The sequence below is a fragment of the Phyllobacterium myrsinacearum genome, from assembly GCF_014138285.1.
In the GTDB taxonomy this organism is placed as follows: domain Bacteria; phylum Pseudomonadota; class Alphaproteobacteria; order Rhizobiales; family Rhizobiaceae; genus Phyllobacterium; species Phyllobacterium myrsinacearum_A.
Genome location: NZ_JACGXN010000006.1, coordinates 115,344 through 173,014, shown reverse-complemented (window position 1 = coordinate 173,014; position 57,671 = coordinate 115,344). Strand labels below are relative to the sequence as shown.

The 57,671-nt window shown below is 55.6% G+C and carries 49 protein-coding genes (2 of these 49 cut by a window edge); 30 read left to right on the top strand and 19 right to left on the bottom strand.

The window, feature by feature from the left end:
• From FHW16_RS18380 to FHW16_RS18365, 4 genes are all read left to right on the top strand, one after another.
• Positions 1 to 697: the 3' portion of a glycine betaine ABC transporter substrate-binding protein gene (locus FHW16_RS18380; protein WP_182550724.1), read on the top strand. The gene continues 176 nt to the left of window position 1, outside the view; 697 of the gene's 873 nt are visible here — the last part of the coding sequence; its start codon lies beyond the left edge, outside the window; it ends in the stop codon at positions 695 to 697.
• Between the two features lie 128 nt (positions 698 to 825).
• On the top strand, positions 826 to 1,194 hold the full coding sequence (locus FHW16_RS18375) for a transcriptional regulator (protein ID WP_182550723.1): 369 nt from the start codon (positions 826 to 828) through the stop codon (positions 1,192 to 1,194).
• A 190-nt stretch (positions 1,195 to 1,384) separates the two neighbouring features.
• Positions 1,385 to 1,633 carry a type II toxin-antitoxin system Phd/YefM family antitoxin gene (locus FHW16_RS18370; protein WP_246711837.1) on the top strand — a complete coding sequence of 83 codons (249 nt, stop codon included), beginning with the start codon at positions 1,385 to 1,387 and terminating at the stop codon, positions 1,631 to 1,633.
• Positions 1,633 to 2,067, top strand: coding sequence for a type II toxin-antitoxin system VapC family toxin (locus FHW16_RS18365; RefSeq protein WP_182550721.1), 435 nt, complete (start codon positions 1,633 to 1,635; stop codon positions 2,065 to 2,067). Before FHW16_RS18370 ends, FHW16_RS18365 begins: the two co-directional genes overlap by 1 nt.
• A gap of 82 nt (positions 2,068 to 2,149) precedes the next feature.
• On the opposite strand, the gene rsgA is transcribed toward FHW16_RS18365, so the two are convergent.
• Positions 2,150 to 3,175: a ribosome small subunit-dependent GTPase A gene (gene rsgA, locus FHW16_RS18360; RefSeq protein ID WP_348643904.1), complete on the bottom strand. Its 1,026-nt coding sequence runs from the start codon at positions 3,173 to 3,175 to the stop codon at positions 2,150 to 2,152.
• A 366-nt stretch (positions 3,176 to 3,541) separates the two neighbouring features.
• Positions 3,542 to 5,518, bottom strand: a complete 1,977-nt coding sequence (locus tag FHW16_RS18355) for an oleate hydratase (RefSeq protein ID WP_182550720.1) — start codon at positions 5,516 to 5,518, stop codon at positions 3,542 to 3,544.
• A 328-nt stretch (positions 5,519 to 5,846) separates the two neighbouring features.
• On the opposite strand from FHW16_RS18355, the gene FHW16_RS18350 reads away from it, so the two are divergent.
• From FHW16_RS18350 to FHW16_RS18325, 6 genes are all read left to right on the top strand, one after another.
• Positions 5,847 to 6,515: a GntR family transcriptional regulator gene (locus FHW16_RS18350; RefSeq protein ID WP_182550719.1), complete on the top strand. Its 669-nt coding sequence runs from the start codon at positions 5,847 to 5,849 to the stop codon at positions 6,513 to 6,515.
• A 196-nt stretch (positions 6,516 to 6,711) separates the two neighbouring features.
• A complete protein-coding gene (gene bioB, locus FHW16_RS18345; protein WP_182550718.1) occupies positions 6,712 to 7,716 on the top strand; it encodes a biotin synthase BioB in 1,005 nt (334 codons plus the stop codon).
• Positions 7,713 to 8,858 carry an 8-amino-7-oxononanoate synthase gene (locus FHW16_RS18340; protein ID WP_182550717.1) on the top strand — a complete coding sequence of 382 codons (1,146 nt, stop codon included), beginning with the start codon at positions 7,713 to 7,715 and terminating at the stop codon, positions 8,856 to 8,858. The genes bioB and FHW16_RS18340 overlap by 4 nt, the downstream gene beginning before the upstream one ends.
• Positions 8,855 to 9,493: a dethiobiotin synthase gene (bioD, locus tag FHW16_RS18335; RefSeq protein WP_182550716.1), complete on the top strand. Its 639-nt coding sequence runs from the start codon at positions 8,855 to 8,857 to the stop codon at positions 9,491 to 9,493. The genes FHW16_RS18340 and bioD overlap by 4 nt, the downstream gene beginning before the upstream one ends.
• The gene (locus FHW16_RS18330; RefSeq protein ID WP_182550715.1) at positions 9,490 to 10,767 is read left to right on the top strand and encodes an adenosylmethionine--8-amino-7-oxononanoate transaminase; all 1,278 of its coding nucleotides are present in this window, start codon (positions 9,490 to 9,492) and stop codon (positions 10,765 to 10,767) included. Before bioD ends, FHW16_RS18330 begins: the two co-directional genes overlap by 4 nt.
• Complete coding sequence (locus FHW16_RS18325; protein ID WP_182550714.1) at positions 10,764 to 11,753, top strand: beta-ketoacyl-ACP synthase III; 990 nt, start codon at positions 10,764 to 10,766, stop codon at positions 11,751 to 11,753. Before FHW16_RS18330 ends, FHW16_RS18325 begins: the two co-directional genes overlap by 4 nt.
• 438 nt (positions 11,754 to 12,191) lie before the next feature.
• On the opposite strand, the gene FHW16_RS18320 is transcribed toward FHW16_RS18325, so the two are convergent.
• Both FHW16_RS18320 and FHW16_RS18315 read right to left on the bottom strand, forming a co-directional pair.
• Positions 12,192 to 13,811: a dihydroxyacetone kinase subunit DhaK gene (locus FHW16_RS18320; protein ID WP_182550713.1), complete on the bottom strand. Its 1,620-nt coding sequence runs from the start codon at positions 13,809 to 13,811 to the stop codon at positions 12,192 to 12,194.
• 816 nt (positions 13,812 to 14,627) lie between these two features.
• Complete coding sequence (locus FHW16_RS18315; RefSeq protein ID WP_182550712.1) at positions 14,628 to 15,209, bottom strand: TetR/AcrR family transcriptional regulator; 582 nt, start codon at positions 15,207 to 15,209, stop codon at positions 14,628 to 14,630.
• A 377-nt stretch (positions 15,210 to 15,586) separates the two neighbouring features.
• On the opposite strand from FHW16_RS18315, the gene FHW16_RS18310 reads away from it, so the two are divergent.
• From FHW16_RS18310 to FHW16_RS18280, 7 genes are all read left to right on the top strand, one after another.
• Positions 15,587 to 15,817, top strand: a complete 231-nt coding sequence (locus FHW16_RS18310; RefSeq protein WP_182550711.1) for a hypothetical protein — start codon at positions 15,587 to 15,589, stop codon at positions 15,815 to 15,817.
• Between the two features lie 333 nt (positions 15,818 to 16,150).
• A complete protein-coding gene (locus FHW16_RS18305) occupies positions 16,151 to 17,587 on the top strand; it encodes an NAD(P)-binding domain-containing protein (RefSeq protein WP_182550710.1) in 1,437 nt (478 codons plus the stop codon).
• 27 nt (positions 17,588 to 17,614) lie between these two features.
• Positions 17,615 to 18,793: an acyl-CoA dehydrogenase family protein gene (locus FHW16_RS18300; RefSeq protein WP_182550709.1), complete on the top strand. Its 1,179-nt coding sequence runs from the start codon at positions 17,615 to 17,617 to the stop codon at positions 18,791 to 18,793.
• 14 nt (positions 18,794 to 18,807) lie between these two features.
• Positions 18,808 to 20,166 carry an LLM class flavin-dependent oxidoreductase gene (locus FHW16_RS18295; protein ID WP_182550708.1) on the top strand — a complete coding sequence of 453 codons (1,359 nt, stop codon included), beginning with the start codon at positions 18,808 to 18,810 and terminating at the stop codon, positions 20,164 to 20,166.
• 22 nt (positions 20,167 to 20,188) lie between these two features.
• On the top strand, positions 20,189 to 20,530 hold the full coding sequence (locus tag FHW16_RS18290) for a DUF3088 domain-containing protein (RefSeq protein WP_182550707.1): 342 nt from the start codon (positions 20,189 to 20,191) through the stop codon (positions 20,528 to 20,530).
• 12 nt (positions 20,531 to 20,542) lie between these two features.
• Positions 20,543 to 21,724, top strand: coding sequence for an acyl-CoA dehydrogenase family protein (locus FHW16_RS18285; protein ID WP_182550706.1), 1,182 nt, complete (start codon positions 20,543 to 20,545; stop codon positions 21,722 to 21,724).
• Positions 21,721 to 23,049 carry an LLM class flavin-dependent oxidoreductase gene (locus FHW16_RS18280; RefSeq protein WP_182550705.1) on the top strand — a complete coding sequence of 443 codons (1,329 nt, stop codon included), beginning with the start codon at positions 21,721 to 21,723 and terminating at the stop codon, positions 23,047 to 23,049. The genes FHW16_RS18285 and FHW16_RS18280 overlap by 4 nt, the downstream gene beginning before the upstream one ends.
• A gap of 44 nt (positions 23,050 to 23,093) precedes the next feature.
• Here the strand turns inward: FHW16_RS18280 and gcvA are convergent, their stop codons facing one another.
• Positions 23,094 to 24,104, bottom strand: a complete 1,011-nt coding sequence (gene gcvA, locus FHW16_RS18275) for a transcriptional regulator GcvA (protein WP_182550704.1) — start codon at positions 24,102 to 24,104, stop codon at positions 23,094 to 23,096.
• Between the two features lie 374 nt (positions 24,105 to 24,478).
• On the opposite strand from gcvA, the gene FHW16_RS18270 reads away from it, so the two are divergent.
• The 3 genes from FHW16_RS18270 to FHW16_RS18260 are packed head-to-tail and all read left to right on the top strand — an operon-like array spanning position 24,479 to position 29,315.
• Positions 24,479 to 26,077, top strand: coding sequence for an ABC transporter substrate-binding protein (locus tag FHW16_RS18270; RefSeq protein ID WP_182550703.1), 1,599 nt, complete (start codon positions 24,479 to 24,481; stop codon positions 26,075 to 26,077).
• 12 nt (positions 26,078 to 26,089) lie between these two features.
• The gene (locus FHW16_RS18265; protein ID WP_182550702.1) at positions 26,090 to 27,688 is read left to right on the top strand and encodes an ABC transporter substrate-binding protein; all 1,599 of its coding nucleotides are present in this window, start codon (positions 26,090 to 26,092) and stop codon (positions 27,686 to 27,688) included.
• Positions 27,689 to 27,713: 25 nt separating this feature from the next.
• A complete protein-coding gene (locus tag FHW16_RS18260; protein ID WP_182550701.1) occupies positions 27,714 to 29,315 on the top strand; it encodes an ABC transporter substrate-binding protein in 1,602 nt (533 codons plus the stop codon).
• Between the two features lie 23 nt (positions 29,316 to 29,338).
• Here the strand turns inward: FHW16_RS18260 and FHW16_RS18255 are convergent, their stop codons facing one another.
• The 6 genes from FHW16_RS18255 to FHW16_RS18230 all read right to left on the bottom strand — a co-directional run bounded on the left by FHW16_RS18255 (position 29,339) and on the right by FHW16_RS18230 (position 35,844).
• Entirely contained in the window at positions 29,339 to 30,766 is a 1,428-nt protein-coding gene (locus FHW16_RS18255; protein WP_182550700.1) for an FAD/NAD(P)-binding protein, read from the bottom strand.
• Positions 30,767 to 30,847: 81 nt separating this feature from the next.
• Positions 30,848 to 31,912 carry an aldo/keto reductase gene (locus FHW16_RS18250; protein ID WP_182550699.1) on the bottom strand — a complete coding sequence of 355 codons (1,065 nt, stop codon included), beginning with the start codon at positions 31,910 to 31,912 and terminating at the stop codon, positions 30,848 to 30,850.
• Between the two features lie 35 nt (positions 31,913 to 31,947).
• On the bottom strand, positions 31,948 to 32,880 hold the full coding sequence (locus tag FHW16_RS18245; RefSeq protein ID WP_182550698.1) for an ABC transporter ATP-binding protein: 933 nt from the start codon (positions 32,878 to 32,880) through the stop codon (positions 31,948 to 31,950).
• Complete coding sequence (locus FHW16_RS18240; protein WP_182550697.1) at positions 32,861 to 33,856, bottom strand: ABC transporter ATP-binding protein; 996 nt, start codon at positions 33,854 to 33,856, stop codon at positions 32,861 to 32,863. Before FHW16_RS18240 ends, FHW16_RS18245 begins: the two co-directional genes overlap by 20 nt.
• A complete protein-coding gene (locus FHW16_RS18235; RefSeq protein WP_182550696.1) occupies positions 33,857 to 34,858 on the bottom strand; it encodes an ABC transporter permease in 1,002 nt (333 codons plus the stop codon).
• The gene (locus FHW16_RS18230; protein ID WP_182550695.1) at positions 34,855 to 35,844 is read right to left on the bottom strand and encodes an ABC transporter permease; all 990 of its coding nucleotides are present in this window, start codon (positions 35,842 to 35,844) and stop codon (positions 34,855 to 34,857) included. The genes FHW16_RS18235 and FHW16_RS18230 overlap by 4 nt, the downstream gene beginning before the upstream one ends.
• A 284-nt stretch (positions 35,845 to 36,128) precedes the next feature.
• On the opposite strand from FHW16_RS18230, the gene FHW16_RS18225 reads away from it, so the two are divergent.
• From FHW16_RS18225 to FHW16_RS18200, 6 genes are all read left to right on the top strand, one after another.
• Positions 36,129 to 37,742, top strand: a complete 1,614-nt coding sequence (locus tag FHW16_RS18225; protein WP_182550694.1) for an ABC transporter substrate-binding protein — start codon at positions 36,129 to 36,131, stop codon at positions 37,740 to 37,742.
• A gap of 30 nt (positions 37,743 to 37,772) precedes the next feature.
• On the top strand, positions 37,773 to 38,957 hold the full coding sequence (locus FHW16_RS18220) for an LLM class flavin-dependent oxidoreductase (protein ID WP_182550693.1): 1,185 nt from the start codon (positions 37,773 to 37,775) through the stop codon (positions 38,955 to 38,957).
• Between the two features lie 10 nt (positions 38,958 to 38,967).
• Positions 38,968 to 40,002, top strand: a complete 1,035-nt coding sequence (locus FHW16_RS18215) for an ABC transporter substrate-binding protein (protein WP_182550692.1) — start codon at positions 38,968 to 38,970, stop codon at positions 40,000 to 40,002.
• 57 nt (positions 40,003 to 40,059) lie between these two features.
• Positions 40,060 to 41,301 (top strand): FAD-dependent oxidoreductase, encoded by a 1,242-nt coding sequence (locus FHW16_RS18210; RefSeq protein WP_182550691.1) that lies wholly within the window; start codon positions 40,060 to 40,062, stop codon positions 41,299 to 41,301.
• Between the two features lie 107 nt (positions 41,302 to 41,408).
• Entirely contained in the window at positions 41,409 to 42,476 is a 1,068-nt protein-coding gene (locus FHW16_RS18205) for an LLM class flavin-dependent oxidoreductase (protein WP_182550690.1), read from the top strand.
• Positions 42,477 to 42,885: 409 nt separating this feature from the next.
• Positions 42,886 to 43,785, top strand: a complete 900-nt coding sequence (locus FHW16_RS18200) for a recombinase family protein (protein WP_182550689.1) — start codon at positions 42,886 to 42,888, stop codon at positions 43,783 to 43,785.
• 135 nt (positions 43,786 to 43,920) lie between these two features.
• Here FHW16_RS18200 and FHW16_RS18195 read toward each other — a convergent pair whose 3' ends face one another.
• Positions 43,921 to 44,625, bottom strand: coding sequence for a L,D-transpeptidase (locus tag FHW16_RS18195; RefSeq protein WP_182550854.1), 705 nt, complete (start codon positions 44,623 to 44,625; stop codon positions 43,921 to 43,923).
• Positions 44,626 to 45,018: 393 nt separating this feature from the next.
• Positions 45,019 to 46,386 (bottom strand): dicarboxylate/amino acid:cation symporter, encoded by a 1,368-nt coding sequence (locus FHW16_RS18190; RefSeq protein ID WP_182550688.1) that lies wholly within the window; start codon positions 46,384 to 46,386, stop codon positions 45,019 to 45,021.
• Positions 46,387 to 46,487: 101 nt separating this feature from the next.
• On the opposite strand from FHW16_RS18190, the gene FHW16_RS18185 reads away from it, so the two are divergent.
• Together FHW16_RS18185 and FHW16_RS18180 are read left to right on the top strand one after the other, a co-directional pair.
• Entirely contained in the window at positions 46,488 to 47,714 is a 1,227-nt protein-coding gene (locus FHW16_RS18185; RefSeq protein WP_182550687.1) for a helix-turn-helix transcriptional regulator, read from the top strand.
• A 44-nt stretch (positions 47,715 to 47,758) separates the two neighbouring features.
• Positions 47,759 to 49,090, top strand: coding sequence for a Hint domain-containing protein (locus tag FHW16_RS18180; protein WP_182550686.1), 1,332 nt, complete (start codon positions 47,759 to 47,761; stop codon positions 49,088 to 49,090).
• 45 nt (positions 49,091 to 49,135) lie between these two features.
• Here the strand turns inward: FHW16_RS18180 and FHW16_RS18175 are convergent, their stop codons facing one another.
• The 6 genes from FHW16_RS18175 to FHW16_RS18150 all read right to left on the bottom strand — a co-directional run bounded on the left by FHW16_RS18175 (position 49,136) and on the right by FHW16_RS18150 (position 55,006).
• Positions 49,136 to 49,909, bottom strand: a complete 774-nt coding sequence (locus tag FHW16_RS18175; protein WP_182550685.1) for a phosphodiesterase — start codon at positions 49,907 to 49,909, stop codon at positions 49,136 to 49,138.
• Positions 49,910 to 49,928: 19 nt separating this feature from the next.
• A complete protein-coding gene (locus tag FHW16_RS18170; RefSeq protein WP_182550684.1) occupies positions 49,929 to 50,975 on the bottom strand; it encodes a LacI family DNA-binding transcriptional regulator in 1,047 nt (348 codons plus the stop codon).
• Between the two features lie 10 nt (positions 50,976 to 50,985).
• Positions 50,986 to 51,798: an ABC transporter permease gene (locus FHW16_RS18165; RefSeq protein WP_182550683.1), complete on the bottom strand. Its 813-nt coding sequence runs from the start codon at positions 51,796 to 51,798 to the stop codon at positions 50,986 to 50,988.
• The gene (locus tag FHW16_RS18160) at positions 51,795 to 52,616 is read right to left on the bottom strand and encodes an ABC transporter permease (protein WP_182550682.1); all 822 of its coding nucleotides are present in this window, start codon (positions 52,614 to 52,616) and stop codon (positions 51,795 to 51,797) included. Before FHW16_RS18160 ends, FHW16_RS18165 begins: the two co-directional genes overlap by 4 nt.
• Positions 52,617 to 52,682: 66 nt before the next feature.
• The gene (locus FHW16_RS18155; RefSeq protein ID WP_182550681.1) at positions 52,683 to 53,819 is read right to left on the bottom strand and encodes an extracellular solute-binding protein; all 1,137 of its coding nucleotides are present in this window, start codon (positions 53,817 to 53,819) and stop codon (positions 52,683 to 52,685) included.
• A gap of 77 nt (positions 53,820 to 53,896) precedes the next feature.
• Positions 53,897 to 55,006 carry an ABC transporter ATP-binding protein gene (locus FHW16_RS18150; RefSeq protein WP_182550680.1) on the bottom strand — a complete coding sequence of 370 codons (1,110 nt, stop codon included), beginning with the start codon at positions 55,004 to 55,006 and terminating at the stop codon, positions 53,897 to 53,899.
• Between the two features lie 327 nt (positions 55,007 to 55,333).
• On the opposite strand from FHW16_RS18150, the gene FHW16_RS18145 reads away from it, so the two are divergent.
• Complete coding sequence (locus FHW16_RS18145) at positions 55,334 to 56,308, top strand: ABC transporter substrate-binding protein (protein WP_182550679.1); 975 nt, start codon at positions 55,334 to 55,336, stop codon at positions 56,306 to 56,308.
• A gap of 6 nt (positions 56,309 to 56,314) precedes the next feature.
• Positions 56,315 to 57,671 carry the 5' portion of an ABC transporter permease gene (locus FHW16_RS18140; RefSeq protein WP_348643903.1) on the top strand. 395 nt of this gene lie beyond the right edge of the window, so only the first 1,357 of its 1,752 coding nucleotides appear in the window; the start codon lies at positions 56,315 to 56,317; its stop codon lies beyond the right edge, outside the window.

The window sequence follows — 57,671 nt, the reverse complement described above, 5'->3', positions numbered from 1 at the left end:
GGTCGATCTGGTACAGACTGACGTCGCCCCACTTTATCAGGGTGTTGCTCGCGGTGATCTGGACGCGATGATGATGGCCTGGCTGCCTGAAACCCATGCGGATTATTATGCGCGGGTGAAAGATAAGGTCGAGACTCTGGGAACAGTATATACGGGTGCCAAGCTCGGATGGGTCGTGCCAACCTATATTCCCGCAGATGCAATAAGCACCATCGAAGATCTCAAGAAACCCGATGTAATGAAAAAGCTTGGTGGCACCATTCAAGGAATCGATCCTGGCGCGGGTCTTACCCGATTGTCCGAAAAAGCCGTTAAAGACTATGGCTTGGACTACAAGCTGCAGATCTCCAGTGAAGCAGGAATGCTGACATCGGTTGAAAGAGCAACGCGATCACAAAAGTGGTTTGTTGCTACGTCGTGGAGTCCTCATTGGATGTTCGGCAAGTATAACCTGCGTTATCTTGAAGACACCAAGGGATCACTGGGCGAGGCGGAGCATGTCGATGTCATCGGCCGCAAGGGGCTGAAGGAAGACGATCCGAAAGTGGCCAAGTTCCTGTCGCGCATAAACCTGCCTATCAACGACCTGGAAGCTGCAATGTTTGAAGCCCAGGAAACATCCTATGACGCAGCTGTCGACAAATACATCACTGATCATCCAGAGCAGGTGAAAGCCTGGCTCGACGGATCGAATTAATATCTTACACAGACCGAGCCAACGGCGTGGCAATCCCCAACGATCTGTTTCGTGCTGAGTGCTGCTTACGTGCACTCGCACGAACACGTGAAGGAAAAGGGTATTCCTCACGAAACCAGGAGGCATCAATGTTTCACCAAACTTCGGGCAACGACTTTACTCAAGATGACACATTGGGCGGGCGTATCTCGCTCGCTCGTGAATATATGCAAATATCATCCGCACAAGCGGCCAGCCAGTTGGGCGTTGCAACGTCAACTTGGAAATCCTGGGAACGCGATCGAGCTGCTCCGCGTTCGAACCGCCTTGCAATGATGGCAGGAATTCTGGCGGTTACTCCGGTCTGGCTTTTGACCGGTATGGGCTCGGGACCGAATGAAAGTGTTGGGGAAGACCGCGCCGTCATATTGCAAAGATTGCAGTCCGCGACGGCCACGGCATCCACAGCACAGCAGCGTGTGCAGCAGCTCGCACGCCAACTCGAGATGCTGGGATGAGTGCGCACCAACACTGAACTTGGATGCCCTTTAAAACAACCCAGTCAACCAACCGGTGGAATCCGGTTCAAACTTGATTTCCCGGCAGCAAATGGCTTCGCAAGACGCCGATATGCCGATTTCCATCTTGAAATCGCGCAGAATGTAGTATATTTATCTAGAAATATACTACACGGAGTCACTCATGCGAATGTCCTACATGTCCAGTGCATCCTTCAATCAGAATCCGAGTCGAGCAAAGAAGGAAGCCAACGAGGGGCCCGTGGTAATAACCGACCATGGGCAGGAAAGTTACGTGCTCGTGCGTTACGCTGAATTTGAAGCGCACTGGAAGAAACCGAAGAGTCTTTTCGAGGCTCTGCGAGATCCAAGCCCAATCAGCGATAAAGAATTTGATCCCGCCCGTGTGGACCTCGATGGCCGGGATGTTGAATTCTAATGCCCTTTTTACTGGATACAAACGTCATATCTGCCGCGAGAAGACCAGAAAAACAGAGTGAGGCGTTTCAGCATTTTATGCGGGAATTCGACGTAGAAGATGCGGCCCTTTCGTCGGTTACAATCATGGAAATCAAATTCGGCATCCAGCGTGAGCAAAAAAAGGACCCAATTTTTGCATCCGATCTGGAAAAATGGCTGAGCGAAATCGTTCTAACCAGCTTCACAGGCCGTATTATTCCGTTCGATCTTGATATTGCAATTCGCGCAGGCATGCTCCCCACTTCGGACAGGCGCCCATCCGCAGATGCAATGATTGCTGCGACTGCATTGGAACATGGCCTGCAGGTCGTCACACGCAATGTCGCTCATTTCGAACCGCTTGGTGTCGCGTGCGTTGATCCTTGGCAATATTCGCCAAGTGCATCTCGCTGATGCGATCTTTCTCCCGGTGCCCAACCGGTGATACTGCCGCCCGCTCGCAATATGCGGGTAGCAAAGGGTATCGTTGAATCGTTCAATGTCTGCCTCTACGATTGGGCATGGAATTTCCGCCTCGCGGCGATCGGCCTTGCTCAGGCGTATTCTCACGGTTTTCCTCCCGCAATTTCTGCCAGCGAGCCAGTCGTTCAGGATCCAGCGAACCTGCAGCCACTGCGGCTTGTACTGCGCAGCCCGGTTCATGGGCATGGGTGCAATCGCGAAACCTGCAAAGAGGCGCAAGTTCCGTAATTTCCGCGAACAGCATATCGATACCATACCCCGCATCACTGACCTGCATCGTGCGGATTCCTGGCGTATCAATTACCCAGCCACCGCCTGAAACAGCATGCAGAGACCGTGAGGTGGTGGTGTGACGACCCTTGGCATCGTGTTCGCGGATGGCACCTGTCAGCTGGGGCAATACCTGATCGGGACCAGCCAGCGTGTTCACCAGCGTCGATTTTCCCACACCCGATGAACCGACCAGCGCCACAGTTTGCCCCGCTGCACACCAGGGAGCCAATGCGATTGCAGCATCAGCAGAACGGGCGTTAAGGGCAACGACGTCCAACCCGCGTTGTAACGCTGCGGCTTGACGTTCGTATTCCCCGGCATCTGACGTGGTGTCAGCCTTGGTCAGGACGATGACCGGATTGGTTCCGGCTTCATTTGCCAAGGCGAGATATCGTTCCAGCCGGGCAGAGTTAAAATCGGCGTTGCAAGACGCGACGATAAACAGAGTATCGACATTGGCAGCCGCAAGTTGATTGACACCATTCCCCGCCCTGCGGCGCGACAGCAATGTTTTACGGTTCAGACGGCGTTGCAACAAATGAGTGTCAGCATGGGCCAGCACCCAATCCCCCACAGCAAAATCGGCAGTATTGGTCTCAGTCGAAAGAGTCAATCTGACCTCGCCTGCTTGAGAGATCGCAGCCAGGCGCGCGCGATGAACCATGGAAATGCGCATTGGGACGAGATCGAAATCCTCAGATTCAAGCTGATCGCCAAAAAACTCGGACCATCCCAGACTTTCAAGAGTGGCAGCGTGATCTGTCACGGTTCTGCCCGATGATACGGCGTCGCATACATAGACACTATCCTTCAAATGAGGTGACTTTGACGACAATCAACCCAAGCACACGCCCTGATCGAAGTTAGCTTGCCTGCTCTGCCGCGTTGCACCTCCCAGGCAGCTATAAAGCGGCGCGGTGGGATTTAGCAAGATCGGCAAGTTTCTCGAACAGAACGACAAGATCCAGGACGTATAAACCAGATGGATTTTTGTTAATGAATATCGCACCTGCACTGCCGTTACCATATTATTCGACAGCGCAAGCCCCGCCACGCCATTAATGTTCGAAGGCCATTTGACAACTGCCGCATCGCCGCTGTCAAAGGTAATGGTTACCCAAGCCGACAAAGCCTAATTCTTGCGGGTAGTGAAGCTTTCCCGAACCTTTTCCAGCCAGCCCAAGACAGTGCCGAGCGCCTGGTTGCCCTTGCCGAGAAGACCCGTTAACTCGCCTTCGGCAGCGTCACGCTTGGCGGAATCGGGTTCAGGCAGCGGCGGCAGGATGTGAGCATAATAGGTCTTGTCCAACAGCCGATGCAGCAGGCGTTCACCGGGAAAAGGCTCCCCATTGTTCAACGCGCGGGCAGCCTTTAAAAGTGAGCGGATATCATACTGCGTCGGGCTGATGTCCGGTACCTGCTTGGGTAGATTCAGAAGCGTATATACGGCGATCCGTGCGGTACGGATCGAACTGTCCATCGTGAAGATGATATCATTCGACGTCTCGACGAACTGGCCCATCAGGCCAAGGTTGGTACAGCCCGCAGGCACAACATGCGGCCGATCTCCCGCCGCACGCGGCATGAACTGCGCAGTGATATAGGGCATCAGCGCTAGGCGCACCTTCGTGTTTGCCGCCACGGCATCCAGTTGATCCTCGATGCCGAGATGATAGCAAAGCTCAGCCAGAATCTCACGCCCGGTACAGGCCGGCATCGGCTTTTTGACGAAGTTGCCGTCCTTGTCCATCAGCAGGGCATAGACCCAGATCACTAAAACATCCTTGGGTTGGGTCGGGAAGTGTGGCTGACGGTTGCAGGTAAAGCTAAGCACCCAATTCGAGTCGGTAAAGGTAATGATCCCGCCCGTCACCGTTTTGCCCGAATAGGGATCGTTCACTGAAAGCTCTTTCAGCTTCTCGACAAAGGGGGATGGTTTGCAGGTGAGTGTCACCGATTCCCACATCGAGCCATCGACATTGCCATAGAATTTCTCGGGCTGACCGAAGATGGGTGATTTCTTCGCCAGGTTCTTCCACAGCGCCCAGTCACTGGCTTGGCCCGGGTCATGTTTACCACGGTCGAGTACCGGGGCATTGTCCATGTCGCCATAGGCGGTGCCCTCGGTCATCGACCCCGTCAATGCAAAGACCAGATCCTTCGGACCAACGGCAATGGTCGTATCGGCGCCACCCACGTTTGCCCGGATAGCCGCAACCGTGCGGGCTTCACCCTCGATGGTCATTTCAAGATCATAGGCACGCGTATCGAACTGCACTTTCACACCGCGTTCCCGCAGATGCGTCACCAGAGGACGAACAAAGCTGTCGAACTGATTGTACTTCGGGAAGATCAGCGCCGACATGTCAGTCAGCCCGTCGATAGCATCGAGGAACCGGTGCATGTAAAGCTTCATTTCAAGAAGGCTCTGCCAATTTTCGAACGCGAACATGGAGCGCCAGAGATACCAGAAATTGGTTTCAAGGAAGTCCGCGCTGAAATATTGTTCGATGGTGACATCGTCGAGATCTTCCTTACGCTTCAGCAGCAGGCGGATCAGTTCCCACTGTTGCGACTTGGAAAGACCCAATGTTGAAAAATCACGAATCTGACCCCGCTTGTGCATGAGCCGCGCTTTTGAGAAGTTGGGGTCATTGTCGTTGACCAGCCGGTATTCGTCGAGGACACTATAGCCCTCTGGCAATTCGAGCGCCTGCACGTCCCGGAACAGGTCCCACAGATTGTCATAGTTCCAGTTCATCTCGCGACCGCCACGGACAATATAGCCGTCCTCGGGATTGCCCGCACCGTCGAGCGAGCCCCCTTCGATCCGCATCGTATCCAAGATGGTGATGTCCTCGCCCGCCATACCGCCATCGCGGATCATGTAAAAGGCCGCGGCAAGACCCGCGATACCGCTGCCGATGATCCACGCCTTGCGGCGCTCAACCGGCCCGGTCAGAACCGGACGGTTGCGCATATAAGCGCCCATCATATCGGGAGGCGGCAGGCTATTGCCGGCACTGTTGTGCCAATAGGCGGCAGTGGTGTCGTTCTCGACCTTGAATGGCTTGCTGGATTTTCTGGCGGTAGGGTTTGAGTTGGTCATGGTACCTCTCTCCGGACCGAGTTGAATCTTAGCCTGATCGCTTTGCAGCCTGTCCCAAATCATACGTCATGACAAGTCGGCTGGTCAGAGTTGAAAGGCGGTCATTCTCATCCTTATGAAGTCAGCCAATCTGCGAAAAAGACGCCCAACAGACTTTATGGAATTCGGGCGGAAGTGCATTTCCAGCTCGGATGACAGAGATACGGATTCATTTAGCGTTGCAATCATTTTGGCATTTTGATCTTTTGTTCGGATAATGCCGGTCATTCTGGCGGAAGAAGCACGTGCCGGGCTCGACAGGTGGTGTGAAGCAAAATATCTATAAATCATGACCGCAGCCAATGAAGACACGATCGCCACCCGTATTAGCCGTATCCTTGCGGACAGAATTGTAACGGGTCAGCTGGAACCGGGTGTCAAGCTGCGGCAAGATCACGTTGCAGAGGAGTTCGGGACCAGTCACGTTCCGGTCAGGGAGGCGTTCCGCAAGCTGGAGGCGCAGGGTCTGGCCGTCAGCGAGCCGCGCCGGGGCGTGCGCGTGGCTTCGTTTGACCTGAAGGAAGTTCGCGAAGTCGCACTGATGCGTGCAGAGCTGGAAGGGCTCGCACTTCGTCAAGCCGCCCAGCATCTGACATCCTCGATTCTCGAAGAAGCGGAGGAAGCTACGGTTGCCGGCGACAATTCCCGCGATGTGCGCTCCTGGGAAGAGGCAAACCGGCGGTTCCACCGACTGATCCTGACGCCGTGTGCAATGCCACGCCTTTTGGCCGCAATAGATGATCTGCATGCGGTGAGCGCGCGCTTCCTGTTTTCAGCATGGCGCTCGGAATGGGAAGTTCGGACCGATCACGATCATCGCGCCATTCTCGGATTCCTGCGGCAGGGGAATATTGATAACGCTGTCGCAGTGCTGGAACGGCACGTTCAGTGGATCGGCCAGAAACCGGTCAAGAGCCCCACAGGCTCGACACGGGATGTATTCGCCATTGTTGGCTGAATCAGATTCCATTTAAATCGAACCGCTCTGTCGGCGCAGCATAAGCCTGCAACTTATTTCTCCTCGAACAGATCCCGTTGCTTGTCCAAGTTGCACTGCAGCGCCCGCTTGCTTTTTTGTGCAAGGTAAATAGAATTATAGATAATTTACGATTCTATCTATAATAAACGCAACGTGAAGCACGGGGAAGCGCGTTATGTCAGCATCTGTAATCCAGGAATCACAAGATTTATCCCTTGTCGACGCCTCGGCGGATCGGTGGAGTTTTGATGAGGCAAAAAAAATCTATAATTTGCCGTTCAATGATCTACTGTTTGAGGCGCAGACCGTGCACAGGGAAAGATTTAATCCCAACGCTGTTCAACTGAGCAAATTGCTCTCGATCAAAACCGGTGGATGCCCTGAAGATTGCGGCTATTGCAGTCAGTCGGCGCGTTCTCCGACCGGCCTCAAGGCCTCAAAGCTTCTTGAGGTTGAAAAGGTTGTCGCGGAAGCGCGCAAGGCGCGGGATGGCGGTGCAACACGTTACTGTATGGGTGCCGCATGGCGCAGCCCCAAAGATCGCGACATGGATATGGTTGTGGCCATGGTTGAAGGTGTCCGGAAATTGGGAATGGAAACTTGCATGACATTGGGCATGCTTTCCCCGGACCAGGCGATCAGACTCGCGGATGCAGGCCTCGACTACTACAATCACAACATCGATACATCGGAGCGATTCTATCGCGAGATCATCAGTACCCGCAGTTTTTCAGACCGTCTGGAAACGCTCGGCAATGTAAGGGATGCAGGGATAAAGGTCTGTGCCGGCGGTATCCTCGGCATGGGCGAGACTGTGGATGATCACATCTCGATGCTGGTCACTCTCGCCAACCTCCCGGTACAGCCGGAGAGTGTTCCGATCAATATGCTGATCCCGATCCCCGGTACAAGGCTGGCCAATGCTGCTCCAGTTGATCCCATCGCATTTGTGCGGGCTATCGCGCTCGCCCGCATTCTCATGCCCGGTACGTATGTTCGCCTTTCCGCCGGACGGACGGAAATGAGCGATGAGATGCAAGCCATGTGCTTCTTTGCCGGAGCAAACTCGATCTTTATTGGTGACACGCTTCTCACCGCAGAGAACCCCGGTGAAGACCATGATACGGGACTCTTCCGCCGATTGGGATTGAAAGCACTGCCACTCGGCGCTGTAGAATGACGCCGCATTGTCTTGCCCGCTATGACAGGCTGTTGACCGGTCTGGAGCGCAAGGGCCGATTGCGTGTTCTGGCGCAGCGCAAAGGCATTGATTTCACTTCGAATGACTATCTCGCATTTGCCGGCTCGCCGCGCATCGCGGCGGCTGTGGCTGCCGCAGCCGAGCGGGGTATACCTGTCGGCTCGGGCGGATCCCGGCTGCTTCGCGGCAATCACCCGGAGCATCAGGCGCTTGAAGACGAGGCGGCCACTTTCTTCGGCGTGGAGAGGATGCTCTATTTCGCAAGCGGCTATGCCGCCAACGCGGCGCTGTTTTCGACACTGCCTCAACGCGATGATCTCATCATTTACGATGCACTCATCCATGCCAGTGCCCGCGAAGGCATTACCGCCAGCCGTGCCAATGCGGTCGCGGCCATGCACAATGACACGGGGAGTGTCGAGGCAGCACTACGGATATGGCGGAAGGCAGGCGGCAAAGGGCACGGCTGGATAGCTGTCGAGAGCCTCTACTCCATGGATGGCGACCGGGCGCCACTGGCCGAACTGATCGCCCTTGCAGACAGATATGACAGTTTTCTGGTGATTGACGAGGCACATGCAACCGGTGTGTTCGGCAAAAGAGGACGTGGCCTTGCTGCCGGGTTGGAAGGGCGGGACAATGTCATTGTCCTGCATACCTGTGGCAAGGCACTTGGCGTTTCCGGCGCATTGGTAGGTGCTCGTGCCGCCATCTGCGATTATCTCGTCAATCGCGCCCGTGCCTTTATCTACTCGACTGCCCCGTCGCCGCTCATCGCGGCTGGCGTGCGCGAGGCGCTCAAAATGCTGGCCACCGAACCGCAGCGCCGGACGGATCTAAAAAAACGCCTGACGTTTGCCAATGCGCAGCTCGCTGCCACGCTCGGTACCCCGAGCAGCGGATCACAAATATTGCCCGTGATTATCGGCAGCAACATCAGCGCCACGCGTGTCGCGACCCGGATGCAGATATGTGGTTTCGACGTGCGCGCCATTCGCCCGCCAACGGTTCCCGAGGGGACTGCTCGTCTCCGCATCGCCATCACCCTGAATGTCAACGAAAGTGAGATCATGCGAATGCTGGATCATCTCAAAACCGTGCTGAGCGAGGAAACACTATGAGCGTGCGCTTCGTCGTGGCCGGCACGGATACGAATATCGGCAAGACGGTCTTTTCGGCGGCACTGACGGACGCGCTGGGTGCGTCCTACTGGAAGCCGGTGCAGGCGGGGCTGCAGGAGGAGACCGATAGCGAGGTTGTGGCGCGGCTTGGCGAACTACCCTCCAACAGGATTATTTCCGAAGCGTGGCGGCTGCAGACACCGGCATCGCCGCATCTTGCCGCCAGAATAGATAATGTCCGGATTTATCCGGAATTGCTGACCCCACCGTCAACCCGGTCCGCGCTTGTCATCGAGGGGGCCGGTGGCGTCATGGTTCCCTTGACGGAAACCGAAGTGTTTGCCGATGTTTTTTTCCGTTGGCAGATTCCTGTCATTCTGTGTGCCCGCACGGGATTGGGAACCATCAATCATACATTGCTGTCGCTGGAGGCCCTGCGCCAACGTGCGGTGCCGGTTTTCGGTGTTGTCTTCATCGGGGACGAAACGGAAGACACACAGAATATCATCGGATCGCTGGGAAAAGTCCGCTGCCTCGGCCGGTTGCCGATTCTCAATCCCTTGACGCCTGACGCGTTACGCGTGGCTTTCCGCGCTCATTTCAATATCGCGGATTTTCAGATGGTGATCCCATGACCGGTTCTTCAGTACAATCGCCAGTCTGGCATCCGTTTACCCAGCACGCACTCGAACCCGCAATGAAGCGGATCATCAGAACCGATGGGGCATGGCTTTTTGACGAGGCCGGTTCAGCCATTCTGGATGCGATTTCTTCCTGGTGGGTGATCACACACGGCCATCGGCACCCGCGCATAATGGAAGCGATCCGCAACGCGTGTGACGCCTATGATCAGATCATTTTCGCGGAGTTTACCCATGAGCCAGCAGAAGAGCTTGCAAGGGGCTTGCTTGCGATTGCCCCTGCCGGGCTTGCCCATGTGTTTTATTCAGACAGCGGTTCGACCTGTGTGGAAGTAGCACTCAAGATGGCCCTCGGCTTCTTTCACAATTCGGGTGCACCGCGCTCGCGTATTGTCGTTATGGAGCACAGCTATCACGGCGACACGGTCGGTACCATGTCGGCCGGAGCGCGCGGTGTGTTCAATGCCGCCTATGAGTCGTTGCTTTTCAGTGTGGACCGGTTGCCATTTCCCGAGCCCGGACAGGAGCAGAATACACTCGATGCCTTTGAAGCATTGTGCCGCAGCGGCCAAGTTGCTGCATTGCTGATTGAACCGCTGGTATTGGGGGCCGGAGGCATGCGGATGTATCCGGCATCCGTGCTGGCTGAATTGAAACGGATTGCCGGGCAGCATCACACCCTGCTGATTGCCGACGAGGTGATGACCGGCTGGGGGCGAACGGGGACACTTTTTGCATGTAACCAGGGTGATGTGATGCCGGATATTTTGTGCACTTCAAAAGGCTTGACCGGCGGAGCTTTGCCGCTGGCAGCAACCCTGTGTTCCCCGGAAATCTTTGATGCGCATCTGTCCACAGATCGAAGCAGAACGTTTTTTCATTCGAGCTCCTATACCGCCAATCCGATTGCGTGTGCGGCGGGTCTGGCCAATCTTGCCGTGTGGAAAGACGAACCGGTTCTGGACCGAATTCAGTCCCTGCAAACCCTGCACCAGCAAAGACTGAAGCGTTTCGCGGAAGATCCGCGATTCAGCAATGTACGTCAGGCCGGAACGATCGCAGCATTGGACCTTAATGTTCCAGCGTCCGGTTATCTCTCAAATGTCGGGCCGAAACTGCGTGCGTTCTTCCGTTCGCGGAATCTGCTGATCCGCCCGTTGGGCAACGTCATTTATCTCATGACGCCTTACTGCATCGACGAGGCGGGTCTCGATTGTGCCTATAACGGCATCGATGAGGCAGCGGATATATTCGCTGGCACCCGATGAGCCAGGCAGTCTCAAGCCGTATTGCCGGATTTGGTCACTACGTGCCTTTCCGGCGCGTGGAGAACGCGGTGATAGAAGACAGACTTGGTCTGGAGGCCGGTTGGATCGAGCGAAGAACCGGTATCCGTGCGAGGCACTGGGCAGAGGATGGTGAACTGCTAACGGACATCGCGGCAAAGGCAGGGCAGTCAGCGATTGATCGCGCCAGTTTGCAACCGGCTGACATCGCGTTGACTCTCCTTGCCACATCGACGCCGGACCATCTGTTGCCACCGTCAGCTCCGTTACTCGCCCATCGCCTCAATCTTATCAATTCAGGTGCCGTTGATCTTGCAGGTGCATGCTCGGGCTTTCTCTATGCACTGACGCTCGCAGATGGTTTCGTGCGCACGCACAAGCGGCCCGTTCTTGTCATTGCCGCCAACATTCTGAGCCGACGTATCAACCCGGCCGAACGTGCAAGTGCGGTGCTTTTTGCGGATGCTGCCGGTGCTGTCGTTCTGGTTCCATCCAATGACATAGGCAAGGGTCTGCTTGGTATGGATTTGGCTTCGGATGGTAGTCACTACGATTTGATTTCCATCCCCGCCGGCGGTTCGAAGAGGCCGTTTTCGCCGCATATGGCGCACGACGAAAGCCTGATGACCATGCATAACGGCAAGGAAATGTTCGCGCAGGCGGTACAGATGATGACCGGTTGTGCTGAACGGGCGATGGCGAATGCCGAACTCTATCCGGCTGATATAGACAGGTTCGTGCCGCATCAGGCCAATACGCGTATTTTTGATGTCGTCAGTGAAAAGCTTGGCATCGAATCTTGCCGAACAGTGCGCACCATCACCGAGTACGGAAATTCATCAGCAGCGACAATTCCACTTTCTCTGTCGATTGCAAATGGGGATCGCCCCTTCATATCCGGGGAAAAACTACTCCTGACCGCAGCTGGCGCTGGATTAACGGGCGGTGCCGTTGTTTGGGGTGTTTAGAGGGTGATGAAAACATAACTACAGATCAAACAGAGCCCTCACATAAATGCCAACCCGCCATGTTCTCGGTGATGTCCAGAGTTCGGATTAACCTAGCAAACGCTACGGCAACGCTCAAGGCAGACATCGAGCACTTCACTCGGGTCACGCTTCCACCAATCATCAACGGAATCCCCAACGATCACAAGGCAGGATCGATTTCCGCCGCAAGCTGGGTGTGAAGGTTCAAGTGCCAGCTTCATGCCAGCGGCACGGTTGGATCGAGCATTGCATGAAATCCTTTTGGTCTCTCGCCGCGACTTGTGACATGGCGCGGGAAGCTGCCAATGCAGAATGACAGATTCATCACAGGAGAGCGCCCGGCTCGCCATCAGGATGATCCTGCCACAAACAAAGCCGGTGCTTCGCGTGCGTTTGATCCGTCTGGTTCACAAAAGCTCAAATCGCCAGGTGTTCAAACAGTCGAGCCACCGCTTCTGCGCCTGGATCGATATGCCCCTCCAGCTGCTTGGCATTGATATAGACCGCGCGCCCCGCGTTGGCCCGTACGAATGTCGCCGTCAGATTAGCCCCCGCCCGTGCTGCCTTGGCAGCAGATTGCAAGCTTACGTCAAGAGCATCGAGCGCCGGAGCGAGCGCATCCACCATCGTCCTGTCTCCCGCGCGGGCGCCGCCAATTTCCTGCATGCGTATGAGTCCAGCCTTCAGCGCATCGTTCAGGGTCAGGCCGCTGGAAGCACCCTCACCTGCGGCTGTGAAGAAAATGGCAAGAAGGACACCTGATGAGCCCCCCATCGTCTGGCTGAGTTCCTGACCAATTGCGCGCAACAATTGTGCATGATCAGCTAGAGGTAAACGATCAATCGCTTTTATTAATGCTCGTGCAGCCCCCGCCAATGTGGAACCCGTGTCTCCATCACCAGACTTGGCATCCAGGGCATTCAGATCCTGCTCCGCAGAAATGAGCATGTCACAGCAATTGAAAAGGAATTTCCGTGTTTGATCATGCTGTGATGGAAGAGGTGCGATAGGCGTCAGACCGTCCGGCATTGGCATAATTACTATGGGTGTTACCTGCGAAAGACCTGGCCATGCAGCCAACGATACCGCTTCGCCCAAAGCATCCAGATCCGCCTCCTCCGCGGGATAAACGGAAACGGAAAACCCGCGCATGTCGAGGGAGGTCATCATGGCCGCCGGTCCGACAATGTGTGAAAGACTTTTACCGAGCGATGAATTGACGAGTTCATGAACCAGAACCGACATTTCGAGAACCGAGGTCCCGCCGAGATTGTTAATAAGCGCAACATGCGGCTTGTCATCCATCGCTGCCGCGAGCTTGCGTACAACCGCGTCCATTGCCGTTCTGGCGTCAGAATAAACGATCTGCTCTACGCCCGGCTCGCCGTGTATGCCGAGGCCGAGTTCAGCCATTCCTGCCGGGATGCGGTTCTCTTTGGATGATCCGGGCACCGTGCAGGTGTCAAGCGACATGCCGATGCTCTTTGTGCTGGAAATGACCCGCCGGGCCGCAACCGTGATGGCCTCCAGGGTTGCACCGCGTTCAGCCATCGCACCGGCAATCTTGTGCACAAACAGTGTTCCGGCAATTCCGCGCGCCTGAGGCAAATCCGGCAGAGCGATATCGTCATCCACGATGACCATGTTCACATTGAGCCCGAAGCCTCGCGCACGCTCTGCAGCAAGACCGAAATTGAGCCGGTCACCGGTATAATTCTTGACGATAAGAAGACAACCGGCTGGTCCTGTCACCGCTAGGATACCCGCCAGAACCGCATCGACACTTGGTGATGCAAACACGTCGCCGCATACCGCTGCGGTTAGCATGCCTGCTCCGACAAAGCCCGCATGGGCAGGTTCATGGCCTGATCCTCCGCCCGAAACCAATGCGACCTTGGACTTGTCCCAATCATTGCGAATGATCACACGAATGTGCGGAAAGCCATCAAGGCGTGCAAGCTTACTGCGCGAGGCGGACAAAATGCCGTCAATAGCCTCCGTAACAACATTTTCTCTTTTGTTGATGAACTGTGCCATTGAAAACTTCCTTATCGTCAGGTGGGATTGATGGCCGAGGATGGCTTTGCTTACAACAATGTAGACCACGCTGCGAATGGTTCGTGCAGCCGCAGCGGTAGTGTTGCGTTCCTATCATCAGGCCCGCTTTTCAATACCCGACCCTTCACACGGTTCGGCTTCATAACGGGATAAAGACAGCGACCTTGTTTTTGACATAGCGAATGGTGTTGAAGGCACATATGTCATTCATTGAGTATAGGGTATCCAGAAAATACGAGGCACATTGTGATGGACCAAAGGCCGTTGAGCATGGCGTTGAGGTTGATGTATTTTTCCAGCAGCTTCGTTTTCGCAATCCTGATAACGATTGGATTGTCGGTTGCGTGTCTTGGGGCACTGTCCAATTCTGCGCTGAATAAAATTGACGTTGGCGGCCTGGTTGTTGGGATGCTGCTGGTATGTGCGCTCCTCGTTGCTGGATGCTGGCTTGCATATCTTCCACTTCGCCGGCACCCCAGACTTGTCCGAGCGGCCGCCTCTGCTTTCGGTCTTGCGGTCGTTATATCCCTTGTTCTCATCGTTTTGATTGACTGGGGTTAAGTGAAAGGCCGTGCACCAGTCATTTCATGGCGATAATGTGTCTTCCATCATGCTTTGACATCAATGATCCCGCACCTGAACTGTAACTTCGAATATCCGGTTGACGGCGGCCATGACTTCATCAGGAACGAAAATCTGGACAGTCCGGCATCAGGTCGCGATCGACCGTCTCGCAACTCTGATTGAGATAATTTCCCCAGTTTTTATGAACGCAGCGCCTTGAATGTCATCGGGCTATCCTTTGACTTGATATGATTGAGCCAGCGCCCGTACAGCATCCGCTCCCACCGCAAGTATGCGATCCGACAACACCGTTCCTTCCACTGCTCGTGCCATTTGAAGCGTGCCGACGAACATGGCGTAGATAGCCAGAACAGCACCTTCAGGATCCCGCGTCTGCGGTGGAAGCCCAGCTGACATTTGCCGTACCATGGCCAGTAATCTGTCGGTATAGAGCTGGCGCGTATCGGCCGGCTGACGGGCAAGTTCGGGCAACAAGGCAGCGGAAGCGCAACCGTCTCCGGGATTGTCCCGATGCTCCGGTGAAAGATAAGTGGCTATGACGAGTTCTAGACCACCTGATGCCAATGCCTTGAGCAATTTCTCTGCCTGACCTTCCAGCGCATCCGCCACGCACTCGCGCACAAGCTCCGCTTTCGAATCAAAATGTGGATAGAAGGCTCCGTTCGTTAGTCCAGCGTCGCTCATTATACTCGCAAGCCCGGTCGCGGCGATACCATCATCACGAAACCGCTCGCTTGCGACTTCCATTATCCGGCGACGAGATGTGTCTTTTCGCCCTTTCTCATATCGCATGATTTAACACAGCTCCATCAATTAAATTATAGTCATAATATCATTAACGCTACATAATACAATCTACTATCGGATGCCGCGCGCTGTTGAACTGCAGAACCGTCAGGATGCAGACAGACGAGATACGTGTGCACGCCGCGTACCGTCTTTCGGCGCAGCGGATGGCAGGCGGCAGATGATTGTTTGGCTCCCGTCACGGCGAGTTTGCCCAGAGCTCTACGGTGTACAAACGCGTCAATTCGCGAGAATGCCACTGCGTATTTGCCACATTATTTTTTTCGATTGTAGTATGATCATAATTTGATATTATGCCCATACTGCAATGACGCCGCAGTCTATCTATTGATCATACGTCGACCCTTAAGGAGGGTTATAAAATGACACGTTTACTCCTCGCCGCAGGTATGGCCCTTTCTCTCGCCGCCTGTTCAACAACGGGTGGCCAGACATCTGAAACGCATTACAAATCCAATGCAGGGTTTCCCGTCCGTGCCGACAGCCAGAACAAGAAAATTAACACGAAAAGCAAGGTGGAGACACTCGCCGCCGCACCCCGCCTTGGTTTCGCCGGTTTTTCAGGAACGCAAATAGCCGTAGGTATAAACTAGGTGAAATCGAGGTGCCGGTTGAACGAAAAGCCCTGACGTAATTCGGGGCCTTTTCCTCGTTCAGAAGAACAGCTGGCATGGCTCATCCCTCAGAACCCGACCAGGCTGGGTGAGGTTACCGTGATATCGCCGGGACTACGGTGTTCCTGAAGATTTTGCCGAGCAACGGCTGCTTGCAAAATCTGAGAAATCAACATGACTTTTGCCGTGGCTTTCCTACCCGATCAAGATCGGAAAGAAATTCTAGTCAACACACCAAGGATATGTTGCTGGACTGGTAAAATTGAGCCGCCTAGCCTCGCCGGGAATGAAACTCTCGGAGATGCGCCACGAATGACCAAGCCCGACAATCCGGATTTTTCGGCACAGGAAACGTTGCGCCTCATCGGCGAAGCGCCCGTAAACTGGGTTCCGGATATCAGGGGTATCGATCACAACGTTACGATCATTGGTGGCGGGCAGACAGGTGCGACCTTTGCCTTTGCGCTGCGGCGTGCTGGCATTGGCAAAGTCAATGTCATTGATGCCGCTGACGATGAGAGCCACGCCGGCGTTTGGCTGACGCGGGCACGCATGAACAAGTTGAGAACACCAAAAAGTCTTGCTGGACCGGAGCTCGGCCTGTCCGGCCTTTCCTTTCAATCCTGGTATGAAGCCCGGCGTGGTGCCGAAGCCTATGCTTCCTTTGACCGAATTTCCCGGATCGATTGGGCTGACTATCTCAAATGGTACCGCAACTTTCTCGGGATCAAGATTCGTTACGCAACAAAGCTGTTGCAGATCGAACCGGCGGACGGTCACTTTCGCCTGCATCTTGACGTTGCAGGCAGGCACCACATTGAAATGACACGTAAAATCGTCCTTGGAAACGGCGTTGGTGGTGCCGGCGGCGCCTATGTTCCACCTGCATTGTCCAGTCTTCCAAAAACGCACCTTGCTCACACGTCGGAGGTGATTGATTTTACCGGACTGAAGGGCAAATCCATCGCTGTTGTCGGATCTGCTGCATCCGCATTTGACGCTGCGGCAACCGCTCTGGAGAACGGTGCGGCTAATACCCATCTCTTTGCCCGTCGTGCATCGATTGCCAACGTCCCGATCAATCGCGTTCGCGGTTATCCCGGTGCCTACGACAATTATCCGCATCTTCCCGATGCCATCCGCTGGAAGCAGGCGTTGCGCTTTCGGGCCGCGGGATCAACCCCGCCACCCGATGCCATAGAACGCGTTGTCAGGCAGTCGAACTTCCATCTGCATCTTGGCGCGCCATGGGACGTCGCCGATGTTCGCGAGGGAAAGGTTGTCACGCAAATACACGGGCAAACGTTCGATTTCGACTTCGTGATCGCCGGAACCGGCTATTTTGCTGATCCGGCAGCGCGTCCGGAACTGGTTGCGTTTGCCGACAAGATCAGGTTGTGGCGTGACCAATATAGCCCGGCTGCCGACGAGCGGGATTCCTCGCTTGAAGCCCATCCCTATCTGGGTCTCGCGCATGAGTTTCTTGAAAAAGTGCCGGGACAAGCCCCCTATCTGAAAGACATTCACGTCTATAACCCTGCTGGTTTTGTCAGCTTCGGTCTGCCGATCGGCGACGTACCCAGTATTCGGCGCGATGTTCCTGCCGTGGTCGCCCGTATCAGCCGCGATCTTTTTCTGGCCGACCTCGATCATCACGAAAAACGGATCACTGGCTCTGTTGATCCGGAATTTTCCGAACAGCTTTATGCCTCGGCCATCTGGCAGGCCGAGACCATTGCTGCGGAATAGACCTCTTCAAAAAACCGAAAGAACAACATGTCATTCGAACCCGATCTATCAGACCCGTTTGTTGCAAAGGCTGTTGAACTGCGAAGAGTGTTCGATCATGACGCTGTGGAGCGGGACAAAGCTGGCGGGCAACCGCTGGAGCAAATACGCCTGCTGAAGGAAAGCGGTCTGCCTTCCGCTCAGATCAGCAAAGAATACGGCGGACAAGGAGCTTCCTGGCTGTCCATCCTGCGTGTCGTGCGCGAATTTGCCCGAACAGACGGTTCGCTGGCACACCTTTTTGGCTATCACCACCTGCCTCTCAACGGCGTTTATTTCCGCGGGTCGGAAGCCCAGAAAGAGAACCTGCTTCGCCGCTCTGCCCGCGAAAACTGGGTCTGGGGCAATTCCGGCAATGCCATGTCCAAATCTTCCTCCGGCCAGCGCGATGGCAGTGGCTGGGTAATCAATGGCTTTCGTCCCTTTTCTTCCGGCTCACACATTGCCGACTATCTGCAAATCTCATGGGAGAACGAAAAAGGCCAACGCCTCTCGGCTGTCCTTCCCGCTGATCGCGAAGGTATCGTGATTGAAGATGATTGGGACGGTATCGGCCAGCGCCAGACTGGCAGCGGCACGGTGACATTCAACAATGTCCGTGTGGACGACGCCGAACTCATCGGTTCACCCGACGTGCCGTTGACACCATTTGCTTCACTGACTTCGTTGTTTCAGCAAAGCGTGTTGTTGAATGTCTTCGTCGGCAGTGCCCAGGGCGCACTGAGCGAAGGCCGCGACTATACCAACGACACATCGCGCCCCTGGGTTTATTCAGGCGTTGAAAAACATGCCGACGACCCGTGGATCAAGCGAAAATACGGAGAACTTTACATCCGCACTCTGGCTGCAACGGAACTGGCTGATATTGCCGCCCGCAGCCTTGATGCAGCCTATAATGAAGGCGAGGCCTTGACCCTAGAACAGCGCGGGCTGACTGCCATCGATCTGGCTACCGCGAATGTCTACGCAGGTGATGTCGGGCTCGAGGTTTCCAGTGAAATTTTCGAAGTCATGGGCGCACGGTCAGCCACCAAAGCCAACGGCTTTGATCGCTTCTGGCGCAACGTACGCACGCATTCTCTGCACAATCCCGCCGAATACAAGAAGCGCACCATCGGAACCTGGCTTCTGTCCGGCGAGTTTCCAACGCCCGCAATGTATCGCTGATAAAGGATCGCCCAATGGCCAAGCGCAAAGACCAGATCAAACTCGGCGCATTTCTACTTTTCACTGGCCATCACGTGGCTGCGTGGCGTCATCCGCAAGCATCCGTCGGCGTTAATTTCGAGAACTATATCGAACTGGCCAAGTTAGCTGAAAATGCGAAGTTTGATGCGATCTTTTTCGCAGACGGCGTTGCCGCCCGGCTGAAGGATATTGAAGCGGCCAGCCGCAAAGCGCATAGCGGCGTCTATCCTTTCGAGCCGATTACACTCCTGTCCGCTCTTTCATCCGTGACGAAAAACATCGGCCTCATCGCAACCGCATCGACCAGCTATTCCGATCCATTCAATCTCGCACGGCAGTTTGCGTCGCTGGACCGCTTGAGCGGCGGCCGTGCAGGCTGGAATCTCGTCACCTCATCGGACCCTGAGGCAGCCTTCAATTTTGGCCATGACGGCCATATCCTCCATGCAGACCGCTATGAGCGTGCACAGGAATTTGCCGATGTTGTGCTGGGTTTGTGGGATAGCTGGGAAGACGATGCCTTTCCGCGTGACAAAGCCAGTGGGCAATATTTCAATCAGGAAAAACTGCATGTTCTCGATCACCGCGGCAAGCATTTCAAAGTACGTGGTCCACTCAATCTTCCACGTTCCCCGCAAGGTCATCCTGTCGTCGTGCAAGCCGGAGCTTCAGAGGCAGGCAAGGAACTTGCAGCGCGCACAGCCGAGGCCATTTTTGCCGCACAGATCACACTTGAGGAAGCAACCGCCTATTACGCCGATGTCAAGGGACGTCTGGGCAAATACGGTCGGACACCGGACGATTTGAAGATTCTCCCCGGGATTTTTCCGGTGGTGGGAAGAACCCAAGCCGAAGCCCAGGAAAAATTTGAACAGTTGCAAGACCTGATTCAACCTGAGGTCGGTCTCAATCTGGTATCAGCGCTCGCGGGTGGGGTTGATCTGAGCGCCTACCCGCTTGACGGGCCAGTACCAGCAGATCTTCCGGAAACCAATGCCGGCAAGAGCCGTCAGAGTTTGGTTCTTGATCTGGCACGGCGGGAAAACCTGACGATCCGGCAGCTCTATCTGCGTGTCGCCGGAGCGCGCGGCCATTGGCAGGTGGTTGGTACACCCGAACATATTGCTGACGTTCTGGAAGAACGTTTTGAGAATTACGGCGCTGACGGTTTCAACATCATGGCGCCGGTGATGCCTGGCGGGCTCGCAGATTTCATCGAGCTGATTGTGCCGGAGCTGCGCCGTCGCGGACTTTTTCGCACGGAATATGAAGGCAAGACCCTGCGCGAAAATCTGGGGCTGAAACGCCCCGCCAACCGTTTCACTCAGGCAGCCAGTGCGGCCGCAGAATAAACATAGAGCAGAGAGTAAAGACATGAGCCGTGACAAGCTGTTTCTGATCGAACCGGGGTTCGCCGATCCCAACCGGCCCGGCGAAGTTTTTGTGTGCCCCTATTGCAATGCCATCGAAGGGCTGCTTGCCAGCTTTCCGCAGTTTGCAACCAGTATCGACATCGAGCGCGTTCCGTTTGCGCGCCCCCGCGAAAAGGTGATCGAGGTCGTGGGTGAGACCAATCAAGGACTTCCAGTGCTGGTCCTTGGCGACAACGTACCCGATGACGCCACGCATCACGATGGTGTTGCATTTGTCAGCAGCACCGGCCGTATCCTTGACCTGCTTACGGATCGCCATGGCTTTCCACGCATACACAATTGATCCGGAGCAGCAATGATATTTGAGCCCGACACCACCAATCCCTACATCGCTGCAGCTGTCGACCTGCGCAAGATCTTTGCCCTCGACGCAATCGAACGCGACCAGGCCGGAGGCCGACCGGCGGAGCAGATTCGTCTGTTGAAAGAAAGCGGACTTCTCACCATTCTTATCCCAAAGCAGTTTGGCGGTGCCGGTGAGCCCTATTCCACAGCACTCAAGATTACACGTGAGTTCGCCAAGGTCGACGGATCGCTCGGGCACATCTACGGCTATCATTTCAGTCCGATCCAGAATGCGATCACCGGCGGTATCAATGACCAATCCGCAGATATTTTACGGCGTTCAGCGGCCGGAAACTGGTTCTGGGGTAATACCACAAACAGCTTTTCCAAGAGTTTGTTTGGCCGACGTGATGGCGAATGGACCATTCTCAACGGCTTTCGTCCTTTTGCCTCCGGTTCCCATGTTGCGGACTATCTGACCGTTGCGTGGGAAGATGAAAAATCGAACGAGCGCAACTTTGCGCATATCCCCGCCGAACGGGAGGGAATTACCATTGCCGGCGACTGGGACGGTATAGGACAGACGCAAACCGGCAGCGGGCGCGTGCTCTACAAGGACGTGAAAGTGCACGAGAGCGAGATCGTACCGGGACGGGCAAACTCGACCGACCCTATCCGCTTGCTCACGCCGTTGCAGCAACAAAGCGTTCTCCTGAATGTTTTCATCGGCACTGCCCAAGGCGCCTTGCTTGCAGCACGCGATTATACGATTCACCATTCGCGGCCATGGATGTATTCGGATGTTGGCCGGCACATCGATGATCCATGGATCAAACGGCAATACGGGGAGTTGTGGATCAAGACACAGGCAGCAACCGCACTCGCCGACAGAGCGCTGAGGGTAGTTGACGAGGCCTATGCACGTGGACCGGAACTGACCGCAGACGAGCGTGGCAAAGCTGCAATTGCAATCGCTTCGGCCAATGTCCTGGCTGGAAAGGTTGCGCTTGAGGTGACGACCGAGATCTTTGAAGTGATGGGTGCCCGCTCTGCAGTGCGCAAGCAGGGGTTCGACCGGTTCTGGCGCAACGTGCGCATCCATACCCTGCACAATCCTGCAGAGTATAAAACGCGCAACGTGGGGACCTGGTATCTGACGGGTGACTATCCCGAACCCGGGATTTTCCAATGACCGCGCGTGAGCTGCACCTGAATGTAAACATTCTGCATTCGGGCTTTTCCCCGGCGGCGTGGCGGATGGATGGCAGTGATCCCCGTGCCTCCTTCGATATCAATCACTATATAAACATCGCAAAGACTGCCGAGCGCGGAACCTTTGATGCTATTTTTCTCGCCGATCAGGCCGCAATTTCGGATCGAGTGGACTTCCGTCCACTGACATCGCTCGAGCCGACCATCGTACTCGCCACAGTTGCCGCGCACACGGATCGTATCGGGCTCATCGCAACCGCGTCCACCACCTATAACGAGCCCTATAACATCGCCCGGCGTTTTGCGACGCTCGATCATGCGAGCAATGGGCGCATTGGCTGGAACATTGTTACCAGCGCCGATCTGCCCCAGAGCCGCAACTTTGGTCTGACAAAGCCCGTTGAACATAGCCAACGTTACCAACGGGCCGCAGAATTTGTCGATATCGTCAAGGCGTTGTGGGACAGTTGGGAAGATGACGCATTTATCGGCGATGTCTCAACAGGACAGTTTGTCGACGTATCCAAGGTGCATCCCATTGCGCACAACGGACCCCATTTCTCCGTGCATGGACCACATAACATACCGCGGCCGCCGCAAGGTCACCCGGTTCTGATCCAGGCCGGAGGATCAGACGATGGCCGGGAACTGGCGGCGCGTCATGCGGAAGCGGTATTTTCAGCCTCGCAGTCCTTCGAGGAAGCACTCGATTATGCGCGCGATCTGAAATCCCGCGCGGCCAGACTTGGACGCTCGCCCGACGGACTGCTTGTGCTTGCGGGCCTTGCCACCATTATCGGCAGCACGGAGGAAGAAGCAAAGCGGCGGCAGGAAGAACTCTGGGAACTGATCCCGCTGGAATACAGTCTGACCCGACTGTCAGGTGTGCTGCAGATCGATCGTGAACGACTGAAACTGGACGAACCGCTGCCCGTCGATATCCCATTGCCACCCGATGGCGGGCATACCTTTTTCAAGGCAACGCTTGCCTTTGCCCGGCGCGGCAACTTGACCGTGCGCCAACTGATCCGCGCGCTGAATGGTAGCACGGGGCACCGAACGATTGTCGGTACGCCGGAGGCCATAGCAGATGATATCGAAGCCTGGTTTCGTGCCGGGGCTGCTGATGGATTCAATCTGATGCCAGATGTGCTGCCGAGCGGTTTTGACGTCTTTGTTGACCACGTCGTGCCAATCCTCCGGCGACGCGGTCTCTTCCGTTCACACTATGAAGGCCGCACACTGCGCGAGCACCTGGGCCTGGCTCGTCCTGCCAATCCCTATTCGACGGCGGCGGCCGAATAGGCGCTTGCGATCTTTGATCGACGGATATTTCCCCCTGGTGCGGTTTATTCTGCGGCAACAATAGCGAGGGATTGAGCCGGAAAAGGCGCAGCGATCTGTTCGATTGTTCTTAGTGCCCGCGCCTCGGCACCAAGCCAGTTACGGAAGCGCTCGACGCGGGAACGCTTTGCTTTGTGTGCTGTCGTCGCGAAGTAATAGGAAAATTCGACCGGTTGCGGCGTACCGAAGGGGCTGACCAAGCGACCGGCAGCAATATCCGCTTCCGCCAGACGCAATTTGCCCAGCCCGATACCTTGGCCGGCAATCGCAGCGTCAAGCACCAGCGATGATTGACTGAGACGAAAGCCATTCCCTGAAAGGGTCCCGGAAATACTTTCGGATCGGGACCACTCTGTCCAGTTTGGACAGGATGAATCGTGTTCAGGTCCCTCCTCATGCAAAAGCGGCACGCTCTGCAACGCGCCCGATCCGCGGTAAAGTCCATGGTGCTGGGCAAAAGCCGGACTGCATACCGGAAGCACCGCTTCCGAAAAGAGCCTGTCCACCACAAGTCCGGGATAAGCACCCGTTCCATAACGGATAACGCAATCCGTTTCTTCACCCTCGAGATCAGCCAACTGGGTTGATGCATCGACCAGCACCTCCAGATCAGGCGCTGCCCGTCGCAAGGCATCAAGTCGAGGTATGAGCCACTTGCTGGCAAAGGACGGAGCGACAGACACCTTTATCGGCGCATCGTGGTCACTTGTCACAAGCCGCGCCACCGACTCGAGCACCGCATCGAATGCGTCCGTCAGACCCGGCATCAGGGTGTTCCCGGCCTCCGTCAGTTGCAACTGGCCCCGAGTCCGATGGAAGAGCGCCTTGCCAAGATGATCTTCAAGCAGTCTGATCTGCTGACCAATCGCGGCAGAAGTCACGTGCAGTTCCTCGGCAGCTCGTGTGAAACTCAGATGCCGTGCTGTTGCCACGAAAGCGCGGAGAGACGTCAATGGCGGGAGCCTCGCCAGCGTCGGCGGTAGTGGTTTGGGCCTTTTGTGATGCAAATCGCTCATGTGTACATTGCAACACAAATACGCTCCCAAGGACGAGAGCAGTGATTGCTTAAGCAGGGATCGCCGGGCAATTTTCTTCGCTCTTCGAGACGACAATCTAGAAACCAAATCTAAAAACGGCAAAACCCAAGATGCAGCCGCGATTTTGTTTTTCGTATTGGCTGCCGCATTTCATTCTAGCTGCCCCGCAAGATCCTCCCCTCTCCGTTACGTGATCGCACTGCTGAGTAGAATTTCTTCACTGTATAAAGTCGTTCTTCTTTCTCCTTAAAGAAAAACATTCTTCCGCTTTGAAAGTGCCCATCGGATCATCCGGAAACTGCGCCACGCCACATCATGGCTGCAGCAGAAGCCTGAATGCCTGGAGCACTGAAATGACGATCAACCGCCGCGAATTCCACCAGCTCTTACTTCTTGCCAGCGCCAGCCTTGGCCTTTCTTCCACGCTTGCCATCGCAGCGGATAAAGCGCCTGTCGCAGGCGGAACACTTAACTGGCTGTATTATCCGGATCCCTCTGCATTGATCGCCATAAACACGTCCTCCGGAACTGGACAGGCCATAGGTCCGAAGGTGAATGAGGGGCTGCTTACGTTCGATTATGACCTTAATCCCAAACCGCTATTAGCAACAGAATGGTCGATCAGCGATGATGGGCGGCGCTATCAGTTCAAACTGCGTCAAGGCGTTAAATGGCATGACGATAAGGATTTCACCGCCGATGACGTGGCGTTTTCCATCCTGCGGCTGAAGGAAGCCCATCCACGTGGCCGTATCACCTACCAGAATGTAACCGCAGTCGAGACACCTGATCCGCATACGGCGGTCATTGTGCTTTCAGCACCGGCGCCTTTTCTTCTGACCGCGCTTGGCAGCTCTGAATCGCCAATCGTACCAAAGCATGTGTACGAGACGTTCAAGCCGGAAGTTCAGCCAAAGCTCGCCCAGGTCATTGGCACGGGGCCGTTTATCCTGAAAGAATGGGTGCCCGGCAGCCATCTGATCTTCGACAGGAATCCCAACTATTGGGACGCTCCCAAACCATATCTTGATCGGGTTGTACTGCACGTCATTCTTGATCCTGCAGCACGTGCTGCCGCTTTGGAAACAGGCGAGATCGATATTGGTGCCAACCCCGTGCCGCTGGCGGATATCGAACGCCTGAAATCCAATCCCAATCTTGTCATCGACACCACGACCTACGCTTACGCCGGTCCGCAGCAGCAGCTGTTCTTCAATCTCGAGAATGAGATCGTCAACAATAAATCCGTTCGCAAGGCAGTCGCTCACGCCATCAACCTGCAAGCGCTCGTTGATATCGCGTTGTATGGCTATGGCCAGGTTTCACCCAGCCCTATCAGCGTAGCGCTGTCCAAGTTCAATGATCCGAGCATCAAACCGCATGCTTTTGATCCGAAGCAGGCGGAAAAGCTGCTGGATGAATCGGGATATCCACGCAAGGCAAATGGAGCACGGTTCAAGGTCCGTATCGCGTACAATCCGTTCCTCACACCTGCCTATGCCGACTTCATCAAGTCTTCGCTGGCAGCAGTAGGGATCGAAGGTGAAATTCTCAGGCTGGATCTCGCGACCTATTTGAAGACTGTCTACACCGACCGTGCATTTGACCTGACAGTGGAGTCGCTTTCCAACACGTTCGATCCATCTCTCGGCGTGCAGCGCGCCTACTGGTCGAAGAATTTCAAGATCGGCCTGCCCTTCTCCAATGCCAGCCATTACGCCAATGCGGAGGTGGACCGTCTCTTGGAAGCTGCTGCCGTCGAACCCGACGAAGCCAAACGGCGCGACCTCTTCTTCAAGTTCCAGGCCATCATCCACGAGGAGCTACCGGCGATCGATCTGGTTGCAGCGGGAAGCCAGATCGTGGCGAGTCGCAAGGTCAGGAATTTTGCTCCGGGAGCCGAAGGCATCAACAACAGTTTTGGCGACGTCTGGCTCGACGCCAGCGCCTGACGGGGAATGCACATGACTATCAATCGACGCCGGTTCAATCAGTTACTGCTATTGTCGGGAGCGAGCATGTCGCTCCCGGCCGCTGCTTTTGCCGAGGTGACTCCCATAGCCGGAGGTACACTTAATTTCATTCTCGAAACGGAACCGGGCGCCCTTGTTGCAGTCACGACTACAGACAATGTGACGAAGGTAAGCGCCAAGATCACCGAGGGTCTCCTTGCCCATGATTTCGATCTTAATCCGCAACCGCAGCTGGCGACGGAATGGATCGTGAGTGATGATGGTCTCCAGTACACATTCAAGCTGCGCCAAGGGGTGAAATGGCATGACGGTAAAGACTTCACATCGGAGGATGTCGCCCACTCCATTCTGCTGCTGAAGGAACATCATCCGCGCGGGCGCGGCACTTTCGCTCCCGTAGAAGCGGTCAGAACTCCGGATGCCCACACCGCTGTGATCGTTTTGAGCCGGCCGGCTCCTTATCTATTGCGTGCTTTTTATGCGGACGAGTCGCCCATCGTGCCCAAACACCGGTACGAGGATAAAAAACCGGCTGAAAGTCCCAACGCAACGGCACCCGTTGGTACAGGTCCATTCAGATTCGTGGAATGGGTTCGGGGCTCCCATATCATTCTCGATCGCAATCCTGACTATTGGGATAATCCCAAACCCTATCTCGACCGTATCATTTTCCGGGTGATCACGGATGCCTCGGCGCGCGCAATCGCCTTTGAGACAGGCGAAGCGGATCTCGGCAGCGACAGCACGATACCGCTCAGCGAAATAGAGCGGATCAGGGAACTGCCGCATATCTCGACCGTGAGAAAAGGCTACAGTTTCGCGGCGGGCGTCAGGCGGATCGAGTTCAATCTGGATAACCCATATTTCAAAGAGAAAAAGGTTCGGCAGGCCGTAGCCCACGCCATCGATCGGGAGGCGATCAAGAACACCATCTGGTATGGTTTCGGCGAGGTGATTTATGGTCCGATCAGTCCTGCGCTCACCGACTTTTTTACCACTGACCTGCCGACCTATCCCTACGATACAACCAAAGCAGAGGCATTGCTTGACGAAGCCGGCTTTCCGCGCGGAACAGACGGTATCAGGTTCAAGGTCTTCCACGACTACCGTCCCTGGAATGAAGGCGACAAGCGCACCGGCGAATATCTCAAACAGGCTTTGGGTGTGATCGGTATTACCGTGAATGTTCGGGCGCAGGACATGGCGAGTTACGTCAAGCGTGTTTACACCGATCGGGATTTTGATTTCACCAGCAACTCCATGACGAACTCTTTTGATCCGGTGATCGGCGTTCAACGGCTCTACTGGTCGAAGAATTACAAACCAGGCGTGCCGTTTTCCAATGGCTCACACTACAACAATCCGGAAGTGGACCGGTTGCTTGAGGCAGCTGCGGTGGAAGTTAACCGTCAGACGCGATTGCAGTACTACCGCGACTTCCAAAAACTGGTCGCTGCCGATCTGCCGGATATTTCCTTCCTAAGCCAGTCCTATCTGACCATCGCTAACAACCGAGTGGCAAATCACACGACTGGAGCAACCGGAATCTCCGGAAATCTGGCTCAGGCCCACCTTCTCCAGCGTATTTAATGCGGCATATTTCAGGAAAGATGCAATGACTATCAATCGACGCCTGTTCAATCAGATGCTGATGCTCAGCGCTGCAAGCATCACCCTTCCCGCAGTAAGTCTTGCCGAGACGGAACAACCCGTACCGGGAGGAACCCTGAATTTTGTCGTGGTACCGGAACCGCCAACCATCCTCGCTCTTGCCCATACCGCCGGCGGAACACAAAAGGTCAGCCCGAAGATCACAGAGGGACTGTTGACCTATGATTTCGATCTGAAGCCAAAACCGCAATTGGCAACTGAATGGTCGGTGAGCGACGACGGGCTCAACTACACATTCAAGCTTCGATCAGGGGTCAAATGGCATGACGGTAAAGATTTTTCTTCTGCCGACGTTGCTTATTCCATTGAGCTGTTGAAGCAGGTGCACCCCCGAGGGCGTGGAACATTTGCCAACGTCGCGTCGGTTGAAACTCCCGATCCGCTGACTGCGATTATACATCTATCAAAACCGGCACCCTATCTGCTGCAAGCCCTCTATGCAGCGGAGTCGCCGATCGTCCCCAAACATATTTACGAAAACACCGACGCAACAACCAATCCCAATGCGAATGCTCCCGTTGGGACAGGTCCGTTTATCTTCAGGGAGTGGGTACGCGGTTCGCACATCATCCTCGAACGAAACCCGAATTATTGGGATCCGGGCAAACCCTATCTCGACAAAGTTGTCGTACGCTTTGTGCCCGACGGCGCAGCTCGTGCCGCGGGTTTTGAAACCGGTGAGTTTGATATCGGCGGTGACAATCCAATTCCGTTGAATGATCTGGAACGGCTAAAGCAGCTCCCGAACATCGGTACCGAGACAAAGGGGTACGAGGCACGAGGCGACCAGACTCAACTTATCCTCAATCTCGACAATGAATATCTGAAAGATGTCCGTGTCCGGCGCGCCATTGCCCATTCAATTGATATCAATGTCGTGCTGAATACGATTTGGTATGGCTACGGACAAGTCTCGCCCTCGCCAATCAGCGTACTCCTTCCGCGCTATCATGACAGTTCCATCCAGCCGTATCCTTTTGATCTGGACAAAGCCAAGGTGCTTCTTGATGAAGCCGGCTACAAGACGGCGGCCAATGGCATACGGTTCACCCTTCGCCTGACACACAACTCATACAATGATGGTTTCAAGCGGGTGGCGGAATATCTGCGTCAAAACCTCGCCAAGATCGGTATCGATGCGAAGATCGATTCCTATGATTTCTCAACCTACATCAAAACTGTCTACACCGACCGCGCCTTTGACCTGACAGCAGAGTATCTCGGAAATCAGTTCGACCCGACGCTCGGTGTGCAACGTGTTTACTGGTCAAAGAATTTCAAGATCGGCCTGCCCTTCTCCAATGCCAGCCATTATGCCAATCCTGAAGTCGATAGATTGCTGGAGGCGGCTTCCGTCGAAATTGACGACGGAAAGCGCAAGGAACAGTTCAATGCATTCCAGAAGATCGTTGCCGATGAAGTACCGGTCATCAACCTCATCGCGCTCGACAATGTCACCGTGTTCAACACACGGGTGAAAAACCACACAACCAGCGCAGAAGGGACACAATCCAACTTTGCCGACGTCTATATCAGGAATGCATAGGCGGAGAGCGGCATCAGGAGCCTTCAGGATGCTGCCGCCCGTTTCATGGAGACCTTCGACAAAAGGCGTTCGGCAAGTGCAATTGCCTGCGCCAGCTGTTCAGTGATTGAGCTCGATTCCCACGCGACACCCCGCAATGGGTGGCCGATAGCGTGAAGATTGCCATGAACCTGTCCGTTCGCATTGATCACAGCGCCATTTGACGTTGCATCGATACCAAAACCAGTTCCGTGCGGCCGCACCTCGCCACTGGCAAGCAGATACCGAATGAATGGGTCGGGTATCTTCCGCCAATCGTGCTGCTGATGCCCCCGGCAGTTGACGACACCATCGAAGGTTATCCGCTCTGTCTTTCCGGTCGAGCGCCGCCGGATCACGGCGGCAATGCCCGTATCCTCGGGCTCAAAGGCTTGAATACGACCTGCGGCGCTCGTCAACCGCCCTTCCTTTTTCGCGTTCGCGACACTGTGGTGCGACGGCGGCGCGGACCGGTGTGCTGTTACATCCCAGAACGGCCGCAGATGACGGTTGAAGCGCAGCCGCTCGCTGTCGCTCGCGCCCTGCCACAAAGCAAGGATATGCGGCCTGATGGCAACAGGCAGCGCTTGCCAGTCCTGTCCAGCCGCGGCGACAGCGCGTCGCTCGCTTTTGACCAATGACAGAAGTGTTCTCGCTGTGACTGGCAAAGGCTTCTCCGAGAGAAAATCATGCCACGGCTCCGCATCCCGCCTGCCGTCAACAACCTGCCCGCGCCTTGACAGGACATGATAATGGCCACGATATCCTCGCATTTCCATACTGGCGACCACGTCCACCATGGACAGGCTTGATCCGACAAGAAGCAGATTTTTCGCGTTCACCAGCCTGTCAAGCGCTTGCGGGTTCCAGGGGTTGCCAACGAAGGCCGGGTGATCCGTGACAGCAGCTTCTACATCGGACGGTTCTCCCTGAAATGCGCCAAGTGCCAGAATGGCCTCGTCAGCAAAAACCGTTGTCCCGGTGCTGATCGATACCTGGACACTGTTCAATTCGGTCCTGATCTCCGTCGCCGATGCCTGTATATGCCGCAGCGTGGAGTATTGGCCTGCACGGCTGATCGCATGCTGCAACTCGGCCTGGACATAGGTGCCGAACAGCCAGCGGGGTGGGCTCGAATCCGCCACGTCGTCGGGTGGTATCCATCCATTCTCGGCTCCATGATCTTGCAGCCATCGGACCAGGTGTTCCGGATCATCCGGATAAAGCGAGAAAATGCGGGCGGGACCGTTAACCAGATGGACAGGTTCAGTGGTGCTATAGGCGACGCCTCTCCCGAGTTCGCTCCTACGTTCGATAATGGAGATAGCGAGAGGTACGGTCGTATGGTCGAACAATTTCAACGCGGCGACAGAACCGGCAAATCCCCCGCCGATGATCACGATCGAACGCGGAGGAGCGAAACTGGCATCCATGACAAACCTCTTGAGGATTTCGGCGGAATATATGCACCCACCAATCGCATCGGTGGGCGCACACGGCTTTCGCAGATGGCGTTATGCCACGCGCAATGGCCGTACCAACGCGATCGGATCGCTTGAGGCGCCGGAAACAGAGCGCGCTACCCGGCCTTCGACCGGATGACTTGGATCATTGAAGCCGTGGGTGGACGCGTGGCCTGTCGTAACCAGGCTGTCAACCAGCGCTTCATCTTCGGCATCGAGCTTCACATCCAATGCCCGGATATAGCTGTCCCAATGGGCTTCCGTACGCGGACCAGTGATCGCTGACGTGATAAGCTTGTTGTTCAAAACCCAAGCCAGCGCGAAATCCGCAGCAGCAATGCCTTTGGCTTCTGCATGGGCTGCGATCTGTTTGGCGATGCTGATGGATTCCGGGCGCCATTCCGTCTCAAGGATGCGCTTGTCACCGCGCCCTGCCCGTGTATCGTCGCCCGGCGTCTGGTTCGGTTCATATTTCCCGGTCAGGACGCCTCGAGCCAGCGGGCTGTAGGAGACGACACCCAGCCCGTAGTAAGCAGCTGCGGGCAGTTGCTCGGCTTCAGCCGTTCGGTTGACGATATTGTAGAGAGGCTGGCTGGCGATTGGCCGGTCGATACCCAACTGGTCGGCGAGATGCGCCACCTCGGCTATGCGCCAGCCGCGGAAGTTCGACACACCGAAATAACGCAGCTTCCCCTGCTTGATCAAATCAGCAATTGCCCGGACAGGTTCCTCCAGCGGAGCATCGAAAACGGCCCGGTGGAAATAAAGGATGTCAATATAATCAGTGTCGAGCCGTCGCAGGCTGTTCTCGACCGTTTCGATGATCCATTTACGCGAATGCCCGCCGAGATTGGGACCTTTCGTATGCGAATTGACGAACTTGGTCGCGAGCACCCAATGATCGCGTGTTGCCTTGATGCCGCGACCGACCACTTCTTCCGATTTACCTTCATGATAGACATCGGCGGTATCAATGAAATTGATCCCCTGTTCGCGCGCCTTGTCGATGATGCGATGGGCAACAGAATCGTCGGTCGGCCCTCCGAACATCATGGTTCCGAGACTGAGCGGCGAAACTTTGAGGGCACTACGTCCAAGATAGCGGTAATCGACCATAAGATTTACTCCGGTTTGTTCGGTTGGATGAGATGTCAAATATGATGGCAGGCAACATGATGCGTCTTGCCGACCGATCGGAACTCCGGTTCCTGCTGACGGCAAATGTCGCTTGCAAGGACACAGCGCGTGTGGAAACGACAGCCCGTGGGAATATTCTGCGCGCTCGGCAAGTCACCAGTTATAGGCGCTACATGACGGCGGCGCGACGGATCGGGTACCGCGTCCATCAACGCCCGCGTATAGGGGTGCTTCGGCGACGACCACAGCGTGGCGTTGTCGGCACTCTCCACGATCTTGCCGAGGTACATCACCAGCACGCGGTCGGTGAAATAGCGAACTACGGACAGATCGTGCGAAATAAAGAGATAGGAAAGCCCGAGATCCTTCTTCATTGAAACGAGAAGATTGAGAATCTGTGCCTGAATGGACAGATCAAGCGCTGAAACGGGTTCGTCGCATACCACCAGTTCGGGATTGAGAATCAGTGCACGCGCGATTCCAATACGCTGACGCTGCCCCCCCGAAAACTCATGCGGATAGCGGTCCAGGGAATCGCGTGGCAGACCGACACGGTCAATCATCGCGTCGACAAGCTGCTGCCGTTCAACCTTGGTACCAACACCATGGACGGTCAGCGGCGCCAGCAGGATTTGCCCGATCGTATGGCGGGGGTTCAACGAAGCGAAGGGATCCTGGAAGATCATCTGTACGTGCCGGCGCATGTCCTGCAATTTGTTCTGTTTCAATCGGGTGATATCCGTGCCCCGGAACGCGATGCTTCCAGCAGTCGGATCAACCAGTCGCATGACCGTCTTGCCCAATGTTGATTTTCCACAGCCAGACTCGCCGACCAGACCCACTGTTTCGCCGGATTCAACGGTCAGTGTGACATCGTCAACAGCACGCAGGACACCGTCAGGCGCTTTATAGTGTGTTTCCAGCCTATCAATTGACAAGAGCGACATTCGCTTCCTCCGCAAAGCTTGCATGATAGGGACAGGCCACGAGCCTGTTTGCGGCCGGCACGAACAGATCAGGCACCGCGTTGGCACAACTGTCATGGGCCACGGTGCAGCGTGGACGGAAGGAACATCCCTTCTCGCCAGCAGCCGATACAATGCTTCCGGGGATCTCCGTCAGCGGCCCGTCCTTATAGTGATAATTGTTCTTCAGGCGTGGAGAGGCAGCAAGAAGTCCGCGTGTGTATGGATGCAACGGATGTGCAAAGAGCGGTTCGGGCAATGCCTCCTCTACCTTGCGCCCTGCATACATCACCACAACATTATCGGCCCATTGTGCAACCACGCCAAGATCATGGGTGATCAATAGCACCGCCATGGAAAGATCCCGGCGTAATTTGTCGAGCAGGTCGAGCACCTGCGCCTGGATTGTCACATCAAGCGCCGTCGTCGGTTCGTCGGCAATCAGCAGGCGCGGGCGGCAGGCAACGGCAATGGCGATCATCACGCGCTGCCGCATCCCGCCCGACAACTGATGCGGATAGTCATCGATCCGGCGTTGCGGATCGGGGATGCGAACGAGATCGAGCAACTCGATGGCACGGCTCCGCGCCGCTTTGGCTGGCAGTCTTTCATGCAGTTGCAGGACTTCGGTGATTTGCCTTCCGATGGTGAGCACCGGATTGAGTGAAGTCATAGGCTCCTGAAAGATCATTCCGATGTCTTTGCCGCGCAACTGACGCATGCGCCGCTCTTCAAGCTTCAGGAGGTCTTGGCCAGCAAAAACAATTTGGCCCGATGGTTTGGCTGAGCGCGGCAACAGGCGCATCAGTGCAAGTGCCGTAAGCGATTTTCCGGAACCGGACTCGCCGACGATTGCCAGCGTCTCCTTCTCATTGACCAAGAAACTGAGATTGCTCACCGGCTCGGTTGTTGGAAAGCGAATGGAAAGATTGTCAACTCTGAGGAGCGGCAGGGCCATTTATCGCTCCTGTGTGAAGCGTGGATTGAGTGCATCATTGAGACCATCGCCAATGAGGTTGAGTGAAAGCACAGTGAATACGATGGCAATGCCGGGCAGTGCCGTCAGATACCAGGCTGTCCGGATAAGCTCCCTGCCCGCTCCGATCATCGAACCCCAACTCACCACATTCGGATCCCCGAGCCCCATGAAGGAAAGGGCAGACTCCATCAGGATGGCGCCCGCCACCATGACCGAAGACGTGACAATAATCGGGGGTAACGCATTGGGCAGGATTTCAAGAAAGATGATCCGGGCATGACCATAACCAAGACTGCGCGCGGCCATGACGAAATCCTTTTCGCGGATTGTCCTGAATTCCGCTCGGGCAAGCCTTGCCACCGTCGGCCAGGTAATGATGGCAATCGCAAGGGTGATCGTACTCGCCGTCGGCTGAGCGATGGCAACCATCACCACAAGCAAGACGAAACTCGGCATCGTCTGAAAGATTTCGATCAGCCGAACCAGAAGGTCATCGATCCAACCGCCGAAATAGCCTGCCGTTGCACCCACCAGAACTCCGAAAGTCAAACCCAATGCCGTCGCGACGAGTCCGACAAAAAGCGAGACACGCGCACCGTGCAGGATACCCGCCAGAACATCACGTCCCATTGAATCCGTACCAAGCGGATAGGCAGGATTTTGCCCCGGCCAGAGGAAGGGCCGCGCTACCATTGCCAATGGATCGCCGGGATAAATAAGAGGTGCTATCAACGCAGCCAGTATGACAAGGGCAAGGAAGACCAGCCCGCATACCGCATTGGGATTATGGATCAATGCTTTCAGCACGCGCCATTTGTTTGGTACCGCAGCCAAGGCATTCGACGTTTTCACACGCGAATCCGGTGCGCGAACATTGTTCCATTGAGGGTTCAGAGGTTCGGGTTGATGCTTTTCAGTGGCGGGAGAACGGACGCGCGTTCCACTATGCCCGGCATAGTCATTGAGTTCAGTCGACGTCATGAACGCTCTCCTATCCGGGGATCAAGCCAGGCGTGCAGCAAATCAACGGCCGCATTAGCGAATATGACGAGCAACCCGGACAAAAGCAGGATGCCAAGCAGAACTGTGAAATCCCGCCCCATCACCGCTTCAAACGCAAGCCGCCCAAGACCAGGCCAGCTGTAAACTGTCTCTACGACCACCGCACCGCCGAGCATCCCGCCAATATGCATGCCCGCCATCGTCGTGATTGGAATGAGCGCGTTACGCAGAATATGGCGGACGGTGATAATCGTCGGCGACAACCCCTTGGCAGCAGCAGTACGAACAAAGTCCTGAGATTTTATCTCAAGCATCGCCGCACGGGTCAGCCGTGCGTAAATGGCAACGTAAAACAACGCGAGCGACGTGGCAGGCAGGATCATGTACCGGGCCTTTTCCCACACCCCCGCCAGACCAGTCGTGCTGGAACCGATTGTTCCCGACCCGCCGCTCGGTAGCCAGCCGAGTTTGACAGAGAACAACACGATGAGCATCAAGCCAATCCAGAAGCTCGGAATGGAATAAAAGAGCAGCGAGAACACCGACAGCAAACGGTCAGGTAACCGGCCTGCAAACACGGACATCAACGATCCCAACGCGAGGCCAAGCACGATTGCGATGGCCAATGCTACAACCATCAGCAGCAAGGTTCCGGGAAGCCGCTGCCCGATGAGGTCCGCCACCGGCATTCCGTAGCGCGGCGAAAAACCCAGACTGAAATGGGCGAGATTATCGAGATAGTTGAAGAGTTGAACCAGCAACGGATTATCGAGCCCAAAACGCGACCTGATAGCCGCCATCGTTTCCTCCGTCGCAGCGCCCGCCTCCCCGGCCAGCACGTCGGCGGCGTCTCCCGGCGCAAGCTGCAACAGGAAAAAGTTGATGATGACGATACCGAAGACTGTCGGTATCGCCTGAAGGCTGGTGCGCTTCAAAGTTCTGCCGACACGCGTGAGGGCGGACATGAGTATCTTCCAATCCGAGACTAATAAATCCGCTGCGGGCCAAAGTGCCCGAACGAAATTTCAATTTCAAACTTGACTAACTCTATAGAGATTGTCAAATATCAATTGGCAAAAAATTGGAATTTGCTTAGCAAAATCAATGACTAAGGCCAAAATAACTAAATATCCCGGCGAAGAGCAAAAAATATTCTTTGTTCTGGCCGGGAAGCAGAACAGACGACTTCCCCCGTTGCTTCAAAATAATCGTGATTGGCCAAAAATGCGTCCGAGGAGTGTGAATCAAGATGACAAACAGCTTCTATAATCCGACCCGGCGCCAGGTTCTGGGTGGCTCGGCTCTGATCCTCGGTGCCACTTTCAGTGGTATTCGCACACACGCGTATGCTGCAGATCCAAAGCACGGCGGTACACTCAGCCTGCTCCTGTCCGCTGAACCGCCTGTCATCACGACAATCGCCCACACAGCGTTTAATTCTGTCTTTCTCTCGGCCAAGGCCAATGAGGGATTACTCACTTATGACTATGACCTGACGCCGCGCCCGCAATTGGCGACGGAATGGGCGATCAGCGATAATGGGCTGGAGTACTCGTTTAAACTGCGGCAGGGGGTGAAGTGGCACGACGGCAAGGAATTTACCTCCGCTGACGTTGCCTATTCCATTGCGACGATCAAGGAAGTGCACCCCAGAGGGCGCAGCACCTTCCTCAACCTCGTCGATATAAGAACCCCCGATCCCCAATCGGTAACGCTTGTCCTTTCAAAACCCGCCCCCTACCTCATTTCCGCCCTCGCCGCAGCCGAGACACCTATTGTAGCCAAGCATCTCTATGAGGGCACGAAAGCCGCGGAAAATCCCGTCAACAATGCTCCGGTCGGGACAGGCCCGTTTATCTTCAAAGAATGGGTTCGCGGCAGCCACATCATCTACGAGCGCAATCCGGAATATTGGGATAATCCCAAACCCTATGTTGATCGGCTCATTGTGCGTTTCATACCCGACGCTGCTTCCCGGGCTGTAGCCATCGAGACAGGCGAAGTTGATCTGGCTCCTGCCACCCCTGTTCCTTTCAGCGATCTGGAGCGCTTTGAAGCCTTGCCGAATATTGGGTTCGAGACACAGGGCTACCAATATGCCAACGGTATCAGCCGGGTAGAGTTCAATCTCGACAAACCCCACTTTCAGGATGTACGTGTCCGGCGGGCCTTTGCCCATGTCATCGACAGGAATGTCATCCGCGATACGATCAACTACGGCTATGGCAAGACGATCCCAGGGCCTATCAGCCCCAGCCTCAGCAAATTTTACGTCGGCGATCTCAAGACATATCCAATCGACACGGCTACCGCGGAAAAACTGCTCGACGAAGCCGGGCTGCCCCGGGGGAGTGACGGCATCCGGCTGCGCCTAACCCACGATTATGTCCCGAGCGGCGAAACCTACAGGCGCGGGGCCGAATATATCAAACAGGCGTTGGCCGCGATCGGTATTGAAGCCACGGTTCGTTCGCAGGATTTTGCGACCTATACGAAGCGCATCTATACGGATCGCGATTTCGATTTCACCTTCAACGGCATGAGCAATCTCTTTGATCCGACTGTGGGTGTGCAGCGGCTTTACTGGTCCAAGAATTTCAAACCCGGCGTGCCTTTCTCCAATGGTTCGCACTACAGCAATCCCAAAGTAGATGCTTTGCTGGAAGCGGCAGCGGTGGAGATCGATCCCCGGAAGCGCCTTGAACAGTTCGCTGATTTCCAGCGCATCCTCGTTGAGGATCTTCCCGATATCGGCATCGTCAGCCAGCCGGAAATCACTCTGTTCAACAAACGCGTTGCCGCTTCAACCGTTGGAGCCGAAGGCATCGCCGGCAGTCTTGCCAATGCCCACATCATTTCCTGATCCCACTGTTCGGAAGGTTGCAAATCCATCATGACCCTTGTCCACGCTCCTGGCTCCATTGTCGGCTTGCCGCATTTTTCAGGTCCCGCCGACTTTCCTGACAGCCCGCTTTCGAAAGCTTTCGAACAGCCACTTCTGTTGGGGCTGTTCCTTCCCATCCAGGCTGGCGGATGGACTAATTCGACCCTGCCTCGCTCCACCGACTGGTCGTTCGAATACAACAAGAACCTGACACTGCGCGCAGAGGAACTTGGGTTTGATCTTGTTTTCGCACTGAGCCAATGGTTGCCGAAGGGCGGTTACGGCGGCGTTTTCAACGGCCAGGCGCTGGATAGTTTTACATCCATTGCCGCACTGGCCGCCCTGACGAAAAAGATACTGCTCATTTCAACGATGCACGTGCTTTACGGTCCTTGGCACCCGCTGCATCTGGCGAAATTCGGTGCAACGCTCGATCATATCACCGGTGGTCGCTGGGGCATCAATGTGGTGACCGGTCACCGTGCAGTTGAGCATGAGATGTTTGGATGGGATCGCATCGAGCACGACAGACGTTACGAACTTGCCGCTGAGTTTGTTGAGGTATTGCAACGTCTCTGGCAGGACAACGAAAACTTCTCGTTCGAGGGGCAATCGAGCTGGAAACTTCAGGGAGGGTTTGTCACGCCCAAGCCCAATTACAGCCGTCCGGTTCTGGTCAACGCGACGGGATCCGATGCCGGTATCGCATTCGCGGGCCGCTACTCCGATATCGTATTCATCACGAGCCCCGCAGGAAGCGATATTGAAAGCACACTGGAAGCCCTTCCTGCCCACACCAAGAAGGTGAAGGATGCCGCACTGCAGGTTGGTCGCCGCGTGCGTACGTTGATCAATCCGCTTGTCATCAGCCGCCCCACCGAAAAGGAAGCCTGGGCCCTTGCCGATGAAATCGTCGCCCATGCCGATGCACGGACGCCCAAAGGATTCCAGACGTTTAACAGTGATGCCCAGGCATGGAAAAGCCGCGAGGGCCGCAATGATCCCTACGCCAAGGTTGGCGGAAATATCTACATAATCGGCACTCCGGAACAGGTGGTTGACCAGTTCGGCAAGTTGAAGGATGCGGGCATAGACGGGCTGCAACTCAGTTTTTTTGATTTCAAGGACGATCTTGAATTCTTTGGTGACAACATCTTGCCGCTGATGAAACAGGCCGGGCTCAGGCATACTTAAGGAGACAACAATGACCACTCAGCTTTCTGAGATCTGGTACACGCGCTGTCCTGTGCCAACACCCGTCGGTCTTGCAGCCCAGCTTGGTTGGCTTGAGGAGACTTTTGCCAGGGAGGGGATCAAGCTCAACTCCATCCTCGACGCCAAGGACCCGACGATACGCGAAAGTCATTTCAACCATCATTTGTCATGGTCCTTCCGGCACGGAGGCAATGTTCCACCGATCCGTGCACGGTCGGAGGGCCGGGCGACCCGGCTCGTCGGCATCACCTGGACCGACGAGTTTCAGGCCATCATTACGCTTCCGGGCAGAGGCATTCACAAGACCACTGATCTGAAGGATCGCCGTTTCGGTATTGCCCGCCGCCCTGAAGGTATCATTGATTTCCACCGAGCCACGGCCTTGAAGGGGCTGGTGTCGGCTTTGACGCTCGAAGGATTGACCCACAAGGATGTGGAAATAGTCGACATTCCTGTCGCGGAGAGCGTGCTCGATATTCAAGGTGATCCCTCGCTGTTTGGCCTGAAACGCCGCCTGCCCTATTCCCATGAGCTGACCGCCCTGATCCGTGGTGATGTCGACGCGATCTATGTCAAAGGGACGCAAGGAATCACTGTTGCCAATCTCTTTGGAACAATCCGGGTTGCAGAATTTGGCTTTCACCCTGATCCAAAAATCCGCATTAACAGCGGCTCACCGCGCGTGTTGACGGTGGATAACCGGTTGGCGGAAGAGCGGCCTGATTTGGTCGTTCGCCTGATTGAAACCGTCAGGCGTGCAGGCGATTGGGCAGAAGCGCACCCGGATGAAACACGGCGGTTTGTCGCGCGGGAGGTCGGAGCATCAGAAGAAACAGTTGCCGCAGCGAATGGCCCTGACCTTCACCGCCATCTGACGCTTGGTCTTGATCCTGTTTTGCTCAATGCCGTCGCCCACTACAAGAATTTCCTGCGCGATTGGGATTTCCTCGAGGATGATTTCGACCTTGATGCCTGGGTCGATCGCCGCCCGTTCGACGCGCTCGACACACGTGCAGTCGCGTGAAACCCGCATCATGAAACATATAGCGGTGCCTGCAAAGCGACCGAACATGGTTCTAAAATGACGAGCCAGCACGTAGACGTCGCGATCATCGGAGGGGGGCCGGGCGGATTAGCGTTGGCGCAGGGCCTGAAAAAGAATGGTATCGAAGTCGCCGTCTTCGAGAAAGATCGCGCCCGGACCGACTATGTCCAAGGTTTCCGGCTGCGTCTGCGCCAACGTGGACTTGATGCACTCGAACGCAATCTGCCAAGCCATCTGTTTGATACGTTTATCGACACGCTTGGTCGCGCCCCGCATCAGAATATCCTGTTGAATGAGAAGTTCGAACATCTGGACGATGGCAACACGCCGGATGCCGAAGCCGACGACACACATCTGGAGAAATCTGTCAGCCGCATCACCTTGCGTCAGATCTTGTTGACCGAACTCAATGACATTGTTCAATACGGCAAGATATTTTCGCATTACGTGGAACAGCCTGATTCCTCCATCGTCGCGCACTTCGAGGACGGATCCAGCGTCAGTGCCAATGTTTTGGTGGGTGCCGATGGGGAGAAATCGCGGGTTCGCCAGCAGTTGCTGCCCGAGCTGCAGACGTATGACACAGGTGTCAGGCGTCTTGCGGGCAAAATGACACTTGCTGCCGCGGAAAGCCACAATATCTCGCCCCTGCTCCTCGACTTCAATGCAAATATCAAACCGGGTGCCGGACACGGCCTTATGGTGACAAGCCACAGGGTGAACCCCGAGGCCTATCGCAAATACGGTCTCATCGGTGCGGACGACGCAACACACCGGAAGATCGAAGGTTTCCATTTCAACAATACGACAAGCTATGTCTGGTGGAATACAGCCTTTGGCGCGGGCGAGTTGGCACCCGACGATGTATTGTCTCGCCTCGAACGCGGCGAACTTATCGCACTGCTGCTCTCGAAGATTGGACATTGGCATCCGGGCATTCTTGATCTCATCCGTTACTCGGACCCGTCAACGGTCGCGCTTCTGCGCGTGCGAACCTCTCGACCGCCGCAACCGTGGCAGACGAGCCGCGTCACCTTGCTTGGCGACGCCATCCATTCGATGACATATTTCCGCGCACTTGGAGGCAACACCGCCATCTACGACGCGGGACTTCTGGCTAGGGAACTGGTGAAGGCAAAGCTTGGTCAAAATACGCTACTCGCTGCTCTTTCAACCTATGAAACCGCGATGCTTCAGCATGGGTCGGAGGCTGTCCGAAGTTCGCTTGTAGCGATGCAACGCAATGTTTTCGGACACACACCAACTGAACTGGTCTAGAATAATGACTGATCAACACAGCTGTTAATTATTGCGAGTAATACCCCATCTGGAGGTCACTCGGCTGATTTCCGCATCTCAACATTGAACAACGGTAGTCCAATCGCATGAGCAATTCTGAATTCCTTTGGTATATCCCTAATGACGTGAAGTCGGGCCACCGCGGCGATTCCGCTGTCGAAAACCACAACAGCCTGGAAACACTCACGGCCCACGCGGAAACACTGGAACAGCACGGTTGGAAAGGCGCGCTCATCGGTACGGGCTGGGGGCGGCCAGACACCTTCACCGTCGCCGCTGCCGTGACGGTGCGGACCACGACCTTCGAGCCGCTCATTGCGATCCGCCCGGGTTATTGGCGGCCGGCAAACCTCGCTTCGGCTGCAGCCACGCTGGATAATCTCACCGGCGGCCGCGTTCGTATCAACATAGTATCGGGTCAGGACAATCTCTCTGCATATGGCGACAGTGAGGGCGATCAGGCACACCGCTATGCCCGCACCAAGGAGTTTATGCGACTGGTACGCAGACTATGGACGGAAGAAAACATCACGTATGCCGGTGAGCACTTCCGGGTTACGGAGTCTACCGCAGCTCCGCGCATTCAGGTTCGCGGTGACCGTCGGCATCCCAAGCTCTACTTCGGCGGTGCGTCGGAGGCGGCTGAGCAGGTCTCGGCCACGGAAGCCGATGTCCAGCTCTTCTGGGGTGAACCCCTTGACGGTGTCCGGGAGCGGATTGAGCGGCTCAGGGCACTGGGCAAGCAACTGGACCGGGACCTCCCTCCGCTTGAGTTCGGGTTGCGGATCACCACGCTGGTACGTGACACCACGGAACAGGCCTGGACCGACGCCGAGGCGAAGGTCGCCGAGATGGCAAAAGTCAAAGGTGCAGGCTGGAGCGATCACCGGCAATCCGTTGCGGTGGGCCAGCAGCGGTTGCTGGATCTGCATACACGCGGTGACGTTCTCGACGACAATCTCTATACCGCGCCGGGCAAGTTTGGCGGTGGCGGAGCCGGCACCACGTGGCTCGTTGGTTCAGCAGCGGACGTCGCCCGTTCATTGCGCAAGTATGAGGAGCTAGGCATCACGCACTTTGTACTGTCGGACACGCCATACCTGTCCGAGATCAAGCGGCAGGGAAATCAACTGCTTCCGCTCCTGCGCGACTAAGGTTTGCCTGGTATGCGTCAAATAACGGACGAGTCTGTCGGCAAGTCTTTTGACGGGCCTTCATGGCATGGTCATTGTTATCAGATGGATGCGATCTAAAGGAACCAAAAGCCATATCTCGTTGTATTTATTCAATATAATAACATAAACAGAAACTACTAACGATATAACTTCCGCATGATGGACTGACGAGCCAACTGATTGACTGGAAATCTTCTCAAGTATAGCAGATCTGTGCCGGATGTGGATAAGTTATTTGCCTTTGCCCCTCCCCTCTTATGGCGCTGTCAGCCCATCCATCTGGCATGCACTCGATGAATTTGAGACAATCTGATTTCACGCCGAATATTAGCCAGGGCATCGCCACGTTCGGCATTGTAACTCCGTTGACGATTGCTAGACTCCCTTCATGATCAAATCATCCAGAAACGCCCTGTTAGGCTATGCACGCGTATCAACTGAAGATCAGGCGAATGATGCCCAGTTGATCGAGCTGAAGGCAGCTGGGTGCACCGTCATTTTCGAGGAACATGGATCCGGGGCATCCAGGGCACGCCCGGTTCTCGCCCGCCTCCTGCGCGAGATTCAGCCCGGCGATGTTCTGGTCGTTGTTCGGCTGGACCGGCTGGCGCGTTCAGTAAGCCATCTGCTTGCCGTCATTGAACAGCTAGAGGACAAAGGAGCGCATTTTCGCTCACTGCACGACCCTATCGACACGTCGACACCGCAAGGCATGTTTTCACTGCAAGTGCTCGGCGCAGTGGCCCAACTCGAACGCGCTTTGATTTCCGAACGCACCAAGGCGGGCATCAATGCTGCCCGCGCGCGCGGCAAGCTTCCTGGTAATCCCGGGCTGCGGGAGAAGCGGCCTGAAGCATTGGCAAAACTTTCGCAGGCTCGGAAGCGCGGACATCTGGCGGACCTTTCGGCCACCATGTCCTCCTGGCTGCCTATTGTACAACGGATGCGGCCCGAACACCCCTGGGAGGATGTCGCCCGCAGCATACATCAGCACACAGGTCAGAAATGGAATGTCGACCGGTTGCGGCGATCTGTCAGAGTACTGGTGAAGGAAGGGCTGGCGGATAGCGGATTGACAACCCCCTCCCCTCGCCGCACGCCTGAAGACCGGTTGATGACACTGGTGACCGGTATTGCAAATGCAAATCCAGATTTGACACTTCGCGAGATCGCCATCCAGCTTGAAGCCATGCATGAACGCACATCACGCGGCGCTTCGCGATGGGCGGCATCGTCTGTCAAAAACCTTCTCGACAGAGCAAGGAAACTGGGTCTTGTTTTCTCTTGAAATACCGCTTGCGGGCAGCCGATCAAAGCCACGCCAAATTCACGTGGTAATGACAACAGGCAGGCAAAAATAAACCGGAGACGCTACCGCTCCGGTTTATTAAGAATGACACAAGAGTGAGACGTTGCGCTTTGCCTAACCGACCACGACAGTCGCCTTGCCAGATACGCGGCTATAAAGATCAATAATGTCCTGATTGATCAACCGGACACAACCGGACGACATTGACTGACCGATGGACCACCATTCCGGTGAGCCATGGATTCGATAACCCGTATCGGCACCATCCTTGTAAATATAGAGCGCACGTGCGCCGAGCGGATTTTGCGGCCCTGGCTCCATCCCGTTCTGATATTTGACGAGCTCAGGTTTGCGCTGGATCATTTCGCGCGGCGGCGTCCACCGCGGCCATTCTTTCTTGTATTGAATATTGGCACGCCCACTCCACAGGAAGCCGTCCTTGCCGATACCAACGCCATAACGGATCGCATCGCCACCGGGCTGCACCAGATAGAGGAAACGCTCCTGCAGCCGGACAACAATGGTTCCCGGTTGTTCGCCGGTTGGATCCACGACAATCTGGCGCCGGAACTGGACCGGTACTTTTTGGTATGGAATTGCTGGGAGCGAATAAGGGCCCTCCTGCACTGCGGCATACATAACGTCGGGAACGGTTACAGATTTATCGATACTGATTTGGGGGCGGATACTACCAGTCGAGGTGGTGTCAACACCCATGTCGGGAAGCTCGAATGTCTGCGAACAACCTGAGATGCCGAGGACGGCAAAAGAACCTGCTCCCAGCAAGAGATGACGTCTGGAGATAGCCGGGGTTTGCAGACTATTGGTGACTGCCTGATTACGCTGTGACAACTCGATACTCACTTACAACTGTGGCAATTGCATAAAACTCTATGGAAATGTGGTTTATAAAGAGTGAATCAGGTCCGGGCTATTTTAACCATATGGCGTGCCAGCGCGTGAGCTGCAGCAGTTGACAGCTGTCGACGCGCAACTGGAGTAGGATTTGCGCAAGTCACAGGCAGAATGACTGACGACGATGTTACTATTCCCATCAAGATATCCCCGGTCGAAAACCAAGCGACCTGTTGACCATGCAACGCGCAACGCCACCTATCAGACCAGGACGCTTGCTCAGAGGCCAAGTTGACAGCTGTCAACTTCTCGAAAGAAACGCGGCGCGATCGCCGCGCATCCGAACTACTATCAGCCTCACGCTGCGGACACAGCGGCGGATGGATCGACCACATCAATAGAGGTCGTACTGTCGTAGCGTTCCTGATCCAGAATACCCTGGCGCTTGGCAACGATAGTCGGGATCAACGCCTGCCCCGCGACATTGACCGCTGTGCGACCCATATCAAGAATGGGATCCACCGCAAGCAAGAGACCAACGCCCTGGAGCGGCAGGCCAAGCGTTGAGAGTGTCAGCGTCAGCATCACGATAGCGCCTGTCAGTCCGGCGGTCGCGGCCGAACCGATCACCGAAACAAAAGCAATCAGGAAATACTCCTGCAAGCCGAGCGGTACGTTGTAGAACTGCGCAACAAAAATCGCGGCGATAGCAGGATAGATCGCAGCGCAGCCGTCCATCTTCGTGGTCGCACCCAGCGGCACTGCGAAAGCGGCATACTCACGCGGAACTCCAAGATTGCCTTCCGTTACCGCCTCCGTCACCGGCAAGGTTCCAACGGAAGAACGCGACACAAAGCCGAGCTGTATTGCGGGCCACGCCCCGGCAAAAAACCGTGCAGGGTTGAGTCCATTAGCCAGCAGCACGACGGGATATACAACGAACAGTACAAGCCCAAGGCCGATGTAAACCGCGGCAGAAAACCATCCGAGCTGTGCTAGGGTTTCCCAGCCATACTGGGCAACTGCATTTCCAAGCAACCCGACGGTACCAATGGGCGTCAAGCGAATAACCCACCAAAGAATCTTTCTGACGACGGCAAGCAAGGCGCGATTGAACTCCAGAAACGGCTCAGCCACAGACCCCACGCGCAACGCAGCGACACCGACGACGATCGAGATAATCACAATCTGCAGCACATTAAAGGACAGGTAGGTGCTCGCACCCGCATCTGAAACTTTCGTCGACGCTTGCAAGCCAAGCATGTTGGAAGGAACGAGCCCCTTTAAAAAGTCCAGCCATGAACCAGTCGACGACGGTACAGATGCCGTCGAGGCGAGCACGGTGGAATTGATACCCGGCTGGATTATCAGCCCAAGACCAATCCCGATAACCACCGCGACGAGCGCGGTTGCCGCAAACCAGAGCAAGGTCTGCCAAACGAGGGCGGCAGCATTGTTCAGAGCACGAAGGTTGCTGATGCTCGCGACAATGGCGGTGAAAATCAATGCCGGCACCAGCGCCCGCAACAACTGCACAAAGATCGAGCCAATCGTTTGCAGCGTCGACGCAAGCCAGTTCGAGCTACCGGCTGTGTCTGGACCGAGATCGCGTGCGATCAGCCCGAGGATCAACCCAACGATCATGGCAAGTGTAACCTGAAAGCCGAAGGTTCGGTAAAATGGTTTCGGTATGGCAGGCACAGAACCGGACGATGTTTTTGTCATTTCGATAATCTCGCTGAGGAAAGACTGAGAGACAGCCGTACAGGCGACTCTTTAGGAGGCGTGCAGCTTATCATCAACGATGGAGAGCAAAGAACAAGGATTTGCCGAATTCAGTAGCTGTTCAACTGTTTCTTTCCAGCAAACACACATTCAGGCGCAAGAATTTCTTCGTACTAAAGTCGTATTTACGCAGCGAGATTGCTCAAGTACCAATACAACCTCAGCTTACATTTAAAAAAACTTCTACCAAACATTGTATTTTGCTCCGCGCACCAATTTCAATCGCATCTCATTTCATCTCAGGGATTGAAGCAATGTTCGATACAACCGTGGACGGTCGTTCCGTATCCAAGCCAGCTTTGCGCAGTCCGCCACACGCCGGGTCAACAGAACAGCCGACCGATTTGTACTGCACCGCATTCCCCGGCTTGCCCCTCGACAGGGTTCAGTGTCTCAATGAGACGCACGTCATTGGCGCTTTCACAGGCAATCCGGTAGAAATTGCAGCAAATGGAGCGGCGGATCAGTTCCTCTATATCTTTGTGCTGAGTGGCTTTGTGGAGCACCACAATACCCAAACCCATGTATCAGCCATCATACCGGAAGGCGGGGCAGGGGTGATCATCAATCACTCCACCACATTGCTCAGGCTGGGGCCAGGATGCCGGTGGCTGGCATTCCAGATGCCACTCTCCCTGCTGCGAAGCCAATTTGGCATATGGGCGCGGAAATTCTGCTTTCGGGAACCGGTCTTCTCAACCATTCCCGACTTCCGTGATCATGCAGTGGTCAATCTGTATCACACGCTTGAATTTCTGCTGGCAAGGCGAGGGGAGGGGAAAACATCCTTGCTGGACGCGAGTTATGAGCAGTTGCTGATAGCGCACCTCTATGCGACTGCACCGCACAACTTCAGCAGCGACAAAACCACCATCAAGCCTCCGTGTCCCCGGCAACTCCGCTCTGCCGAAGAGTTCATGCGTAACAATCTCTATGCGTCAATAACCATCAACGACATAGCCCGGGCAGCGGGCTGCAGCACGAGAACCCTGCAGCGCATATTCAGGCATTTCCGCAACGCAACGCCAATCCGCATTCTCAGTCACTATCGTATCGCCGAAGCGAACAACGTGATTATCAGCGGCAGGGCAAAAACTGTCACGGACGTTGCAACCAATCTACGATTTTCCAATCCAGCGCGCTTCGCGATCATGTATCGCGAAGCCTACGGGCAAAAGCCGTCCACGACCTTGAAGACTTGGCACACCCCGCAGGAGCACCGGACACAAGCATCCGTGCCGGGCTCCGATGTTAAGAATACCGGCTGAGCTGTCACTTATCCGATCGCTGCCGCTTTGTTTCGCTCAAACTTTTGCATCCCCTTTATTCAATCACCAACCCATTTTCAGAAGGAATCGAAATCATGGGCAATGAATCAGCGTCTGACCACTTACCCGCAGGGCTCGTACTGCTTCAGGACGATGTCTACGCCGTCATTGGTGAGGATATAACTTTAGACGGTCGCGACATTGATCTTGGTGCACTGAACATCGCAAGAATTGAACTAATCGACGGCGCCCATCTCACCGTGAATCCAGCGGGCTTGGATGTAAGCGCTCTCAGCAACGTGACTTATGGAATAGGAGATAATTGCACGCTGACGCTCGGGGCAACGCCCTTGGGCGTCAATGTGGGAAACTCAACGACCATTGATTTCGGCCTTTCAAACGGCACAGGAGTCTTTGAGTATGAGCCAGCTAGAATTGGCATCAATCTGGCTAGCCCCATCAAACTCATCAACCTGCACGAAGGTGACAGGATCAAAGTCGAGGGCGCAACCTCTGCCGAACTGAAGGGCGACACGCTCCTTTTCAAGACGGGGAAGACAGCAGAACCCCAGCCTGTGCAAAAGCCCGGCCTTCTTTCGAGGCTTACAAAGACCGTTACAACAGCGGTCAAGGATGTCACTGGCACAGTTGGAGAGATACTTGGCGGAGGAGCAAAGTTTACTATCGATCCAGACGCCACCTTTGACTTCGCACGGATAGGCAAGGACGGCGAGATTACCATCAAGACACCCTGTTTCCTCGCGGGGACGCTGATCTCCACGCCGGCGGGAGAAATATCCGTTGAAAGGCTCAAGACTGGTAATCTGATCTATACCATGAATGGCGATGCCGTGCCGATCATCTGGATTGGACACCGCCGGATTGATCCAAAGACAGTCGATCAATTACGCGAGCATGCGCCAATCCGCATTCGCCCTGGTGCGCTGGATCACGGCAGCCCAAACCGCGACCTCTACGTGTCACCGGATCACTGCCTGTTCCACAATGGGGCATTGATTCCGGCAAAGCTTCTCATCAATGGCACCTCGATAACGCAGAACGCAACGCTCGAGCCATTCACCTATTTTCATATTGAACTGGGACGCCACAACGTACTGATCGCGGAAGGGGCCTATGTCGAAAGCTATCTCGACCTTGGTAACCGAGTGAGTTTTCTGGAACCCGGGACCCTCATCTTCACCGCGCCGGCTGGTCCGGAAAAGCCTACTGCCTGTTATCCTCCCATATACACGGGTCCAATCCTCGATGGCATCAGAGAGGCACTCGGGCAACGCGCCATCGAACTTGGCTATCAGAGCGGCAACCCTGCTTTGACTGGAGAGAAGATCAGAAATGTATTCCCATTTATACAATAAAAACAATGAGATATAGGTACAATACTTCTGGACGGCTGCCTATCCCTAACGATAGGCAGCCGTGCGATCGAGAAAATCGTGAAAGTGTGCAATGACGGTATCACGATCGATGAAAATGACGGCATAGACGGGCGGTTCGAGTGTCGTCATGATTTTGTCCGGCGAGAAATCCAGTGCCGTCTGATGGTTGGTCCCGCGGATGACGCTGACCGGGATACCGCGCCAGCTGCCTGCCACAGGCCTGTGGGCATGACCGACGAAGATATGCCTGACATTGCCGTGTTCCCGAAGCAGAGCGTGAAGGGCGTCTGATTCGACAAGACCCAACCCGTCGAGCAGCGGCATGAAAATAGGGAAGGGGGGATGATGCAGAAAGAGAAAAACCGGCCGGTCAGCCGCTTCTGCCAGGCGGCGTTTCAGCCATGCCTGCCTGGTCTCATCCAGACGGCCCTCGACGAAACCCTCCGACAGGGTATCGAGCAGTATCAGACGGCCTTCCGCGGTATCGACAACACTTTGCACGAAGCCATCTTCCGGCGTGACGGAATTGAAAACCTGTAGAAAAGCGCCGCGATTGTCGTGGTTGCCCATAAGAAGCCGATACGGTGGAACAAGCTTCTCCAGTTCATTTGCCAACGCCCGATAGGTGTCCTCGCCGCCGGTATCGCTGAGGTCACCGGTGAAGATCACCAGTTCCGCGTCTGCATGGTTCTCATTGATATTGGCAATGCAAGCCCGAAGATTCTTGAGCGGATCCCGTTCGCACAAAATATCGCCCGGCGTGACAAGATGAAGATCGGTAACCTGGATAATTTTCATAGGGGAAGTCTCTGGCCTATCAGGGTTTGAATGATGCCGGGATGCGGGCGCTGCCACGCAGAACGATATGTGTGCTCAGACGATCATGGACAGGTGGGCGATCCGGCTCGGCTTGCCGCTGATCAAGAAGCGCCACGGCATGCTCAGCCATCAGCGCCGGGTCCTGACGGAAGGTTGTAAGATCATAGGTGTCCCATGCAGCCTCCGGTATATCGTCAAAGCCGATGACAGAGAGATCATCGGGAATGCGCAGACGTGTATGCCGCCGCACATAATCGATGAGACCGAAGGCGACCAGATCATTGACGCAGAACACTGCCTGCGGGCGTTCATTGCCGGCAAAAAGCTGCCGGGCGGCTTCCTGCCCGCCTGCATAATCAGAATTACCGCCATGACCGATCATGACTCTCGCCCCGTGCAGCAATGCTTCCTGAGAAAAGCCGTTCTCGCGCTCGACGGTGGTCGGAGTGCGGGACACCGTTCCGGCAAAGCCCAAGGTCCTGAATCCGTTGGCAAGGAAGACCCGTGCTGCTTCCCGCCCCGCACCTTCATTGTCGATGTTGACGTCATCGGCACCGGTTTCTGAACGTCCGAGCACGATAAGCGGCTGACCATTGCGCCGCGCCAGTTCGACGAAGGACGAGGGAGGAGAACCGGACAGAATAATAGTCGCTTCGGCGCGATAGCCGAACAGTGTTTTCTGCGCCGCGACAAGTTCCTCTTCCGTGCGGCCGGTATTGATAACAATAGGCACGCTGCCGCGATGGATCAGCGCCTTGGTCAAGGCCGCAACGAGATGCGAGCGATAGCCCAGTTCCGGATTGGTAACGACGAGCCCAACAAGTCGGCTTGTTCGTGCCAATAGCCCTCGCGCCAGATCATTGACCTGATAACCGAGCTCTTCGGCGGCAGCCATGATCTTCTCACGCTTCTTGGCTGACACACTGGCACCGGGAGTAAACGCCCGCGACACTGCGGAGCGCGATACGCCAGCCTTCTCGGCCACCTCGACGGCGCTGACATAGTGCTGGGTCTTCTTCGGCGGTTCGTCAGCGTTCGAATCCATGCTTCTTCCTTTAGTGTCCGACCTTGGACAGCACATCGGCGCGCAAGAATCGCTCCACTACCAGCATAAAACCAATAGACGGGATGAGTAGCAGCAGCGCAGTGATCGATGCAATCTGATAGTTGCCACCGGAGCCCGCTGTGTAAAGCAGCAGCGGCAGAGTGTTTACATCAGGGGCGCCAACGAAATAGCTGCCGGTAAACTCGTCGAGAGACTCCAGAAATACGAAAATGGCACTGGCGAGAAGCCCGGGAGCAGCCAGCGGCAGTGTTACATCGCGAAAGGCGCGCAAGGGACCTGCCCCAATGGAGCGCGCCGCTTCCTCCAGATCGATCTGCACGGCGGAGAACGCTGCCGTGGCGATCCAGACCGCGTAGACCAGACCATGGTTAACGTGAACCAGTACAACGCCCATGATCGTACCGTTCAGGCCGATCTGATAGAAGAAACGGGCGATGTTCACATAGACGGGCAGATTGGGAAATGCCTGTGGAATGAGGAAGGCGAGCAGTATCAGGCTGCGAAACGGCAATTTCAGCCGCGAAAGAGCATAACCGGCCGGGACCGCCAGTGCGAGTGCAACCACCACCGTCAGGCTGGCCACGATGATACTTGTCACCAGCGATTCCATGGCATTGCCGCGCGGCGAGAACACGCGCTGCCAGAAGCTGAAACCGTATTCCAGTGGCAGCATATGCGGGAAATACCATTTCTCCGCCACGGTCCACAGCAGGAGATTGGTCAGGGGGCCAAAAATCACGAAGGCAAGCAGGCCGAGAACAAGCGCACGCGGCAGCCACCACAGATCGATACGGGCCATCATGAGCGCTCCTTCACCGACTGGCGCAGGTAGATCAGCGCGACACCGGCCGTCAGCAACAGCGATATCATGCCCAGTGCATTGGCAACGCCGTAGTCGCCATGGGCATTGATGCGGAAGGCAATATCAGCGGTCAACATGGTGGGGGACTGCGCATTGATCATCAACGGGACCGAGAGCACCGACATCATGGTGACGAACGACAGAATGAGGCCAACCAGCAGCGTACCGGTGATCTGCGGCAGGACGATCTCGATCAGGATACGCAGGCGTGAGGCTCCGAGATTGCGCGCAGCTTCAATAGTGCTGCGATCCAGCGAGGCCATAGCCCCTGCTACAAGCAATGTAACGAACGGTGTCTGCTTCCACACGAAGGCAATGACAATACCGCGCCAGTCGAGAAAGCCGATGGTCTGCAGCGGCGTCAGCACACCAAGACTGACAAGGATATTGTTCATCAACCCGTTCTTGGCAAGGAATGTGCGCAGCACCTGACCCACGACGATAAAGGGAATGAACATGGGCCAGCGATAAAGCCAGCGCAGCACCGCGACAGCGCGCGGGTTCTCACCCAATGTCAGATAGCCGCCAATCGCGATCGAGAAAAGGCCGATCAGCAGTGTGGACAAGCTGACGATCAGCACTGTGAAGATCATGTCGCTGGAATAGAGCTCAAACGACTTGCTGAAATTCCCGAGGCCATAGCTATCTCCGACCACAAAGGCACCGACAATCGATGCTCCGAGCGGCACGATAAAAAACAGCACGATCATGACCAGTGCCGGGATCACGAGAAGAATAGCAAGGAGGCGTTTTTGCATCAGGACGTTCCAGAGAAGGGGAGGGGACCACCGACCCGCGTCGATGGCCCTGAAAAGCACATCCTATTAATTGGCTACATTGCGCTCATATGCTTCGAGAATTGCCGAATTGTATTTGGCAATCGGGAAAGGCTTTGCCTTGGTAGCCAGATCTTCCGGCGAGATGTCGACAAAAAGCTTGTCCCAGCTGGCCTTGTCGAGTTCCGGCTGCACGTATTTCGCATCGATACCGGGATACCAGTTGAAGCGCTTGACGATGCCTTCTGCCTGAACTTTCGGGCTCGTGGCAAGGGCGACGAACTTCTCGGCCAGTTCCGTATTCGGGCTCTTGGCCGGAATGACGTAATGCATCGGCTGGCCTGGCATACCAGGAGCCGGGAGGAACAGCTTCATTTCAGGCGGCAACTTGCCGTCGGCCTTCCAGGAATAGAACATGTCGACCCAGACCGGGCCCATGGCGATTTCGCCGCGGCTCAGCATATCGAGTGTACCGGCATTGCCGGGGGTCAAGGTTGCATTGGTGGTGAAATCCTTGAGGCCGGCAAATGCCTTGTCCCATTTCTTGGTTTCGGATTCTTCGAACGGACCATTCATCAGCGTCTTGGCATCGCCATCGCCGAAGGCATAGATCCAGCCCATGACAAAGCTGACACCCGAAGCGCCGCCCTTGATGCCGTTATAACCGAACTGTTTCGGGTTCTGCTTGGCCCAGGCGACGAGCTCTTCATAGCTCTTCGGTGGATTGGGGATCAGGGCCGGATTGTAGGCAATGGCCGTCTGGCTGGAATACATCGGCATGACATAACCATCGACATTGGCGCCAAGCGCCATTTTGGCCTTCTCTGTGGTGACCATTTTGTCAGACGGAATCTTTGAACGATAAGATTCGAGATAACCCTCCTTGACCATAGGACCAGCGAACTTTTCGTGGACCACGGCAACGTCAACATCCCATTTATCCGAATTGGCCTTAGATTGAGCATCAAAGCGCTCGAGAATCTTCTGCGAGCCCGCATCGCCGGGGCCCGTGCCGACAACACGCACCTTCGTGCCTGGATTTTCCTTTTCGAAAATTGGCGCGAGGTAATCATTGACGTAATCGACCATGTTCTGGTCGCCCGCCGTCAACACCGTAAGGTCACCGGCAGCGGCAGGTGTCGCCGCCAGTCCGAGTATAAGAGAAGCCTGTAGAAACGTTTTCATCGTGAACTCCCGTGAGCATGGATGTTTTTGTTTGGGCAGTCTATGGGGCAGCGGCCAGTTGCTCTGGCCTTCTGTCCTCAATGGGCAGGTGCGCCCGCAGCAAGCTGCGGCGCATTGAAAATGAACAGGGATTGGGCCGGGATATGCACCTTGACGGTTTCGCCCTCGGCAAATGCAGTGTCCGCATCAACAAGTATTTCATCGTTGCCAAGCCTTACCGCATGGCGCCAATGGCCGCCGGGATAGCTGACGCTGGCAACCTGGCCGCGCAGTTCAAGTGCACCCGGCTCGGCTGAAACCGTATCGCGGCTGCCAGCAAGGCGGGCGGCTTCGGCACGAAAGCGCAATTGTACCGGACCACTGGCAAGCGCACGGCCCGACCGCGCTGTGATCGTCTGGGGATTGAACGCACCTTCCGCGAGTTCAATCTGTTCGCCATTGACACGCGCCTGCATGGATAGAAGGTTCTCCGCACCCATGAAAGCAGCAACGAAGGGCGAGGCGGGCTTGTTGTAGACTTCCTCGGGTGTTCCCTGCTGTTCGATCCGCCCGGCATTCATGATCACAATGCGATCAGCCATCACCATGGCTTCCTCGCGATCATGCGTAACGTGAATGGCCGTAATGCCGAGACGCTTCTGCAGCGAACGGATTTCGTGGCGCACCGTGAGACGGATACGGGCATCGAGGTTGGAAAGCGGCTCATCAAGAAGCAGAATTTCCGGATCGATCGCCAGTGCCCGGCCGAGCGCCACGCGCTGGCGTTGGCCGCCGGAAAGTTGAGCCGGCTTGCGTGCGCCAAGACCGCCAAGACCAAGCAGATTCTGCATTTCGTTGACCCTCGCCTCGATCACGTCCTTCGAGCGTCTCTGCAGCTTCAGGCCGTAGCCGATATTCTGTGCCACTGTCATGTGTGGCCAGAGCGCATAGGACTGGAACACCAGCGCCATGCCCCGTTTGTCCGGCGGCATTTGCGTGACATCGCGGTTCGCAACCTGGATGGAACCGTTGAATGGTTTGGAGAAACCGGCAATCGTCCGCAGAAGCGTTGTCTTGCCACAGCCGGACGAGCCGAGAAGCGCCACGAATTCACCCTTGTGAATATCGAGGTCCAGATTGTCGAGCACTGTCGTCGAGCCATAGCCGACGCTCATCCTCTCGACCTTGAGGAAAGCAGGTTCAGTCATTTTCCATCCCATTGCGCAGCTGTGCAATTTTTTTCTTTGTACTGTCTGTTTATAACAGCGGGATGACAAGTGAAAAATTTTGACGGAGTTTGCCAGACCAATTCACCCGATGAAACCGCATGACATTGATGCGTAGCGTTGGCCGCCTCAAGTGTCGCCCAGCCCCAATATTCCACGACGGCCGATCCACGGAAAGTTGGGCGAAAACCTTACAACTTTTGTATAGATGTCATAGAACCGTTATCCGGCTTGTATAGGAGTGACCGACATTATGAGCCTGCAAAAATCAAAGCGGGCTCGTCTCGTCCAGACACAATAGGGGTAATCATGCGCCGACTTCTCGTAGCTTCCATCCTGCTTGCCGCCGGTCTTCAGCCGGTTTTCGCCGCAGATGGCAAACTGGTTCTCTACACCAGTCAGCCCAATACCGATGCCCAGCAAACCGCTGACGCATTCATGGCGAAAAATCCGGGCATCAAGGTCGAATGGGTGCGTGACGGAACACCGAAGCTCATGGCCAAGCTGCGCGCTGAAATCGAAGCGGGGCAGCCACAGCCTGACGTTCTGCTGATTGCCGACGTGGTCACCATGGAAGGTCTGAAGAAGGAAGGCCGCCTGCTGCCGTTCAAGGATGCCAAGACTTCGGGCATCGAAGCTGCGCTCGTTGACAAGGACGGAACCTACTTTTCCACCAAGCTGATAACGACGGGCATTGTCTATAACACCAAGGCGCCCTTTGTGCCGACAAGCTGGGCCGATCTCGCCAAACCCGAGGCGAAAGGGCTTGTCACGATGCCAAGCCCGCTGACGTCAGGCGCTGCGCTGATCCACACGGTCACGCTTACCGAAAATCTCAAGCAGGGCTGGGACTATTATGCAGAGTTGGCCAAGAACGGTGCGCAGGCAGCGGGTGGCAATGGCGATATTCTGAAAGCGGTCAGCGGCGGCGACAAACTTTATGGCATGATCGTCGATTACATGCCGATCCGAGAGAAAGCCAAGGGTGCACCGGTTGAGTTCGTCTTCCCGAAGGAAGGCGTTTCGGCCGTCACCGAGCCGGTCGGCATTCTGTCCACCGCCAAAAATCCCGAAGCTGCCAAGGCATTCGTTGACTTTCTCTTGTCAAAAGATGGACAGGAACTGGCCGCCAAGATGGGCTATATTCCGGCAAGTGCCGATGTCGCTCTTCCCGCAGGTTATCCTGACCGCGCATCCATCAAGGTCATGAAATTCGACGCAGCAGGCGCGCTTGCCAACGAGACGAAGAACAAGGAAAAGTTCAGCGAAGTGATGGGGCAGTAAACTCCCTTGGTCGTAACGCATTCCATAGACACAACAGGGCCCGCATCCACCCATGCGGGCTCGCGCCTCTACAGGGTGTGGCGTTATTTCAGGCAGGATGGCGGATTGTCCGCCGTGCTTGTTCTCGCCATTATCTTTGTTCTCAGCTTTTTGCCGATGTTGCGGTTGCTGGTCACTGCTGTCGCACCGGGCGGCGAGATTGATCTTGGCGCCATGGCGGAGCGGCTTTCCGGCGCCTCTGTGATACGCGCCACCCTGAACACGCTCGATACAGCCTTCTTCGGCGCCGTGCTGGCGCTTCTAGTCGGCGCGCCCTTTGCCATTGGCATCGCCATGACGGATCTGCCGGGGCGAAAAATCCTTGGTTTTCTGTTGCTGCTGCCCCTGATGATCGCACCGCAGGTCATGGCTCTGTCATGGCTGCATCTGTTCGGACCGTCGAGTACATTGCTCGGTGCTTTCGGTCTTGCACCGCCGCCGGGCACATCCAATCCATTGCTCGGGCGCAACGGTATCATCCTGCTCTATGCCATCCAGCATGCACCCATCGTGTTCATTACGTTGCGGGCAGGGCTGACCCGCGTCCCGCGCGATCTGGTCGAAGCGGCGCGTTCCTCGGGAGCATCGCCATTGCGCGTGCTCCTGACGATCATCCTGCCGATGGTGCGGCCTTACCTCGTTGCCGCCACAGCGCTTGCCTTCGTATCCGGCGTCGGCAATTTCGGTATTCCCGCTCTGCTGGGTATGCCTGTCAATTATCTTACCCTGACGACCATGATCTACCAGCGCATCGCCAGTTTTGGTCCCAGCGTGCTTCCACAGGTTGCTGCGCTCTCGGTCCTGATTGCCGTGCTCGCCTTGCTTGGTGTGGTCCTACAGGCACTGGCCCTCACAAAGGTCAGCCACCGTTTCACGGCGGGAACACCCGCACGATTTACCCTTGGCCGCTACCGGTGGTTGTTCGCCACCCTCGGCTGGGCCGCGATCCTGTTCATGCTGATCCTGCCGGTGCTTGCCCTGACAACAACGGCATTAATCCCTTCTTTCGGCGTACCGCTCAACTGGTCCACCCTGACATTCTCCAATTTCGAGGAAGTGCTGTTCCGGCAGGCGTCCACCAGCCGCGCCTTCTGGAATTCGGCGATCCTTGCCTGCGGCGCTGCTCTCATTCTCGCGGTGGGATCCATTCCGGTTGCAGTAGGCCTCGAGCGTTTCTCGCGTCTATCGCAACGCATCCTGCATGGGGCCATCGAACTACCCTACGCCTTACCGGGCATTGTGCTTGCCATTGCCTGCATTCTGCTGTTCCTGCGCCCGTTGCCGTTGATTGGCAGCCTCTATGGCACGGCATGGATCATCCTTG

Bases quoted from the DNA above. Each gene is read 5' to 3' on its own strand.
- FHW16_RS18375 (WP_182550723.1), top strand. From the start codon at position 826: ATGTTTCACCAAACTTCGGGCAACGACTTTACTCAAGATGACACATTG.
- FHW16_RS18370 (WP_246711837.1), top strand. From the start codon at position 1,385: ATGTCCTACATGTCCAGTGCATCCTTCAATCAGAATCCGAGTCGAGCA.
- FHW16_RS18365 (WP_182550721.1), top strand. From the start codon at position 1,633: ATGCCCTTTTTACTGGATACAAACGTCATATCTGCCGCGAGAAGACCA.
- FHW16_RS18355 (WP_182550720.1), bottom strand. From the start codon at position 5,518: ATGACCAACTCAAACCCTACCGCCAGAAAATCCAGCAAGCCATTCAAG.
- FHW16_RS18350 (WP_182550719.1), top strand. From the start codon at position 5,847: ATGACCGCAGCCAATGAAGACACGATCGCCACCCGTATTAGCCGTATC.
- bioB (WP_182550718.1), top strand. From the start codon at position 6,712: ATGTCAGCATCTGTAATCCAGGAATCACAAGATTTATCCCTTGTCGAC.
- FHW16_RS18340 (WP_182550717.1), top strand. From the start codon at position 7,713: ATGACGCCGCATTGTCTTGCCCGCTATGACAGGCTGTTGACCGGTCTG.
- bioD (WP_182550716.1), top strand. From the start codon at position 8,855: ATGAGCGTGCGCTTCGTCGTGGCCGGCACGGATACGAATATCGGCAAG.
- FHW16_RS18330 (WP_182550715.1), top strand. From the start codon at position 9,490: ATGACCGGTTCTTCAGTACAATCGCCAGTCTGGCATCCGTTTACCCAG.
- FHW16_RS18325 (WP_182550714.1), top strand. From the start codon at position 10,764: ATGAGCCAGGCAGTCTCAAGCCGTATTGCCGGATTTGGTCACTACGTG.
- FHW16_RS18320 (WP_182550713.1), bottom strand. From the start codon at position 13,811: ATGGCACAGTTCATCAACAAAAGAGAAAATGTTGTTACGGAGGCTATT.
- FHW16_RS18315 (WP_182550712.1), bottom strand. From the start codon at position 15,209: ATGCGATATGAGAAAGGGCGAAAAGACACATCTCGTCGCCGGATAATG.
- FHW16_RS18310 (WP_182550711.1), top strand. From the start codon at position 15,587: ATGACACGTTTACTCCTCGCCGCAGGTATGGCCCTTTCTCTCGCCGCC.
- FHW16_RS18305 (WP_182550710.1), top strand. From the start codon at position 16,151: ATGACCAAGCCCGACAATCCGGATTTTTCGGCACAGGAAACGTTGCGC.
- FHW16_RS18300 (WP_182550709.1), top strand. From the start codon at position 17,615: ATGTCATTCGAACCCGATCTATCAGACCCGTTTGTTGCAAAGGCTGTT.
- FHW16_RS18295 (WP_182550708.1), top strand. From the start codon at position 18,808: ATGGCCAAGCGCAAAGACCAGATCAAACTCGGCGCATTTCTACTTTTC.
- FHW16_RS18290 (WP_182550707.1), top strand. From the start codon at position 20,189: ATGAGCCGTGACAAGCTGTTTCTGATCGAACCGGGGTTCGCCGATCCC.
- FHW16_RS18285 (WP_182550706.1), top strand. From the start codon at position 20,543: ATGATATTTGAGCCCGACACCACCAATCCCTACATCGCTGCAGCTGTC.
- FHW16_RS18280 (WP_182550705.1), top strand. From the start codon at position 21,721: ATGACCGCGCGTGAGCTGCACCTGAATGTAAACATTCTGCATTCGGGC.
- gcvA (WP_182550704.1), bottom strand. From the start codon at position 24,104: ATGAGCGATTTGCATCACAAAAGGCCCAAACCACTACCGCCGACGCTG.
- FHW16_RS18270 (WP_182550703.1), top strand. From the start codon at position 24,479: ATGACGATCAACCGCCGCGAATTCCACCAGCTCTTACTTCTTGCCAGC.
- FHW16_RS18265 (WP_182550702.1), top strand. From the start codon at position 26,090: ATGACTATCAATCGACGCCGGTTCAATCAGTTACTGCTATTGTCGGGA.
- FHW16_RS18260 (WP_182550701.1), top strand. From the start codon at position 27,714: ATGACTATCAATCGACGCCTGTTCAATCAGATGCTGATGCTCAGCGCT.
- FHW16_RS18255 (WP_182550700.1), bottom strand. From the start codon at position 30,766: ATGGATGCCAGTTTCGCTCCTCCGCGTTCGATCGTGATCATCGGCGGG.
- FHW16_RS18250 (WP_182550699.1), bottom strand. From the start codon at position 31,912: ATGGTCGATTACCGCTATCTTGGACGTAGTGCCCTCAAAGTTTCGCCG.
- FHW16_RS18245 (WP_182550698.1), bottom strand. From the start codon at position 32,880: ATGTCGCTCTTGTCAATTGATAGGCTGGAAACACACTATAAAGCGCCT.
- FHW16_RS18240 (WP_182550697.1), bottom strand. From the start codon at position 33,856: ATGGCCCTGCCGCTCCTCAGAGTTGACAATCTTTCCATTCGCTTTCCA.
- FHW16_RS18235 (WP_182550696.1), bottom strand. From the start codon at position 34,858: ATGACGTCGACTGAACTCAATGACTATGCCGGGCATAGTGGAACGCGC.
- FHW16_RS18230 (WP_182550695.1), bottom strand. From the start codon at position 35,844: ATGTCCGCCCTCACGCGTGTCGGCAGAACTTTGAAGCGCACCAGCCTT.
- FHW16_RS18225 (WP_182550694.1), top strand. From the start codon at position 36,129: ATGACAAACAGCTTCTATAATCCGACCCGGCGCCAGGTTCTGGGTGGC.
- FHW16_RS18220 (WP_182550693.1), top strand. From the start codon at position 37,773: ATGACCCTTGTCCACGCTCCTGGCTCCATTGTCGGCTTGCCGCATTTT.
- FHW16_RS18215 (WP_182550692.1), top strand. From the start codon at position 38,968: ATGACCACTCAGCTTTCTGAGATCTGGTACACGCGCTGTCCTGTGCCA.
- FHW16_RS18210 (WP_182550691.1), top strand. From the start codon at position 40,060: ATGACGAGCCAGCACGTAGACGTCGCGATCATCGGAGGGGGGCCGGGC.
- FHW16_RS18205 (WP_182550690.1), top strand. From the start codon at position 41,409: ATGAGCAATTCTGAATTCCTTTGGTATATCCCTAATGACGTGAAGTCG.
- FHW16_RS18200 (WP_182550689.1), top strand. From the start codon at position 42,886: ATGATCAAATCATCCAGAAACGCCCTGTTAGGCTATGCACGCGTATCA.
- FHW16_RS18190 (WP_182550688.1), bottom strand. From the start codon at position 46,386: ATGACAAAAACATCGTCCGGTTCTGTGCCTGCCATACCGAAACCATTT.
- FHW16_RS18175 (WP_182550685.1), bottom strand. From the start codon at position 49,909: ATGAAAATTATCCAGGTTACCGATCTTCATCTTGTCACGCCGGGCGAT.
- FHW16_RS18170 (WP_182550684.1), bottom strand. From the start codon at position 50,975: ATGGATTCGAACGCTGACGAACCGCCGAAGAAGACCCAGCACTATGTC.
- FHW16_RS18165 (WP_182550683.1), bottom strand. From the start codon at position 51,798: ATGATGGCCCGTATCGATCTGTGGTGGCTGCCGCGTGCGCTTGTTCTC.
- FHW16_RS18160 (WP_182550682.1), bottom strand. From the start codon at position 52,616: ATGCAAAAACGCCTCCTTGCTATTCTTCTCGTGATCCCGGCACTGGTC.
- FHW16_RS18155 (WP_182550681.1), bottom strand. From the start codon at position 53,819: ATGAAAACGTTTCTACAGGCTTCTCTTATACTCGGACTGGCGGCGACA.
- FHW16_RS18150 (WP_182550680.1), bottom strand. From the start codon at position 55,006: ATGACTGAACCTGCTTTCCTCAAGGTCGAGAGGATGAGCGTCGGCTAT.
- FHW16_RS18145 (WP_182550679.1), top strand. From the start codon at position 55,334: ATGCGCCGACTTCTCGTAGCTTCCATCCTGCTTGCCGCCGGTCTTCAG.